Genomic DNA, 55,426 nt, shown 5'->3' on the forward strand with positions numbered 1-55,426 from the left:
GCGCAGGCGCGGCACGGCTTCGCCGAGTCATGGGAGGAGCGGCTGCAGCGCGTCGGGGTGCGGAACGTGCGGCCGGCGTCGCTGACCATCAACTACCGGACGCCTGCGGAGGTGATGGCCGAGGCGGAGCCGGTCATCCGGGCGGCGCTGCCGGACGCCAACGTGCCGACGTCGATCCGGTCGAGCGGGGTGCCGGTGCTGCACGCGTCGGTGGCCGATCTCGAGTCCGTGCTGGACGACTGGCTCGCCGAGCACGCCGAAGGTGTCGGGTGCGTCATCGGGGACCCGACGTTCTCCGGTACCGAGCGCGTGCGCTCGCTGACGCCGGTGCTCGCGAAGGGGTTGGAATTCGACCTCGTCGTGCTGGTGCGCCCGGAGGCGCTCGGTTCCGGCATCGAGGGAGCCGTGGACCGCTACGTCGCGATGACCCGGGCGACCCAGCGCCTCGTCGTCCTCACCTGACGTTCCCGCGGGAACGTCTGCCGGTCCACGGGCGGTCGCGCGCGGGACGTGATCGACTGCGCCCGTGGCTCTCGTGGACCGGCTCGACCGTCTGCAGCGCCGCCATCCGGCCGCCGGCTTCCCCATCGCCGTCGTCTACAAGTACGTCGACGATTCCGGCCCGTTCCTGGCCGCGCTGATCACCTACTACGCGTTCGTCTCGCTGTTCCCGCTGCTGCTGCTCGCTACGACGATCCTCGGCACCGTGCTGGCCGGGAACCCGGAGTTGCAGGAGCGGCTGATCGACTCGGCGCTCAGTCAGCTCCCCGTCGTCGGCGACCAGCTGGGCGAGCCGCAGGGCCTCGGTGGCGGGACGCTCGGCGTCGTCGTCGGCGTGCTCGGCGCGCTGTACGGCGCGCTCGGGGTCGCCCAGGCCGTGCAGCACACGATGAACATCGCGTGGACGGTGCCGCGCAACAACCGGCCCAATCCGATCCTGGCCCGGGGTCGCAGCCTGGTGCTGCTGGCCACCGCCGGGCTGGCGGTCATCGGGACGACGACGCTGGCCACGCTGGGCGCAGGGGTGGCGGGATCCCTGGGCATGGCCGTCCGCGCGTTGATCCTGCTCGCTTCGGTCCTGATCAACGCGGCGGTCTTCACCTTCGCCTTCCGGCTGGCCACCACCCGGCGCCTCACGGTGCGGGACGTACTCCCCGGAGCAGTGCTCGCCGCCGTCTTCTGGCAGGTGCTGCAGACCTTCGGCGTCACCTTCGTCAGCCGGGTCATGGACAGCGCCAGCGCCGTGAATGGGGTGTTCGCCCTGGTCATCGGGTTGCTGGCGTTCCTGTACCTGGCGGCGGTCGTCGGCGTCCTGTGCGTGGAGATCAACGTGGTGCGCGTCGACCGGCTCTACCCGCGCGCGCTGCTCACCCCGTTCACCGACGCGGTCGACCTCACGCCCGGCGACCGGCGCAGCTACACCGGCAAGGCGAAGTCCGAGCGGCTGAAGGGCTTCCAGAACGTGCACGTCACGTTCGACCCTCCCGACTCCGACCCGCCCGACCGCGACCGCGACTGAGTCAGCCGGCTTGAGCCACCCGCTCGGCCAGCCAGTCCGGAACCGATGCCGGCAGCCGCGGGAACCGGCGCAGCTCCTCGGCGTAGACCTCCGCCGGCAGCAGTTCTCCGGCGGGTTCGAGGCTGTAGTTGAACCCGGGCTTGAGCTGCCCGGCCGCGCGGTCGATGGTGAAGTCCAGTTCGAGCCAGGTGCCGCGTTCCGGCGTCCACATCAGCTGCTTGAGCTCCTCGACGGCCGCGCGGACGGGGTTCGGAGCGCCCTGGAGGTCCTGCCGCCCCTCCGGGGTCTCGGCGGTGAGCCGGTCGCGGCGGCGGTCCCCGATGCACGTCGCGACGTAGCGCAGGTGGGTCCAGGTGTCCGGAACGGCCTGCGTGAGTCCGACGGCGATCTCGCGCAGCACCTCGGTGTGGTCGCGGACGGGGGCGTCCTCGAGCAGGCGCCAGTCGACGGAGACGCCCATCGAGGAGAGCACGTGACCGGCGGCGCGGAGGACGTCGAGAATCTCCTGCGGCGGCTCGCTCACCGTGTACAGGAGGACGACGGCCGGCTCGCCGTCCTGCCGCTCGGCGATCTGGTCCGTCTTCACCGCGTAGATGTAGGCGTTCAGCTTCGACCGCAGTTCCTCGGCGAGCACCGACGTGCTGAGCGGCGTGTAGGCGCGGTCCTCGGTCAGCGCGAGGGTCAGCACCCCCTCGGGCGACCGGGCGATGGTGTCGATCGTCTGCGCGTCGCGAACCGCCATGACCGAATCCTCCCAGCCGCGACGCGCCATCGGACGCGTCACGTCGAGGTCGCCGTAGCCGGCACGAGGAATGCGCCGCTGCCGCGACGGAACCCCTGTGCGTCGCACGCCGGCGAGAGGACCCTGCTGCGTGCGCCACGCCACGCCACGCCACGCCACGCCACGCCACGCCACTCCGATCCGATCGCAGAGGAGCTCCGACATGGCCGCGACCGCACTCGGCTTGTCCAGACCGCAGTGGGTGCAGGTGCTGGGCGGCAGCGCCTTCGCCTTCGGGGTCACCGGCCTCCTGGCGCCCCGGGTGATCGGGTCGGCCTACGGCGTCCCCCCTTCCCCGCACAGCACGCAGCTGATCCGCCTGTTCGGCACCCGCATGCTCGCGATCGCCGCGTGGACCTTCTCCGCCCGCACCCGGGAGGAGACCAACCGGGCGCTGGCCGTCGCGACCGCGATGAACGTCGCCGACGCGCTGACCGCCCTGGGCTCCGCCCGCTCGACGGGCGGAGCCACCGCGCTGCGCTCGGCAGCGACGAGCGGGGTGTTCGCGGGCCTCACATGGGTGGTCCGCTCGCTCGACGACTGAGCGGCCGCTCAGCCGTCGACGTAGCGGTCGCGCTCGACGACGAACTGGCCGGTCGCCGTGTTGGACTCGATGAACTCCGGCAGCATCGGGATCCGCACCGTCACCGTCACGCAGACGGAGAACTCCTCTCCCGGCGTCAGCGTCGGTAGGTACGTGCCGGCCGCGTCGCAGTCCGCACCCCGCGGTGCGTACTCCAGCCGCACGTCGGTCGCCTGCACCGCCTGGTCCTCCACGGCCAACTCCACCGCCCGCTGCGCCCGCACCTCACCGGTCGCCAGATCGGGCGCCGTGCCCAGCGCCCGGCCGGCCTCCCGCGCCGCCGCCGTCGACGCGAACACCCCGCGCTGCACCGCCGAGAACCCGGCCACGATGTAGACCAACGGCACGAACACCACCAGCGCGATGAACACGAACTCGACCAGCGCCGAGCCGCGCTCGCCCTCGATCTGCCCGAGCCGGGCGCGCAGCCACCTCACGCGCCCTCCTTCACCGCACGTCCGCTGACCTCCAGCGGCAGCAGGTTCCCCAGCGCCGACAGCAGAGAGGGCACCGACCCCGCGCAGCGGACGACCACCACGGTCAGGCCGCTCGGGTCGGTCTCCTCCCCCGACGTGCACGCCAGCCCCTCGGCGGTCCGCTGGGTGGTCGCCCGCGAGACCACGTCCAGCGTGCGCGCCGCGCCCGATGCCGAGTCGACGTCGGCGTTGGCCGCGAACCGGGCGCCCTCCTGCGCGCTGGCCACCACCACGTTGCGCACGTGGGCATAGACCGCCACCTGCAGCACCGCCAGCAGCAGCGCCACGATCAGCATCGAGACCAGCACGAAGTCGACGACGGCGCTCCCGCGCTCGCCGTCGTCAGCAGGCTGAGGTTCCTCAGCCACCGCTCGTGACGGACGTCAGAGCGTTGGTCACCGCGTCGACGATCGCCGTCCGGAAGGGAATGAGGATGGCGAGAACGAGCGCCGCCGTCATCACGGTGATCATGACCCAGCCGGGCACGTCACCCCGCTCGGGATCGTCGGCCCGGTACCGGGCCGCCAGGGCAGCGAGTGCCGCCGTCAGGTGTGCGAACGGGCGCATGATGCGTCCTTCCTCCGTGTCCGCCGGCTCATTGCGCCAGCGAGACGATGCTGATCAGCCCCGGGAACAGGGCGAAGAGAACGGTGACCGGCAGGACGAGGAAGACGACCGGCACCATCATGGCGATCTCCTTGCGTCCTCCGGCCTCGAGCAGCCGGCGCTTGCCGGCCTCCCGGACGTCGGCGGCCTGGGCGCGCAGCACCTCGGCCAGCGGGGTGCCGCGTTCGATGGCCACGAGCAACCCGTCGATGAACCGGGCCAGCTCGTCCAGCGAGGTCCGGTCGGCGACCTGCTGCAGCGCCTCGGTCAGCGGCACGCCGGCGCGGGCGCGGCCGAGTGCGTTGCCGAGCTCGCGGGCCAGTTCGCCACCGGACAGCCGGGTTACCCGCGCGATCGCCGCTGTCGGGCTCTCCCCCGCCGTCACCGCCAGGGCGAGCAGCTCGGCGACCACCGGGAACTCCGCGAGCAGCAGCTCCTCGCGCCGGTTCACCTCCTGCGTCAGCCACCAGTCGCGGCCGAGCACGCCGCCGACCAGCCCGGCCACGCAGACCAGCCCGGCGCTGAGCACGTTGATGCTGCCGGCGGCCACGGTCCCCACGCCGACGGCGACCAGGCCGGCCAGCAGCCCGAGTCCGCCCCACACCACCTGCTCGACGCGGAAGTCCTCGACGGTCATGTCGCCGCTCAGCGCGTCCAGCCGACGGCGCACCGCCGCCCGCCCGCCGACGAACCGGTCGACCAGGCGGGCGCCGTCACCGATGGCCGGGCCGAACACCCGCCGGACGGCGAGCAGCAGACCCGGCTCGGTGACCGTGCCCAGCAACCGCGACGGCGGCGGGGTGTCGTGCACGTAGGGCGCGAGCCGGTCGACCAGCCGCACCGACCGGAACGGCGGAGCGAACCGGACCGCCAGGATGAGCCCGCCGGCCGCGACCAGGCCGAGCAGCATGCCGGTCAGCGCGGGACTCACTGGAGCACCCGCACGTCCACGGGCAGCCGCCCGATCCGCAGCATCAACCGGTAGGCCACCAGACAGACCGCGCCCCCGCCGACGAGGATCACCGTGCCCATGGCCGAGTCGTAGGCGGCCAGCGTCGTCGACTGCGTGGCCAGCAGGAGGAGCACGATCCAGGGCGCCGCCACGGCCAGCCGCGCGGCCGACACGACCCAGCCCTGCCGGGTCTCCAGCTCCGCGCGGGCCCGGGCGTCCTCGCGCAGGAAGGTGGCCAGCGTGCGCAGCACCCGCCCGAGGTCGGTGCCGCCCACCTCGCGGGCCACCCGCAGCGTCTCGACGATGCGGTCGCCCACCGGGTCGGCGAGGTCGTCCTTGAGCGTGTCCAGCCCGGCGTTGAAGCGACCGCTGGAGCGATAGCCGGCGGCGAACCGGGCGAACGGCGGCCGCAGCACCTCCGGCCCCCGGGTGCTCAGCGCCACCAGGGCCTCCGGCAGCGACATACCGGCGCGCACCGCGGACGAGAGGTTGTCCACCACCTCGGGCCACACCTCGCGCAGGTCGGCCTGTCGCCTGGTCGCCAGCCGGCGCACCTGTGCGTAGGGCAGCGCGAACCCGAACAACCCGAACGCGAGGCTCACCGTCACCGTGCTCGTGGCCAGCAGGACCGCCACCAGCACGATCAGGCCGAGCGCCACCTGCAACGCCACCAGCTGCGCGGTGTTGATCCCGGTGAGGCCGGCGGCGGCCAGCAACTGCGCGTACCTGCCCGGCCGCTTCGCGGACGTCGACGGCTGCGGCGCGCGCGGGCCGCTGCGCCAGACCAGCAGCAGCCCGAGGCCGAACAGGAAACCGAGCAGCGCCCCGGACTCCGTCATCTCAGGTGCTCCGTCATGCCAGCAACCCGGCGAGGTCGAAGCCGCGCGCGGCGAACCGGTCGGGGTGCGGCGGGTACCCGTCGGCGCGTACCAGCCGCCCGTCCCGGCTGGTGAACACGTCGGCGGTCTCGATGACGCCGCCCTCGGCCCGGCCCGGCAGCGCCACGATCTCACGCACCCGCCGCTGACCGGACGGGTCGGTGCCCACGTGCACCACGAGGTCGATGCTGGCCGCCACCGTGGGGACGACGAACGCCGTCCCGATGTTCTCGCCGGCCAGCAGCGGCAGGGTGCACATCTTCACCACGGCCTCGCGCGCGCTGTTGGCGTGCAGCGTGCACATGCCCGGCAGGCCCGAGTTGAGCGCGATCAGCAGGTCAAGGCACTCCTCCTGCCGCACCTCGCCGACCACGATGCGCGAGGGCCGCATGCGCAGCGCCTCCTTGACCAGCCGGCGCAGCGGGATCTCCCCGGCTCCCTCGAGGTTGGGCTGGCGGGTCTGCATCGAGACGACGTCGGGCAGCGGCACCCGCAGCTCGAAGACCTCCTCGCAGGTGATCACCCGCTCCTGCGCCGGGATCGCCGCGCACAGGCAGTTGAGCAGCGTGGTCTTGCCGGCCTGGGTCCCCCCGGACACCAGCACGTTGAGGCCCGAAGCGATCGCCGCCTCCAGGAACCGGGCCGCCTGCACCGTGATCGTGCCCAGCGCGATCAGTTCGTCCAGCGAGTGCGCCTGCAGCACGAACTTGCGGATGTTCACCGCCATGTGCCGGCGGGTGATGTCCGGGATGACGACGTGCAGCCGCGAGCCGTCCGGCATGGTCGCGTCCACGAACGGGGTCGACATGTCGATCCGTCGACCCGAGGTGCGCAGCATCCGCTCCACCAGGTCGGCCAGCTCGCCGGGCGCCAGGATCGTCGTCGTCAGCTCCGAACGACCCCGCCGGGCGATGAACACCCGCCCGGGCTCGTTGACCCAGATCTCCTCGATCTCCGGGTCGTCGAGGTAGCGCTGCAGCGGTCCGAAACCGGCCACCCGGTCCAGCACGTCGCGCACGACCGACTCCGGGTCGCCGATCGGCGGCAGCGCCGAGGTCAGCGACCGCTCCGAGTAGTCCGCGACGACGTCGCGCACCAGCAGCCGCACCGGCCCGGGATCGGTGAAGGGGTCCAGTCCGCGGCGGCGGATGAGCTCGCGGACCTCGCCGTCCACCACGTCGAGTGCCGTCGCCACGGGCGGACTGTAAGAGAACGGGTCAGTCCGGCGCCGCCTCCCGCCGGCTTCCTGTGGACGACGAGCCCCAGGTCCACCCGCGCGGGTGAACGCCGGAAGGCCAGGTGCGGCGGACTCGCGGTGCGCCCGCGGCGCCACGGGCTCCCGGGAGGGCGCCGTGCGCGTAGCGTCGCCTCACGGAGCCGTCCAGGCTCCCGATGAGCGGAGCGCACGCCATGGGTGACAAATCGCCGCGACAGTCGATGACCAAGAAGGCCAGCGGGAAGTCCATCAAGGAGAAGCGTCAGGACAAGCGGAACGCCGCCGACACGTCCTCTCAGATGGACAACCTGACCCACGGCAAGAAGCACTGAGCCGGTGAGCCGGGCGGCGCACTCGAGTGCGCCGCCCGCTCACACAGTGGACAGGCCCCTCGGTCTCAGCGCAGGACGGCGTCGATCAGGTGCGGGCCGGGCTCGGCGAGCGCCGCGCGCAGCTGGTCGGCCAGCTCTTCGGCGGTGGTCGCCCGCGTCGCCGGCACGCCCATCCCCTGTGCGAGCGAGACGAAGTCCAGCCCCGGGCCGGTGAGGTCGAGCAGCTTGCGCGCCCGCTCGCCGTCGCTGGCGGCACCCACGCGGGTCAGCTCGTGCTCGAGGATCGCGTACGAGCCGTTGTCGCAGATGATCGTGGTGATGTTCGCCTGCTCGCGGGCGTAGCTCCACAGCGCCGAGATCGTGTACATCGCGCTGCCGTCGGCCTGGATCCCGATCACCGGCCGGTCCGGGCAGGCCACGGCCGCGCCCAGCGCCATGGGCAGCCCGTCGCCGATCGCGCCGCCGGTCAGCGAGAGCCAGTCGTGCCGCGGGCCGGCCGAGGTCATCTCGGTCAGCCCCGCACCCGAGGTCAGCGCCTCGTCGACGACGATCGCGTCCTCCGGGAGCAGCGCACCGACCACCGCCGCCAGCGACCGCGGGTTCAGCGGACCGGTGGGCAGCTCGGGGGTCTCGCGCTCCATGACCTCGGGCTCGGCGCCGGGGGCGGCCAGCTCGGCCAGGGCCTCGAGGGCGGCCACGCCGTCCTCCCCCGGGACGCTGAGCACGTGCACCGTGCAGTCCTCCGGCACCGGGTGGCCGGGCAGGCCGGGGTAGGCGAAGAAGTGCACGGGCGCCGTGGCGCCGGCCAGGACGAGGTGCTTGGTGCCCTTCAGCGCCGCCATCGCCATCTCCGGCGGGTAGGGCAGGCGGTGCAGGTCCGGCAGGCCGGCCCCCCGGGCACTACGGGCGGGGAACGTCTCGGCCACCAGCCGCACGCCGGTGCCGGCGGCGACCCGGGCCGCGGCGAGTTGGCCCTCGGCGGACGCCATCACGTCGCCGCCCAGGAAGACCACCGTCGGCTCGCCCGACGTCACGACCTTGGCGATCTTCTCGACGAGGGACGGCGCGACGTGCGGCCGCGGCCGGACGTTCAGCGGCACGGCGGGCTCGGCACCGTCCTCCCACGACACGTCGGCCGGGAGGATCAGCGTGGCGACGCCGACCTTCTTCGCCGCCGCGACGGCCTCCGCCGCGTCGCCGGCCACGTCGGCGGGGGACATCGACCGGCGCACCCACCCGGAGACGGTGCCGGCGAGGGCGTCGATGTCGGACTCCAGCGGCGCGTCCAGGCGCTTGTGCGAGCGGGCGTGGTCACCGACGACGTTGACCAGCGGTGCCCGCCCCCGGCGGGCGTTGTGCAGGTTGGCCAGGCCGTTGCCCAGGCCCGGGCCCAGGTGCAGCAGCGTGGCCCCGGGCCGTCCGGCCATGCGCGCGTACCCGTCGGCGGCACCGGTCGCGACCCCCTCGAAGAGGGTCAGCACGCCGCGCATCTCGGGGACGTCGTCGAGGGCCGCGACGAAGTGCATCTCCGAGGTGCCGGGGTTGGAGAAGCAGACGTCCACGCCCGCGTCGACCAGGGTCCGGATCAGTGCCTGTGCGCCGTTCACGACCTCGACCCTGGCACGCCCGTCGCCCGGTAGCGAGTGGGGGTCCCGGATCGCCGACGAGGACGTCCGCTGCGGCCTGTGGACAACCCGTCCGACGGCACCCGGAACCCGGTTACGGTCCGGTTCACATCCATCCCGTCCCGTCGGTGTCCTCCGTACACCCGGGCCGTCCCGATTGGACCTCCCCATGGCGAATGTGAACGTCACCTACCAGCAGATGGAAGACGCGGCCGGCCGGCTCACCAACGGGCGCACCGAGATCGACGGCATGCTGGGCCAGCTCAAGAGCCTGGTCGACCAGCTGGTCTCCGAGGGCTATGTCACCGACAGCTCCAGCCGGAGCTTCCAGGCGTCCTACGACGAGTTCACCACCGGCGCCAAGAACATGATCGCCGGCCTCGACGGCATGGCCTCCTACCTGAACCAGGCCGCCGCGACCTTCCGCGACGCCGACACCCAGCTGGCCAGCGTTCTCGGCCGCTGACCGGCCCGCACGGCTCCTGAGGCCGCCTCGCAGACCGCGAGGCGGCCTCGGTCGTCTCCGGGGACGGCGGCAAGCCGACTCAGGACGAGGCAGCCGGCGGAGCGCCCGGAACGGCCACCGTGAGCAGGGTGCTGTCGCCCAGGTGCAGCAACCCGCGGCCGGGCTGGACCGGCTGGCCGACGACGCTGCGCGGGATGCGGACCCCGATGAGGTCGCCGTCCGTGGTCCCCTGCGGGGAGAGCAGCACGCCCTGACGGGACTTCTTCGCCTCCACCTGCCAGCCGGACAGGCCGGTGCAGATGCTGTCGGCGTTGCCTGCCAGCACCAGGCCGCGGTCCGGTCCGGCGGCGCCCTTGAGCACGTCGCGGAACACCTCCGCCGCCGGGCAGTCGCGCAGCACGTCGCCGTCGTCCAGCAGCACGACCAGGGACCGGTCCGGATCGGCGGCGAGCAGCGCCCGCCACTCGTCGGCCGGCGCCGACGCATCGGTGACCACCGCGATGACGCCGGGGCGCCCCGCCAGCTCGCGCAGCGGCGACGGCTTGGGTGCACCGACCACCACCGTGGTGCCCTCTCGCAGCAGCGACTCCGCCATGACGGCGAGCAGCGTGCTCTTCCCCGAACGTCCCGGCCCCGCCACGACGAAGGCAGGCCCGCCCCGCGCGAAATCCGGACCGACGCCGGTGAGCTCGTCGCCGCCCACGCCGACCAGCGCGAACCGCTCACCGCTGCCCTCCGGGCGCAGCCCCCAGGCGTCCTCGAAGGAGATCCGCGACGGCAGCACGTCGACCCGGAACGGCCGGGCGGAACGCGGCACCAGCGCGTCCCGCACGTGCGCGGCCTTCCCGATCTCGGCGATGGCCGCCGCCTGCCCCTGCCCGGACTCGTCCTCGGCCAGCAGCGCGATCTGCGTCTCGACCGCGCCGTCGACGGTGATCGCGCGCCCGGGCGGCATCCGGTCGGGCACCTGCCTGGCGCTCACGCCGATGAGCGGGTAGTCGCCCCGGTCGGCCAACCGCATCACCAGCTTGTTGTCGGTGAGCGAGGCGAGGCGGGACGTCCCGAGGGAGCGGTCGCCGGTCATCACCACCGAGATCCCGACCGAGGCGCCCTCGCGCACGATCGCCATGAGGACGTCGGTCAGCCGTCCGCCGTCGACCTCGCCGAGTGTGGGCGTGCACCCCTCCCAGCGGTCGAGCAGCAGCAGGACGTGCGGCAGCCGCTGCTCGGCGGGAGCCGCGCGGCGCTGCTCGGTGATGTCGGCGAACCCGCCGTCGGCCAGGATCTGCTGCCGGCGCTCCAGCTCGCGGGCCAGGCGGTCGAGCAGCCGGACCGCGCGCTCGGTCTGCGTGCGGGTCACCACCGCGCCGCACTGCGGCAGGTCGGTCAGCGGCAGCAGCGCACCGTTGCCGCAGTCCAGCCCGTAGAGGTGGACGTCGCCGGACGAGCATCGGGCGCCGACCGCGCCGGCCAGGGTGCGCAGCACCTGCGAGCGGCCGCTCTTGGGCGAGCCGATGACCAGCAGGTGCCCGTCGGCCGAGGGGTCGAAGGTCGCCGGCCGGCGCTCCTGCAGGGCAGGCAGGTCCTGCAGGCCGTACGGCAGCCGGCCGGCCGCGGCCGCACCCGCGGTGGCGGGGTCGAGATCGGCGGCCAGCAGCCGCTCGGGCAGCGCCTCCAGCCACGGGCTGCGCTGCGCCGGCACCGACTCCTCCCGCGCTGCCTCGCGCACGGACTCCACGAGCACCGACAGATCGGTGACCTCCACGGCGGAGGCCGCGCCGCTCCCGACGGGGCGGACGGGCGCGGCGTAGCCGATCTGGTGCCAGGACAGCGGGACGACGAAGGGCGGGGCGGCCGCCACCGGGCGGGCCCCGGGGCGCCGGCCACCGATGCGGCCGGCCTGGAACGGCACCAGCCCGCCGTGCCCCAACCGTGCGAACCCGCGGCCGGGTGCCGACTTCGGGATCCGGGCGGCGTCGGGGGCGTCGAGGACGTCGGTGCTGTCGGCGCCGTCGGTCACCCGCAGGGCGATCCGCAGGTTGGTGTTCGCGCGGATCTCCGGCGAGACGACCCCGCTGGGCCGCTGGGTGGCGAGGATCAGGTGGATGCCCAGCGACCGGCCGCGCTGGGCGATGTTCACCAGGCCGGTGACGAAGTCGGGCAGCTCGCGGGCCATCGAGGCGAACTCGTCGATCACGATGAGCAGCCGCGGCAGCGGCGGGCGGTCGGGCTCGCGGGCCTGCAGGTCGATGTAGTCGTCGATGTCCTTGACACCGGCACCGGCCAGCCAGTGCTCGCGGTAGCGCAGCTCGGCGCCCAGCGAGGTCAGGGCGCGCTCGACCAGGTGGGCATCGAGGTCCGTGACCATCCCGACCGTGTGCGGCAGGTGCACGCAGTCCTTGAAGGCGCTGCCGCCCTTGTAATCGACGAGCACGAAGTTGAGGGCGTCCGGGCGGTTGGCGACCGCCAGCGAGGCGATCATCGTCTGGAGCAGCTCGGACTTCCCCGCACCGGTCGTACCCGCGACCAGCCCGTGCGGGCCGTCGGTGCGCAGGTCGAGGGTGAACGGGCCGCCCAGCCCCGCACCCACGACCATCTGCGTGGTCCGGCCCTCCAGCTGCCACCGGGCCCGGACGGAGTCGGCCGTGGGCGGCTCCATGCCGAGGACGTCGAGCAACCGCACGCTGTCGGGTAGCACGGCGTCGTCGTCCTCCACGCTGACGTCGCGCAGCGGGGCCAGCGCCCGGGCTGCGGTCTCGGCGAGCTCCACCGCGACCGGCTCGGCCAGCACAGCGGGCACGGGGTCGTGCCCGCTGCGGCGCACCAGCAGCGCGGACTCGTCCTCGCTGTCGAAGACCGCCGTCGCCCGCGCGGTCTCGGGCAGGAAACGCTCCTCCTCGTCGGCGCAGACGGCGTAGACGCCGACCTCCGGCCCGTCCTGCAGGACCTGCGCCAGCCCGGGAGTGACGCGCAGCGCCCGCAAGCCGTGGACGACGAGCACGTGGGCGGGGAACGACTCGGGCTGCACGCGGCCGCCCGCCGAACCCGCCTGCTCGCGCCGGGCCTTGATCAGCGCGCTCAGCTCGGCGACCCGCGCGGCCACCGTGTCGGCGTCGTTGCCGACGAAGGCGACCGGTCCCTCGCCGTCGGCGGAGCGGGCGTGCGGCAGCCAGCGCAGCCAGTTCCAGTCGGTGCTGCTGCGCGAGGCCAGCAGGGTGAGGGCGAGGTCGCGCGGCGGATGGTGCACGGCAAGCTGCAGGACCACCCAGCGCAGCAGCCCGGCCAGCGGCCCGGCCGGACCGGCCAGGCCGACGACGCCGGCCTCCCGCAGCGGGACGACGGCAGGGACCGCGTGCACGGTGCGCTGCTCCGGTGGCTCGTCGTTCGATCCGCGCCGGGTGACGACGACCTCGGCGGGGCGGTCGGCGGCGCCCAGCCGCAGGTCGAGGGCGTCGGGGTCGGTGCGGCGGCGCTCCCACAGTCGCCGGCGCGGCAGCACGGCGGTGAGCAGGACCTGCGCGGCGTCGGGGTGGTCGGCGCGCCGGCGGCTGGTCTCCTCGGCCAGCGCGGTCGTGATCCGCTCCTGGGCGCGGGTCAGCTCCTCCTGGTACTCCTCGCGGGCGCGGCGGTCCTCACGGGCGGTCTGCCGGCGGTCGGCGACGGTGTTGCTGATCATCATGACCGGGCTGGCGACGGCGAACACGAGGTAGAGCGGCGAGCGCAGCACGAGGGCCAGCACGATGCCGATGACCAGCGGGGCCAGCACCATCACCAGCGGGAGGCGGCGCGGCTCGCGGGCCCTGGGCTCCTGCGGCAGCTGGATCCTCGTCTCGCGGCGCGAGGGCAGCAGGCGCGGAGCGCGGACGAAGGCCCGGGTGCCCGGTCCGGCCGGCTCGACGGCGGCGTCGGAACCCGCGGCCGGCGCGATGACCAGCTGCGTGTCCCCGAGCCGGAACACCTGTCCGGGGGCCAGCGGGGTGGGCTCCTCGGGCACCTGCTCGCCCTCGAGCTGGGTGCCGTTGGCCGAGCTCAGGTCGGCCAGCGTGGCGCCCTCGGCGGTGACGGTGAGAACGGCGTGCTGGCGGGACATCGAGCGGTCGGCGAAGCCGATCGGGCTGCTGCGGCCCAGCTCGTGCCTGCCGATCGGCAGCTCGGCGACCAGGCCGCTGCCCGGACCGCTGACGACGTGCAACTGCCAGCCGCGCGCCGGCGGGGCGGGTCGCTCGCCCGCGACCGCCGCGGCCGACAGACGGACGACGCTCCCCTCGACCACCGGGGACTCCCCCACCGGGTGCTCGTCGTCGAGCCGCCGCCCGGCCAGGAACAGTCCCTCGACCGGCACTCCCGCCACCCGGCCCAGGGCCGCGGCGACGTCGCCCACCGAGGTGTCGTCGTCCACGTCGAGGGCGACGTCGAGCAGGTCGCGATCGGTTTGCCCGACGCTGAGCTGGATGCGCACGCGAACTCCTCCCGCCCGCGTCAGCCGGCGCTGTTCTGCAGCACGCCGACGTACGGCGCCGGACTCGACATCAACCGACCGCGACGACACCGTCCGCATCGGTCCGACCGTGTCTCTCGAGGCACTGCGGATCGGACCTTCGCACGGTGCGGCGCACCCGTCGACCAGTCATCCACAAGTGGGTGAACGTCCCAGGAGGGACCGACGCGACCGTGCCGGGCGGCACGCGGCAGACTCGACCGGCCAGCCCACCGACCGAGGAGAGATCCGTGGCCGACTCCACGACGACGACCACCGCCGATCCCGCGGCCCGTCGCGCGCACCCCGTCCACAGCGCGCTGGTCGGGCTGGCCTCGCTCGGCGTGCTCCTCCAGGGCGTCTGGGCCGGCCTGTTCATGGGCGGGTACGACTACGGCACCTGGGCCTCGGTGCACCAGCACGGGGGTGAGGCGACCGTCGCCCTGGCCTTCCTGGCCACGGTCGCCGCCGTCGTCTGGCTGCGGCACCGGACCGCCGTCGTCGTCGTCGGGACGACGCTGCTGTTCGTCCTCCTGGTCGTCCAGTGGCTCGTCGGCATGGCGATCGACGGCTCCTCGTGGGCCGTCGTCGTCCACGTGCCGCTGGCCATGCTGCTCATGGGCCTGGCCTTCTGGCTGCCGACCCAGGCCCGCCGGTCCTAGAAGGTCAAGACGATCCGGCCGCGGACGCCGCCGCGCTCGAGCAGCCGGTGCGCCTCCGCGGCCTCCTCGGCCGGGAAGGTCGTGGCCACGCGCAGGGTCACCGCGCCGTCCTCCACCTGCTGCCGCAGCCGGTCCAGCGCGGCCCGGTCCTCGGCCACCTTGCGCACCAGGGTCGGGAACACCCGCAGGTCGCGCCGACCGTCGCCCCGATAACCGCGGACGGTCGCCACCGCACCCCCGTCCTTCACCGCGGGCAGCACGAGTTCGTCCTGCACCGACCCGTCGGCCAGCCCGTCCACGCCGTCCGGGAAGTGCTGCCGGATCTTGTCGGCGACGTCGTCCCCACGCCGGACCACGAGGTCGGCACCGAGGTCGCGCACGAGCTGCTCGTCGGCCTCGGAGGCGTCGGCGATGACGGTGAGTCCGTCGGCCTTGGCCAGCTGGACCACGTACCCGCCGTAGGAGCCGGCGGCCCCGGTCACCGCGAGCACCTGTCCCGCCGACAGCCCCATGAGGTCCAGCGAGAAGCGGGCGGTGAGCCCGTTCATCGGCAGCGTCGCGGCCTCGACGGCGGTGGCGCCCTTCGGCGCCCGCACCACGGAGTCGCCCGGCAGCACCTTGTCCTCGCGGTAGCCGCCGTACGGGCCGAAGGGGACGACGACCCCCATCGCGAGGTCACCGACGGCGACGTGGTCCACGCCGTCCCCCACCTCGGCGACGACACCGGCGACGTCCATGCCGGGCACCCACGGCGGGGTCTTGACCGGGTCGCGGCCGGCGTAGACCCCGGAGCGGGCATAGGTGTCGGTCGGGTTGACCGTGGCCGCCTGCACCCGCAGCCGTACCTGACCGGGCCCGAGCGGCTCCGGCTCGACGTCGACGATCTGCAGGGCCTCCGGCCCACCGAACTCGATCACTCCCGCTGCGCGCATACCTCCTGACTACACCACCCGCCGGACGCACCGCGGCCCCCGTCCCGGGAATCGGGACGGGGGCCGCGGTCGGTCTGCTACTTGAGCTTGTACTCCTTGAGCAGGCCGCGGCTGATGATCGTCTTCTGGATCTCGCTGGTGCCCTCGCCGATGAGCAGGAACGGCGCCTCGCGCATGAGCCGCTCGATCTCGTACTCCTTGGAGTAGCCGTAGCCGCCGTGGATGCGGAAGGACTGCGTGGTGACCTCGGCGCAGTACTCGCTGGCCAGGGTCTTGGCCATGCCCGACTCGACGTCGCTGCGCTTGCCGGCGTCCTTGAGCCGGGCGGCGTTGACCATCATCAGGTGCGCGGCCTCGACCTTGATCGCCATCTCGGCGAGCTGGAAGGCGATCGCCTGGTGCTGGGCGATCGGCTTGCCGAAGGTCTCCCGCTGCTGGGCGTAGGCGATGGCGAGCTCGAAGGCGCGGATCGAGATGCCGCAGGCGCGGGCGGCGACGTTGACCCGCCCGACCTCGACGCCGTCCATCATGTGCGAGAAGCCCTTGCCGGGGGCGCCGCCGAGGATGTCCGAGGCCTTGGCCTGGTAGCCGTCGAACACCAGCTCGGTGGTGTCGACGCCCTTGTAGCCCATCTTGTCGATCTTGCCGGGGATGGTGACGCCCGGGACGACCTCGCCGAAGCCGGCCGGCTTCTCGACGAGGAAGGTGGTCAGGTTCTCGTGGGCCCGCTCCGCGCCCTCGTCGGTGCGGACCAGCGCGGCGACCAGCGTCGAGCTGCCGCCGTTGGTCAGCCACATCTTCTGGCCGTTGATCGTGTAGTTCCCGTCGGCGTTCTTCGTCGCCTTGGTGCGGATGGCGGCGACGTCGGAGCCCAGGCCGGGCTCGGACATCGAGAAGGCGCCGCGCACCTCGCCGGTGGCCATGCGCGGGAGGTAGTACTCCTTCTGCTCCTGCGTGCCGTGCTGGCGCAGCAGGTAGGCCACGATGAAGTGGGTGTTGATGACGCCGGAGACGCTCATCCAGCCGCGGGCGATCTCCTCGACCACCAGGGCGTAGGTGAGCAGCGACTCGCCGAGACCGCCGTACTCCTCGGGGATCATCAGGCCGAAGATGCCGAGCTCCTTGAGCCCGTCGACGATCTCCTGCGGGTAGGTGTCGCCGTGCTCGAGCTCCTGCGCGTTGGGGATGATCTCCCGGTCGACGAAACTCCTGACCGTCGACAGGATCTCGCGCTGGATGTCGGTCAGGTCCGCGGTCTGGGCCAAGCGGGTCATCGGTCTCCTCCGGGGACTCCGGTGTCCATAGTTACCGGCAAGTATGAGGTACACCCGACGGCCGCCCTCCGCGTGCCTGGTCCCGGGCTCCCGTGCGCGCCGACGCCGCCGGGGGCGCCCCTGCGTGGTGGAGTGGCACGACCGGCGCCCGCCGACGAGCAGGAGGAGATTCCGATGAGCACTCCCGACGACGGCACGGGAACCACGTCGCAGGGTGGCGGCCGCCATCCCGGCGAGCAGCCGACCGGGCAGCCCGGCTACGCACAGCCCCAGTACGGCGAACCGCAGTACGGCCAGCCCCAGCCCCCGTACGGCCAGCCTGCCTACGGGCAGCCGCAGTACGGGCAGGCCCAGTACGGTCAGCCTCAGTACGGGCAACCTCAGTACGGGGCGCCCGGGTACGGCCCGCCGGGGTACGCCCCGGGCTACGCCTACAGCCGGCCGACCAACTCCTTGGCGATCGCCTCGCTGGTCCTGGCGTTCGTGTTCGCGCCCGCCGGGCTGATCACCGGCATCATCGCCCGCCGCCAGATCAAGCGGACCAACGAGGACGGCGACGGCCTCGCCCTGGCCGGCATCATCGTCGGCGGCATCGCGACCGCCTTCTTCGTGCTGATGATCGTCATCTGGATCATCGCGGTGGCCTCGCTGGCCAACGACGGCTTCGCGCCCTGAGTCCGTGCCCGCTCGCCGGGGGGCGATGAGTTCCCGGCCCCCCGGCGGTCAGAGGGGAAACGACCGCGCAGGGAGGGCCTCGTGAGCCAGCTGCTCAAAGTCCAGAACTTCTTCGTCTCCAGCGACGGCTTCGGCGCCGGCGAGGGGCAGAGCCTCGAGCGGCCGTTCGGCCACGCCGACCCCGTCGTCCTCGGCGGCTGGGCCTTCGCGACGGCGAGCTGGCCCAACCGCACCGACGGCGCCGGGAGCCGCGGCCTGGACGACTACCTGGTCCGCGACTTCGCCCACGGCATCGGCGCCGAGATCATGGGCGCCCACAAGTTCAGCCCGCACCGCGGCCCGTGGACCGACCACGAGTGGAAGGGGTGGTGGGGCGACGAGCCCCCGTTCCACACCCCGGTGTTCGTGCTGACCCACCATGTCCGGCCGTCGTTCGCGCTGTCGGACACCACCTTCCACTTCGTCGACGCCGATCCGGCGACGGCCCTGGCGCAGGCGAGGGCGGCGGCCGAGGGCAAGGACGTCCGGCTCGGCGGCGGCGCCACCACGATCCGGGAGTTCCTGGACGCGGACCTCGTCGACACCCTGCACGTGGCGGTCGCGCCGGTGGAGATCGGCCGCGGCGTGCGGCTCTGGGAGTCCCCCGACGAGCTGCGGGACCGCTACCACTGCGACGTCGTCCCCAGCCCGAGCGGCGTGACCCACCACCTGTTCTGGCGGAAGTAGCCGCGAACGACGACGGCCGCCCGGGGTTGCCCCGGGCGGCCGTCGTCTGCTGTCGGGTTACTCCTCCGGGGGCGTGAAGGACGACGTCCGGGACAGGCCCGCGGCGCGCCCCTTGCCGGCGATGACCAGCGCCATCTTGCGGCTGGCCTCGTCGATCATCTCGTCGCCGAGCATGGCCGAGCCCTTCTTGCCGCCGGCCTCCGACGTCGCCCAGTCGTAGGCGTCGAGGATCAGCTCGGCGTGGTCGTAGTCCTCCTGCGACGGCGCGTAGATCTCGTTGGCGGCGTCGATCTGGCCCGGGTGCAGGACCCACTTGCCGTCGAAGCCGAGCATCGCCGAGCGCTTGGCGACCTCCTCGAAGGCGGGCACGTCGCGCACCTGCAGGAAGGGGCCGTCGATGGCCTGCACACCACGGGCGCGGGCGGCCATGAGGATCTGCATGAGGATGTAGTGGAACGGGTCGCCCGGGTAGTCGGGGTGCAGCGCACCCACCACCAGCGACTTCATGTTGATCGAGGCCATGAAGTCGGCGGGGCCGAAGATGATCGTCTCGATGCGGTCGCTGGCGAAGGCGATGTCGTTGACGTTGATGAGGCCCTGGGCGGTCTCGATCTGCGCCTCGATGCCGATCCTGCCGACCTCGTAGCCGTTGGCCTTCTCGATCTGGGTCAGCAGCATGTCCAGCGCCTTGACCTGCGCGGCGTCCTGCACCTTCGGCAGCATGATCGCGTCGAGATTGGCGCCGGCACCGCCGACGACCTCGAGCACGTCCTGGAACGTCCACTCCGTCGTCCAGTCGTTGACGCGGACGGTGCGGATCTTGTCGCCCCAGCCGCCCTCGTTCAGGGCGGCCACGATGTTCTTGCGGGCGCCGGGCTTGGCCAGCGGCGCGCACGCGTCCTCGAGGTCGAGGAACACCTGGTCGGCCGGGAGCCCCTTGGCCTTCTCGAGGAACCGGGGGTTGCTGCCGGGAACGGCCAGGTTGGAACGGCGGGATCGGAGCTCGGCCACAGTGCCTCTCTTCGTGCAGACGACGACGTCTTCAGCTTGCTCGCAGGGTAGCGACGCGGTGATCACGTCGCTCACCCACCAACGACGTCTCCGCCGGGTCGGGTGAGCGGATGTGGTCGACGACACGGGCGGACTCGCCGGATCGGGCGACAGCACCTGCGCAGCCGGCGCCGCAGGAGCCGGCCTACGTGGCGGGCTCGACCAGCGTCGTCGGCCTGCTGCCCCGCACGACCAGGGCCACCCCGGCGACGACGGCGACCATCCCCGGGAGGGCCAGCAGCGGTGGCGCCTGCTGCAGCAGCACGAGCGCGACCAGCGTCGCGCCCGGCACCTCGAGCAGGATGACCAGGCTGACCATGGTCGGGCCCACCGTGGAGAGGACCTGGTTGAGCAGGGTGTGCCCCAGCAACTGGGCGCAGACGGTGATCGCCCCGATCAGCAGCCAGTCACGGGTGCTGAAGCCGGTGAGCGGCACGTCGGCCAGCAGTGCTCCGGCGGCCACGGCCACGGCGCAGACGGAGTAGGCGATGACGGCGTAGACCGACGTCGGCAGTCGTTCCCGCGCCCGGGCACCGGCCAGGACGTAGCCGCCGGCGAAGATGGCCCCGAGCAGTGCCAGCCCGTCGCCGGCCAGGGCCTCGAGGCTGACCGCGACGTCGACGCCGGCGATGAGGCCCGCCCCCGCGATGGCGAGCACCAGCCCCCACCACACCGTGGCCGGCAGCCGGATCCCGGTGAACCGGGCGACCAGCGCCGTCCAGATGGGGGTCGTGGTGACCAGCGCGGTCGAGGCGGCGACCGTCGTCATGTTCAGGCTCGGCAGCCACGCCGCGAAGTGGGCGGCGAGGAAGAGGCCGGCCAGCACCGAGCTGCCCAGGTCGCGGGGCCGCAGACCGGCCAGGCTCGACCGCTCGCGGAGCAGCAGCGGCAGGAGCGCGACCGCTCCTCCGGCGTTGCGCCAGAACGCGATCGCGAGCACGGGTGCGACCGCCATCGCGGTCAGCGGGCCGGAGAACGAGACCCCCGCGACCGCGATGCCCATGAGGACGACGTCCCGACCACCGGGACGCGAGACCGCCCAGGGAGACGACCCGGCCTGGCCCTCTTGCAGGGTCCCACCGCGAGCCTGCGAGCGGTGGGCGGCAAGAGGGTCCTTCACCGGGACGGCACCCGGATCCGGCCGCTCGCCACCGGGACGACCGCACCGCGGACGGTGGCGGCGACGGCCCGGCCGGCGACCGCCGTCACCGTGCACTCGAGCACCGAGGGGCGACCCATCCGCTCGCCCTGGCGCACCGTGAACGACGACGTCGCCTCGCCGGGGAGCAGTCCGGTCTCCACCAGCCAGACGCCGGCGCCCAGGGCGGCCGAGCCCGTGGCCGGGTCCTCTCCCCACGCCAGGTCGGCGGCGAAGACGCGCGCGTGGACGGTGGCCGTCGCCGCGTCCCACGACAGGACGGAGACCCCCTCCCCCACCGTCAGCTCGCGCAGCGCAGCCGGATCGGGGACGGCGCGGTCCACGGCGTCGGGCCGCACGGAGAGATACGCGAAGGGCAGGCCGCAGCCGGCGACCTCGACCGGCACGCCGGTGGCGTCGTCCGCGGGCAGGCCCATCGCGCGGGCGAGCTCGGCCGCGGCGGGGCCGTCGTCGAGAGTGGGGGTCCCACCGGACAGCGTGGCGCCGACGGCGTCCGCCACGACGTCGAGGACGCCCGCGCCGCACTCCTGACGCACGGTGCCGGCCGACAGCCGCCCGGCCCGCACCAGCGTGTGCGCCGCGCCGACGCTCGGGTGGCCGGCGAAGGGCAGTTCGGCGTAGGGCGTGAAGATGCGGACGCGGTAGTCGGCCCCGGGCTCCGTGGGAGCGCAGAGGAACGACGTCTCGGAGAGGTGGAACTCGTTGGCCAGCGCCTGACACTGCTCCGTGCTCAGGCCGTCGGCGTCGAAGACGACGGCCAGCGGATTGCCCGCGAAGGCCCGGGGCGCGAACACGTCGACGATCTCGTAATCCAGCATCTCCCGGCCGTTCACGGCGCCGACGGTAGCCTTGCCGACCGTGACCACGGTGACCAGGGCGTACGTCTCGAGGCTCGCCGGATTGACCGTGTTCGACCCCAACGGCGACCGCGTCGGCAAGGTGCGCGACGTCGTCGTCGCCCTGCGGGTGGGCGCCGCTGCGCCCTGGGTGCTCGGCCTGGTCGTCGAGGTCGTCGCCCGCCGCCGGATCTTCGTGCCGATGGGCCGGGTCACCACCATCGATCCGAACTCGGTGACGCTGGCCTCGGGCACGCTGAACGTGAAGCGCTTCGAGCAGCGGGCCGGCGAGACGCTGGTGCTCGGCGAGCTACTGGACCGCCGGGTGACGATCAGCGAGTCCGACCGCGCCGCGCACGTCGTCGACGCGGGCATGGAGCAGACCCGCACCGGCGACTGGATCCTGTCGCGCCTCGCCGTGCAGGAGCCCGGCCGCCTGGGGCGGCGGGGGCAGCTGCACCAGCTCGCCTGGGACGAGGTCGCCGGGCTCGCGCTGCCCCAGACCGGCCAGGGCGCGGAGACGCTGATCGCCACCTACCGCGAGCTGAACGCCGCCGACATGGCGCACGCCCTGCAGGAGCTGCCGAGCAAGCGGCGGCACGAGGTCGCCGAGGCCATGGACGACCAGCGGCTGGCCGACGTCCTCGGCGAGCTGCCCGAGGCCGAGCAGATCACCATCCTGGGAACCCTCCAGGAGAGCCGCGCCGCCGACGTCCTGGAGGAGATGGACCCCGACGACGCCGCGGACCTGCTGGCCGAGCTGCCCAACGTCGACCGCAACCGGCTGCTGGAGCTGATGGAGCCCGACGAGGCCGAATCGGTGCGCCAGCTGCTGAAGTACTCCGAGGACACCGCCGGCGGCATCATGACCAGCGAGCCGGTGATCCTCAGCCCGGACGCCACCGTCGCCGAGGCGCTGGCCCGCGTCCGCGAGCCGGAGCTCAGCCCGGCACTGGCCAGCCAGGTCTACGTGTGCCGCCCGCCGTCGGCCACCCCCACCGGCCGCTACCTCGGGCTGGCGCACATCCAGCGGCTGCTGCGGGAACCACCGTCGACGCTGGTCAGCGGGGCGCTCGACGACCTCGAGCCGCTGCGTCCGGAAGCTCCGCTGGCGGAGGTCACGCGCTACTTCGCCACCTACAACCTGGTGGCCGCGCCGGTGGTGGACGCGCAGGGTCGCCTGGTCGGCGCGGTGAGCGTCGACGACGTCCTGGACCACCTGCTGCCCGACGACTGGCGCGAGAAGGCCCGTCGTGGCTGACACCCCGCGGCTCGACGTCCCGAGCGGTGGCCCGCGGCGGTTCACCGTCCTCCCCCGGCTGAACCCCGACGCCGTGGGGGCCGGCGCCGAGGCGGTCGCACGGTTCCTCGGCACCGGCCGCTACCTGGCCTGGCAGACGATCTTCGTGATCGTCTGGATCACGCTCAACGTCGTCGCGGTGACGTACCGCTGGGACCCCTACCCGTTCATCCTGCTCAACCTTGCGTTCTCGACGCAGGCTGCCTACGCGGCTCCGCTGATCCTGCTGGCGCAGAACCGGCAGACCGACCGCGACCGGGTGCAGGCCGAGGAGGACCGGGCCCGCGCGGCCTCCGTCCGCGCCGACACGGAGTACCTGGCCCGCGAGATCGCCTCGCTCCGGGTCGCGGTCGGCGAGCTGGCCACCCGCGACTTCATCCGCGGCGAGCTGAACCGGATGAACAGCGACGACGGCGACGATCGTCGCGAGAAGCGGCGCCGCGACCCGGTGACCTGAGGCCGCCTCACGCGGCCAGGCGGTCCGCCGCCCGGTCCAGCCGGCCACCGACCGGGCGGGCGGAGGTGGCAGCGGCCAGGCCCGTCGTCGGCATGTCGACGTAGACGCTCTCGGCCCGGGCCACCTCGTAGGTCTCGTGCCAGACGCCCACCGCGCCCGGGACCCGGCGGGCCCGCCGGTTGAACGCTGCCCACGCCGGCCGGTGCGCGGCCTCGCGGTCCCCGGCGTAGCGGTAGACGTCCTCCGTCCGTCGCCAGTACTGCACGAGGAGAGGGCCGCCCGGCCCGAGGGTCATGCGGGAACCCAGGAACCCCGACGACGGGTCGCGGGCGAGCTCGCGGAGCATCCGCGGCATGGCGAGGAAGGCGGGGAGCCACGCGTCGGGCCGCCACGGCTTGTTGATGCGCATGCCGATGAGGAAGACCGTCAGGTCTCCGGCGTGGTCGTGGGTCCAGCGTCCGCGGGCGATGCGTGCCATGTCGGGCTCCTTCGTTGGAGAGTGGTAGTATCCAACGTAGAGAGTGCCACTATCCAACGCAAGGGAGTTCCGTGCAGATCTCCGAACTGGCCCGCCGGGCCGACCTCCCGGTCGCGACGGTGAAGTACTACCTGCGCGAGGGGCTGGTGCCGCAGGGAGAACTCACCGGGGCCACCCGCGCCCGGTACGACGAGGACCACCTGGCGCGGCTGCGACTGGTCCGCGCACTGACGGGACCTGGCGGCCTGTCGGTCGCCGCGGCCCGGGAGGTCCTCGCCGCGGTCGACGCGCCGGCCGGCTCGGTGCACGAGGCGCTCGGCGCGGCGCACCGCGCCCTCCCGCCCCCGTCCGGTGACGCGCCACCGGACGTGGCCGAGGCCCGCGCGCACCTGGAGCGCTGGGGATGGCGGGTCGCCCCTGACTCCCCCGCCCTGCACACCCTCGCCGGCGCGTTGCAGGCCCTGCGGGCGGCCGGTTTCCCCGCGTCCGAGGACCTGCTGGATCGGTACGCACGAGCCGCCGGCGAGATCGGCCGGCAGGACGTCGCCGACGTGCCCTCGGACTCCGTCGCGGAGGCCGTGCGCTTCGTCGTGGTCAACACCGTCCTGCTGGAGCCGGTGCTCCTGGCGCTGCGCCGGCTGGCGCAGGAGGACGGCTCCGGCCGTCGCTTCACCGGCGGCGCGGGCTGACGTGGCGCCGGGCGGTCAGCCGGTGAGGACGTGCACCCCCGCGCCGGTGGCGCCGGCGAGGACGATGACCACGATGAACGGCGCGCGCAGGGCCAGCGCGAGCGCCGCGACGGCGAGGCCCGCCAGCCGGCCGTCGACCACGATCCGGTCGTCGCTGGTCAGGCCCTGCACCGCGACCAGGGCCGCGAGCAGGGCGGCAGGGACGAAGTCGACGACGCGCGCGACCCACGGCTGCTCCACCCAGGCCGCCGGCACCGAGAGCCCGGCCAGCTTGAGCAGATAGCAGCCGACCGACGCCACCACGACCGCCGCCCACAACGTGGTCGCGCTCATGTCGGCCGCTCCGCCGTGCGCGGCCGGCCGGCCAGCGCGACGGCGACCACCGCCGCGATCACCTGCACCCCGGCCGGGACGAACGGCGTCAGCGCCAGCGCGACCACCGCTCCCCCGACGGCGACCCGCCGCTGCACCGCCGCCTCGGCCGACCCCTTCCGCAGCCGGGGCCAGAGGAGGGCGAGGAACGCGGCCGGGACGACGGAGTCCAGCGCCGCCTCCGCGGTGCTGCCGAGCCCGGACGCGCCCAGAGCGCCGACCAGGGTCATGGCGTTCCAGCCGAGGTAGATCGTCGCCCCGGTGGCCCAGAACGCCAGCCGCCCGAGCTCCCGGTCCGGTGCCGCCACGGCCATCGCCGTCGTCTCGTCGATCACCCAGTGCGCCGCACCGGCCCGGCGGAGCAGACCACGGGGAGCCAGGACCGGAGCCATCCGGACGCCGTAGACGGTGTTGCGCGTCCCCAGCAGCAGCGCACTGCCGACGGCGGCCGGCGCGCTGCCACCGGCCCCGAGGACGCCGACCATGGCGAACTGCGACGCACCGGTGAACATCAGCGCGGAGAGCGTCATGGCCTGCCAGACGTCCAGGCCGGCGGCGTCGGCGGCCGCACCGAACGCGATGCCGTAGAGCCCGACCGCCACCCCCAGCCCGATGGCGTCGCGCAGGACCGTGGAGCGTGCGGGGTCGGACACGTCCGCAGAGGCTAGGCGGCGCCCGGCGCCCGGCGCACGACACCGGGCTGAGGAGCAGATCACCCCTGCGCTCGGCGGCGCTCGTCCCCGGCCGCCGTACAGTGGCGACGTCCCGAGTGCGCAGGCTCCGCTCCTGTCGCGGCCGGCCACCCTCGGGTCCCCCGTCGAAGGAGACACGCACCCCGATGACCGACACCATGACCGGCAGCCCGGCGCTCGACGCCATCACCGCCGCTCTGGCCACCGTCCAGGACCCCGAGATCAACCGCCCGCTGACCGAGCTGGGCATGGTCAAGGACGTCCAGATCGGCGCGGACGGTGCCGTGCGCGTCGAGGTCTACCTGACCGTCGCCGGCTGCCCGATGCGCGAGACCATCACCAACCGGGTGACCCAGGCGGTCGGCGCCGTCGCGGGTGTGACCTCGGTCCGGGTCGAGCTGGACGTCATGAACGACGAGCAGCGCGCCGAGCTGCGCAAGACCGTCCGCGGCACCGACGTCGCCGACCCGGTCATCCCCTTCGCCCAGCCCGGCTCGCTGACGCGCGTCTACGCGGTGGCGTCGGGCAAGGGCGGCGTCGGCAAGTCCTCGGTCACGGTGAACCTGGCCGCCGCGCTGGCCAAGCGCGGCCTGTCCGTCGGCGTCGTGGACGCCGACATCTACGGCCACTCGGTGCCGCGGATGCTGGGCACCGAGGAGAAGCCCACGCAGGTCGACAGCATGATCATGCCGCCGCAGGCCCTCGGGGTGAAGCTCATCTCGATCGGCATGTTCACCCCGGGCAACACCCCGGTCGTGTGGCGCGGGCCGATGCTGCACCGCGCGCTGCAGCAGTTCCTCGCCGACGTGTGGTGGGGCGACCTGGACGTCCTCCTGCTGGACCTCCCCCCGGGCACCGGCGACGTCGCGATCTCGATCGCACAGCTGCTGCCCAACGCCGAGATCCTCATCGTCACGACACCGCAGCTCGCCGCCGCCGAGGTGGCCGAGCGCGCGGGTGCGATCGCGACGCAGACCCACCAGCAGGTCGTCGGCGTCATCGAGAACATGTCGTGGCTGGAGCTCCCCGACGGTTCGCGCATGGAGATCTTCGGTTCCGGCGGCGGTGAGGCGGTCTCCGACGCGCTGACCAAGACCCTCGGTGCCCGCGTGCCGGTGCTGGGGCAGATCCCGCTCGACACGCGACTGCGGGAGTGCGGCGACGCCGGTGCACCGATCGTCCTGACCGAGCCGGACTCCCCGGCCGCACAGGCCCTCATCAAGATCGCCGACGGGCTGGCCAGCCGTCAGCGCGGGCTCTCGGGCATGTCGCTGGGTCTCACCCCCGTCAAACGCTGACATCTCTGCACCCGCTTCTGGGGTGTTCCTCCCGTTCACGGGGTCCTGCAGGACCCTCGGAGCGGAAGGGACACCCCAGAAGTACGTTCAGGGCATGAGCGACGACGCGCAGGTCAGCGGCACGATCACCATCGACGCCCCACCCGAGGTGGTCTTCGCGATCCTCGCCGACCCGAAGCAGCACTCGCGGATCGACGGCTCCGGATCCGTGGGCTCGGTGATCGCCGCCCCCGACCGGCTCACCGCGACGGGCGACACCTTCTCCGTGCACATGAAGCTCTTCGGACTCCCCTACCGGATCCGCAACCGGGTGGTCGAGTTCGAGGAGAACCGGCGGATCGCCTGGCGGCACTTCACCGCCAACCGCTGGCGCTACGAGCTCGAGCCCACGGCCGACGGCGGCACGACGGTCACCGAGACGTTCGACGCCTCGCGGGCCGACCGGGTCACCGACACCGTCGTGCGGGCGGCGAAGTTCCCGGAGCGCAACCGCGCGGGCATCGTCGCCACGCTGCAGCGGCTCAAGCAGGCCGCCGAGGCCGACGCCGCCCGGCCCTGAACGTGCACCGCCCCCTCCTCCGGCTGGAGGAGGGGGCGGCGACGCGCGTCGGCAGCTACCGGAGCGTGAAGACGGCGGTGTACTGCTTGCCGTCGTCGAGGCGGATGAACAGCTGGTAGCTGCCCGCCGCCATGCCCTTGGTCGACAGGTTGTAGACGTACTGCTCGTCCGACAGCCGGAACACGTTGCCCGTGTTGGCCGACCCTGGCGAGGTGGCTTCCTGTTCCGCCTCCTGCCCCGATCCCAGTGCCTGGATGTCGTAGCTGCGGACCGTGGACAACGTGGCGCGCGCCGTGGTGACGGGCTGCCCGGCGAAGTCGGTGACTCCGAACTTCACCGGCACGGTGCCGCCGGCCTTGAACACGCTCGAGCCGTCGGCGTTGATCGGCTGCCGGATCTCGCCGTAGGCGTAGATCACCGTGTACGCGAAGGACACCGTGCGGCTGTTGCCGGCCTCATCCGTGGTGGTGACGTCGAACGTCTTGTCCCCGACGGACGAGGTGTCCAGCGTCAGCGGGCCGTCGCACTCGGCGACGCCGGAGCCGCCGTCCTCGTCGGTGCACTCGAAGAGGGCGTCGACCGGCTGACCCAGCTTGTACTCGATCGCGGCGTGCGGCGAGCTCACCGTCGGCGCCGTCACGTCGACGACCTCGTAGGTGACGGTCTCCGTCGTCGTGTTGCCCGCGCGGTCGGTGCCGGTCACCGTGAACGTCTTCGTACCGAGAGTCGAGGTGTCGATCTGCTCGCCGACGCCGACGCTGCCCTTGCAGTAGCCGTCCTCGATGCCGGAGCCACCCTCGTCGTCCTCACAGACGAAGTCGGCGAGGACCTCGGCCTGGTGGGGGTACTTCGCCCCGTTCTCCGGACCCGTCACCGTGACGGTCGGAGCGGTCACGTCGAGCACCGTGTAGACGCGGGTGAGGAAGTCGGTGTTCCCGGCATTGTCGCTCGCGTCGACCCGGAACTCGTGGTCGCCGATGGTGCCGGTGGGCACGGGGGCGCCGTCAGGGACGGTCCCCGCACAGGTGGCCAGGCCGGAGCCGCCCGGCTCGTCGGTGCAGGCGTAGTCCGCCTCTACGACCTGGCGGCGGTCGAAGGAGGCACCCGCCCCTGGGCTGTCGAGCGTGATGGTCGGGGGCGTCACGTCCACGACGGTGTACTCGCGGGTGACCGTGGTGGTGTTCCCGGCACCGTCGGTCGCGGTGACGGTGAAGGTCTTGGTGCCGACGGTGCTGGTGTCGATCACCGTGCCGTCCGCGACCGTGCCGACGCAGCTGTCGACGTCCGAGCCGCCCGCGTCGGAGCAGCTGAAGGACGCCTCCACCGCCTCGTTCTGGACGAACGTGGCACCGGGGGCCGGCGTGACGGCGTGCGCCTGCGGAGCGGTCTTGTCGAGGCGGACCGGCTGGATCGTGCTGGCGCTGAGGTTGCCGTTGCCGTCGAGGGCGCGCACCTCGACGTGGGACGTGCCCTCGCTGGAGATGGTCACGGTGCCGAGGGTGGCGCTGATCGAGCGGGTCCAGGCACCGACGCTGCCGTCGGGCGCGTGGACCCGGTGTTCGAAGCCCCGGACGCCGTTCGCGTCGCTGGCGGAGCGGCTCACCGAGACGTTCGCCCGGTGCCAGCCGTTCCCGTTGGCCGGCGTGGTCGGCGTGACGGTGACGGTCGGCGCCGTCCGGTCGCGGAAGTCGTAGCCGGACTCGAACGCGTATCGCGCGAGCTTCTGCTGGCCGGCGAAGGACGGGTGGAAGTGGTCCTGGGTGCTGATGTCACGGTCGACGAAGTTCCACTGGGAGGTGTTGCTCGTCAGGGTCGTGCCGTTCGGGCGGTTGGCCGACATGTTGAACACGGCGTTCTCGTCGAAGCGGCAGCGCAGGACGTTCGCGCACTCCGCCTTGAGGACGTTGTTGAAGTCGATCGCGCGCTGTCGCACCCGCAACCGGCGGGCCTCGGAGCCGTGCGACGCCTGCGGGGTGGGGCCGGCGTTACGTGGGTTGGACGGGTCCTGCAGGAGGCTGCGGCAGGGGATGACCGAGCCGAACAGCCCGTCCCAGAACTGCCGCGCCCAGAAGGTGCCGTTGTCCTGGCTGCCACGGGCCGGGCGCGGGCCGGCCGCCGTGGAGTTGAACGGCCAGACGCCGAAGCTCTCGCCCTGGTGGGCGGCGCCGCGGAGGTACCAGAGGTTGTAGATGTCCGGCACCGAGTACACCGTCACCAACGTCTCCGGACGGTTCTCCTGCAGCCACTGCAGCCCTGCCCTCAGCTGGGCGCGGTAGTCGGCCACCGACGTCATCTCGGCCTCGGAGGGACGGCAGAGGTCGTTGCCACCCATCTGCACGAGCACGAGACCCGTGCCGGCCGGCACCGACCGCGCCTGGGCGAGGAAGTCGTTCCGCATGTTGGCGCCGTTGGCGGACAGGTTGATGCCCTGCGCCCCGGCGCCGCCCGGCAGGGCCCGGACGCGCTGCAGGTAGCTGTTCAGGCCCGACCAGTCACCCGTGGCCCAGGAGTTCCGCAGCCGGGGAGAGCCGATACCGCCGTCCTGCACGTTCAGCGAGGCGCCGCCGTCGTCGGAGCCGGTGCCCTGGGAGATGGAGTCGCCGAGGACCGCGATCGAGGCCGGCGGACCGGTGCGGGCCGGCGTGCTGGCCGGCGCCGTCGCCTGGACCGTGGCGAGCTGGACCGCAGGAGCGGCGGGCTCGGCGGGAACGACGTCGACGGCGGTGACCGTCAGCGCGGTGGCCGCGACGAGGGCGCCCAGCATGCGGCGGGCGCGTCGGGGATGTGACCTGTTCACAGAAGACCTTCCACAAGGGACACGTGAGCGCGCCATCACGGAGGGCGCTGGTTTCGCTGGGCAACTTATAGCAGCGAACGCGGACATCTGTGTCCCGTGTCACCCCTGTGACGCAAGCGACGTTTAGCGGCTCGACACGCCGACCGGCGACCGGCGACCTCAGGTCGCGTCGGGGTCGAACGGGGGCGGCACCGCGCGGTCACGGGGGCGGGCGACGACCGGTGCGCGGGTCGCGCCAGAGTTCTGCTGCGTGGACGGCCGCTCGTCGTCCTCGAAGAGCTGACTCCGGATGAACGTCCTCGGGTGGTACTTCCGCAGGTCGATGTCGCGCAGCTCGGGCAGGTCGTCACCGAGGCCGTCGTTCACCTGCGTGCGGACGTCGGTGATCGCCGCGCGCAGCTTCTTCAGCCCCGTGGCCGCGTCCTTGGCCAGGTGCGGCAGCCGCTCGGGACCGAAGATGAACAGCGCCGCGAGTGCCAGGACCATGATCTCGCCCCAGCCGATCGAGTCGAACACCGCCGCCCCCTCTCCGTGGCCCCCAGGGTAGGCGGCCGGATTCCGGCCCTTCCTCAGGCGGCGTCGAGCGTCGCCCGGAGCTCCTGCGACCTGCCGTCCCGGACGATCTCGACGGTGACCTCGTCACCGGGCGCATGCCGGTCGACGGCGACGACGAGCTCCTCGGAGCTGCCCACCGGGTCGTCCTCCACGGCGATGATGACGTCGCGCTCCCGGATGCCGGCGTTGGCCGCCGCGCTGTTCGGCTCCACGTTGAGCACGAGCGCGCCGTCCCGGGTGCCGTCGGTGACCGAGCGGGCGTTCACGCCGAGGGAGGCGTGCACCGCGCTGCCGGTGGAGATGAGCTGCTCGGCGATCTCGCGCACGGTGTCGATCGGGATCGCGAAGCCCAGCCCGATCGAGCCTCCGGTGGTGCCGGCGCCCCCGAGCGAGGCGATCGCGGTGTTGATGCCGATGAGCGCACCGGTGGCATCCACCAGGGCGCCGCCGGAGTTGCCGGGGTTGATCGGTGCGTCGGTCTGGACGGCGCTGATCACGGCGTTGGTGTCGCTGCCCTCGCCGGCCAGGCGCACCGGGCGCTCGAGGGCGCTGACGATCCCGCTGGTGACCGTGCCGGCCAGCCCGAGCGGGGAGCCGATGGCCACGACCGGATCGCCGACGACGACGTTCTCGGACTTCCCCAGGGACGCGGTCACCAGGCCGGGCTTCTCCACCTTGATGACGGCGAGGTCGCTGGCCGGGTCGCGTCCCACGATCCGCGCCTCGGACCCACTGCCGTCGGAGAAGACCGCGCGGATCTCGGCGCCCTCGACGCCCTCGGCGCCGGAGACGACGTGGTTGTTGGTGACGACGTAGCCGTCGTCGCCGTCGATCACCACACCGGAGCCGGTCGCGCCGCCCTCACCGACACGCACCTCGATCGACACCACCGCGGGGGTGACCTCGGCAGCGATGTCGGAGACCGAGCCGGGCTCGCGGGTGATGCCGGGGTCGACCTGCGACAGCGTCGTGCCCGGTGCGAGCAGGGGCGACTCGGGCGTGCTGCGGGTGAGGTACCAGCCGACGCCCCCGCCGACGGCCCCCACGAGCAGCACGGCGAGCAGCGCCAGCGCCGACAGCCGCACCGAGAGGTCGCGCAACCGGACCCGCCGGCGGCCCCGGGCGTCGACGACGATCGGCCCGGGCTGCTCCTCGGGCTCCGCGGGGAAGACCGCCGGAGCACCCAGGCCCGCCGGTGCGTAGGGGTCGCGCCAGGGATCGCTGCGCGCGTCGGCCTTCCACCACGGGCCGGCAGCGGTGCGCCGCCGCCCCGGGCGGCCCGACGGGGGCTCCTGCAGTCCGCGCTGCCCGGACGCGCCCGGTCCGAACGCGCGCAGGAAGGCCTCGGGAGGCGGAGGTGGGACCGGACGGGCCGGCGGCGGGGGCCGGTCCGCGGAGAAGCTGCCCGCGACGCTGTCCGGCCGGCCGAACGCGGCCTCCTGGCCGGCACCGGGCTGCGGGGCGGTCACCCGGCGCGGCGCGAGGCGGTCGGGCACCGAGCCGAACGGGCCGTCCACCCCGGTGGGCCGGGCGAAGGTCTCCGCCTCGGGCGGGGTCGCCGGGTCCGAGCCGTCGTGTTCGTCGGACGTGCTCAGGGGGTGCCGCCGGGTTCGGGCAGGGAGGACGACGTGCCGACGTCGAGTACGCGCACGACCGGCGGGACGACCTGGGTGTGCTCGCGGACCGCGGAGTCGGCGAATCCAGCGGCGGGCCCGGGGCCGGCGGGTGCGGCGGAGGGCAGGTTCAGGGCGAGCGCGGTGACCCCCACGCCGAGGCCGGTGAGCGTGCAGGCCAGGCCGCGGCGCAGCCAGCGAGCCTGGTCGGCACGCTGCGGACGGTCCTGGGGCGACAGGTCGACCTCCCAGGCGGCCGCGGCGTTCCGCACCGTCGGCTTGCCGGGGTCGCCACCGAGGGAGAGGGGGCCGCCACCGGAGCCGGGGACGTCGGCGGTGAAGGGGATGGCGCAGAGCCGGGACATCAGGTCACCGGGGACGGAGACCTCGTGGCAGCCGTGCAGGGCGTCCTTCGCCTCGCGCTGCGCCTGCACCGCCATCCGGCACTGGAGGCAGCCCTCCAGGTGGCGGGCGGCCCGCGCGGCGGGCCCGGCGGTCAGCTCGCCGTCGACGAGGGCGGCGATCGCCTCCTGCGCCAGGTGGCTCTCCGAGATGCTCATCCCGCGCCACCCCCACCCAGGAAGGCCTCGTCGTCGGCCAGGACCCGGCCGGGAGCCAGGTGGGCGAGCGCCTGCCGGAGCTGCACCCGCCCGCGGTGGATGCGGCTGCGCACCGTGCCGAGCTTGATGCCCAGGGTGGCCGCGATCTCCTCGTAGGTGAGCCCCTCGATGTCGCAGAGCACGACCGCGACGCGGAACTCCGGCGAGAGCGCGTCGAGGGCGGCCTGGACCTGCGGGTCCAGGTGCGTGTCGGCGTAGACCTGCTCGGGGCTCGGTGCGCGGCCGGGCAGTCGCTCGGTGTCCTCGGGCAGGGGGTCGAACCGGATGCGCTGGCGGCGGCGCACCATGTCGAGGAAGAGATTGGTCGTGATGCGGTGCAGCCAGCCCTCGAAGGTGCCCGGCGAGAAGTCGGCGAGGGACCGGAAGACCCGGACGAACGTCTCCTGCGTGAGGTCCTCGGCGTCCTGCGGGTTGCCCGAGAGGCGGTAGGCCAGCCGGTACACGCGGGCCGAGTGCTCGCGCACGACCTGCTCCCAGGTGGGCGCCACCCAGCCCTCGGCCTCGGGGCGCGCGGGCTCGGTCACGTTCCCAGTATCCCCGACGGCGGGCGACGTGACGGGATCGGCGTCGGAGGGGCGGGTGGACGTGGCTCGCTTCAGGCGCACGTAGGGCTCAACGGGCGGCGCCACGGGCGGTGTTCCCGCTCACCCCCCTTCCCAGTGAACTCACAGCGCGGCCCGCCTCCCCGAGCGTCCGGCGCCCTCCGCCGGGGCCGGACCACTACCCTCGGCCGGTGATGAGCGCCCACCCACCGCCGCCGGGGAGCGGCTCGGAGGGCGCCGCCTACGCCGACCGGTTCGCCGCGGAGACGGCCGAGATGACCGAGGCCCGCAACCGCGCCGCACGGCTGCCGGGTCCTCCCCCGATCGAGCCCGCAGCGGGGGCCACCCTGGCCGTCCTGGCCGCCGGCGTCCAGGCGCGTTCCGTCGTCTCGATCGGCAGCGGTGGCGGCCTGACCGGACTGTGGCTGCTGCGCGGCATGCAGCTCGACGGGGTGCTCACCGCCCTGGACGGCGACCCCGAGCAACTGCGCGCCGCCCGCGCGGCCTTCGCCGCGGCCGGGGTGCCGGCGGGCCGGGCCCGGCTGATCTTCGGCACGCCGGCCGAGGTGCTCCCGCGGCTGTCCCCTGGCGCCTACGACATGGTCGTGTGCGCGGGCCCGCCCCGGGAGTACGCCGCCCAGCTCGACGCCGTCCTCGGCCTGGTGCGCACCGGCGGCACGCTGGTGTGCCACGGACTGCTCACCGAGGGCCGGATCGCCGACCGCACCGCCCGCGACCCGCAGTCGGTCGCCTGGCGGGAGGTGGCCCGGACGGTGCGCGAGGACGAGTCGCTGCTGCCGGCCGTCCTCCCCATCGGGGCGGGCCTCCTGGTCGCCACGAAACGCGCCTAGAACGGCGCCATCGTGGCCATGACGGCCCTGGCTACGGGAGGGCTCGGGCGCCCTTGCCGAGCACGGTCACGCCGCCGGCGCTGACGTCGTAGCGCTCCCGGTCGAGATCGGGCTCCACGCCGATGCGGGCTCCCGCCGGGACGACGACGTTCTTGTCGAGGATCGCCCGGCGGACGATCGCGCCCTCGCCGATGAACGCGCCGTTCATGACCACGCTGCCCTCGACGCGGGCGCCGCGCTCGACGCGGACGCCGGGCGAGATGACCGAGTTGTGCACCGAGCCGCCGCCGATGATCGCGCCGGCGCTCACCATCGACTCCTCCGCCCGCCCACCCAGGACGAACTTCGCCGGCGGCAGCTGGGGCGGCAGCGTGTAGATCGGCCACCGGTCGTTGTAGAGGTTGAAGACCGGTGTGACCGAGACCAGATCCATGTGCGCGTCGTAGTAGGAGTCGATCGTCCCCACGTCGCGCCAGTAGCCGTGGTCGCGCTCGGTCGCACCTGGGACGACGTTGGTGGAGAAGTCGTAGACCCACGCCTCACCGGCAGCAGCCAGCATCGGCATGATCGAGCCGCCCATGTCGTGCGCGGAGTCGTCGTCGGCGGCATCGGTGCGCAGCGCCTCGAGCAGGGCGTCGGTCGTGAACACGTAGTTGCCCATGGAGGCGAAGCTCTCCTCGGGCGAGTCCGGCAGGCCCGGCGGGTCGGCCGGCTTCTCCAGGAAGCCCCGCACCCTGCCGTCCGCGGCCGCGTCGATGACGCCGAACTCCGTCGCCTCGCGGCGCGGCACCCGGAGCCCCGCGATGGTGACGCCGGCACCGGTCTGCAGGTGCTGGTCGATCATCTGCCGCGGGTCCATGCGGTAGACGTGGTCGGCGCCGAACACGACCACGATCTCCGGGCGCTCGTCGTAGATCAGGTTGAGGCTCTGGAAGATCGCGTCGGCGCTGCCGGTGTACCAGCGCGGCCCCAGCCGCTGCTGCGCCGGCACCGGGGTGATGTAGCCGCCGAGCAGCTGGGACATCCGCCAGGTCGTCGTGATGTGCCGGTCCAGGCTGTGGCTCTTGTACTGCGTGAGGACGGCGATCTGCCGGATGTCGCCGTTGACCATGTTCGACAGCACGAAGTCGATGAGGCGGTAGTTGCCGCCGAAGGGCACCGCCGGCTTGGCGCGGTCCTGGGTGAGCGGCGACAGCCGCTTCCCCTCACCGCCCGCCAGGACGATGCCGAGAACCCGAGGACCGCCGCGCATGTCCGCAACGTATCCCCCGCCCGTCGCGGCCACTCCTCGAAACCCCACGACCACCCCACCGGGGCAACGCCGGGCGCACGAGGGGTGCCGCAGGGGACGTCCTTCTACTCTGACCTGCGTGCGCATCGGCATCGTGACCCGCGAGTGGCCGCCGGACGTGTACGGCGGCGCCGGCGTCCACGTCGAGCACCTCGTCGCAGCGATGCGGTCCCTCCCCGGCGGGCCGGACATCGACGTGCACTGCTTCGGGGGTCCGCGCGACGACGCCACCGCCCACGACGTCCCCGACGGGCTGCGCGGGGTCAACGGCGCCCTGCAGGCGATCGGGGTGGACGTCGGCATCGCCGCGGCGCTCGACGGGGCCGACCTGGTGCACAGCCACACCTGGTACGCCAACACCGCCGGCCTGCTCGCCGGCCTGGTCCACGGCATCCCGCACGTCGTCACGGCGCACTCGCTCGAGCCGCGCCGCCCGTGGAAGGCCGAGCAGCTGGGTGGTGGCTACCGGCTGTCGTCGTGGGCCGAGCGGACGGCGTACCTCGCCGCCGACGCGGTGGTCGCGGTCAGCGCCGGCATGCGCGACGACGTCCTCGCTGTCTACCCCGACCTCGACCCGGCCCGCGTGCACGTGGTGCGCAACGGGGTCGACGCCGAGGCCTACCGGCCGGTGGAGGCGCCGGACACCGTGCGCGCACTGGGCGTGGACCCCGGCCGCCCCTACGCGCTGTTCGTCGGGCGGATCACCCGCCAGAAGGGCCTGCCGCACCTGCTGGCCGCCGCCGAACAGCTGCCGCCCGACGCCGGGCTGGTCCTCTGCGCCGGGGCCGCCGACACCCCCGCGGAGCGCCAGGAGGTGGCCGACGCCGTCGCGGCGCTGCAGGCCCGCCGGGAGGGCGTGGTCTGGATCGAGGAGATGCTGCCGCGCGAGCAGCTCGTCCCGCTGATCACCGGCGCCACCGTCTTCGTCGTGCCGTCGGTGTACGAACCGCTGGGCATCGTCAACCTCGAGGCCGCGGCGTGCGGCACCGCCGTCGTCGCCAGCGCCGTCGGCGGCATCCCGGAGGTCGTCGACGACGGGCGCACGGGCCTGCTCGTGCCTTACGACCCGGAGGACGCCGTCGCCTTCGCCGGCGGGCTCGCCGCGCGGATGACCGACCTGCTCGACGATCCCGGCCGCGCCGCGCAGATGGGCGCGGCCGGCCGCGAGCGGGTGCTCGCCGAGTTCGGCTGGCCGGCGATCGCCCGGCAGACCGTCGAGGTCTACGCGAGCGTGCTGGCCGCCCGCTCCTGAGAACCGCGCTCCTGGATCCCGGTGGTACCTTTCCGGCGCCGGCCCGTGCGCCGGCGGCACAGCAGCAGCGAAGTCCGGTGCGATTCCGGCGCTGTCCCGCAACTGTGATGGTCACCCCGAGACGTTCGGGGGGAACCCAGCCAGATCGCCTGCTCTGGGCCATGCAACCGACCCTCGCGGCAAGGGTCGCGCATCGGGCGTCGGGTCAGCTCGTGAGCGACGCTCGCCGCCTCCACTGGAGGCACTTCTCTTGTTCGGCACCCATTCCCGCGCGGCGCGGTCGACGTCGCGCGTGCCCCGGCGGCTGTCCCCCACCGCCCTCCTGGCCCTCCTGACGGCCCTGCTGCTCGCCCTCACGGCGTGCGGCGGTTCCGACGGCGACGAGGAGGCCGCGGCGTCCTCGTCGTCGGCGGACGGCTTCCCCGTCACCGTCACGGCCGACAACGGCGAGGTGACGATCGACGAGCGGCCCGAGGCCATCGTCTCCATGTCCCCCACCGCCACCGAGATGCTGTACGCGATCGGCGCGGGCGACCAGGTCGCGGCCGTCGACAGCAACTCCGACTACCCGGCCGACGTGCCGACGACGGACCTGGCGTCCTTCACCCCGAACGCCGAGGCGATCGTCGGCTACGACCCCGACCTCGTCGTGCTCAGCGACGACATCAACGGGATCGTCGGCTCCCTGGAGGCCCTCGACGTCCCGGTGCTGCTGCTCGGCGCGGCCGCGGAGCTCGACGACACCTACGCGCAGCTGGAGCTGCTCGGCGAGGCCACCGGTCACGCCGAGGAGGCCGCCGACACCGTCGCCGAGGTGCAGGACAGGATCGAGGCCGCCGTCGCGTCGGTGTCCTCGGACGTAACGGGGCTGAGCGTCTACCACGAGCTCGACCCGAGCCTCTACACCGCGGACAGCAGCACCTACATCGGCAGCATCTACAGCCTGTTCGGCCTGGAGAACATCGCCGACGGCGCCCCGGACCCCAGCGGCGGCTACCCGCAGCTGTCGGCGGAGTTCGTCGTCGAGCAGGCGCCGGACATCATCGTGCTGGCCGACGTCCAGTGCTGCGGGGAGAGCGCCGAGACGGTCGCGCAGCGACCGGCGTTCGACACCGTCCCCGCGGTCACCGAGCAGCGGATCATCGAGGCCGACGACGACGTCGTGTCGCGCTGGGGCCCCCGCGTCGCGGACTTCGCCGAGCTCGTCGCCGAGGTCCTGCAGGGCTGAGGAGCAGTCCCCCGATGAGCACCACCGTCCACCGCACCCGGTCCGGCCGCACCACGGCCGGGCCGGGCGCGGTGCGTCCCCGGCGGTCCGCCCTCGCGGTGTTCGGCTCCGCCGGCCTCGCGCTGGTGGCCGCCGCGCTCGCCGGCATCTGGGTGGGGGCGGTGCCGCTGGCTCCCGGCGGCGTCGTCCTCACCCTGCTGGACCGGGCGCTCGACCCCCTGGGCATCGAGGTCCGCGGCGGGCTGGAGGGCACCCAGGCGGCGGTGCTGCTGCAGCTGCGCCTGCCGCGGGTGGTGCTGGCCGTGCTCGTCGGGGCGGCGCTGGCCGTCGCGGGCGCCGGCTACCAGGGCGTGTTCCGCAACCCGCTCGCCGATCCCTACCTCCTCGGTGCGGCAGCCGGGGCGGGGCTGGGCGCGACCCTGACCATCGCCTACTCCCCCGTCCAGTCGATCGGCCCGGTGGGCGTCGTCCCGCTGGCCGCCTTCGCCGGGGCGCTCTTCGGCGTGTTCTGCGCCCTGGCGCTCGGCACCGTCTCCGGTGGCTCGCACGGCCCCACGCTGCTGCTCGCCGGCATCGCGGTCGCCGCCTTCCTGTCGGCCGCGCAGAGCCTGGTCCAGCAGCAGAACACCGACGACCTGCGCGCGATCTACGGCTGGATGATCGGCCAGCTGGGCAGCTCGCAGTGGTCCGACATCGGGATGGTGCTGCCCTATCTCGGCGTCTCGTGCGGGGTCCTGCTCTTCTGCGGCCGGGCGCTCGACGTGCTCTCCCTGGGGGACGACGAGGCCGGCTCGCTGGGCGTGCACCCCGGACGACTGCGGCTGCTGGTCATCCTCGCCGCCTCGCTCGCCACCGCGTCGGCGGTGGCCGTCAGCGGCCTCATCGGCTTCGTGGGACTGGTCGTGCCGCACATCGTGCGGCGCCTCGCCGGAGGCTCCTACACCCGCGTCCTGCCGCTGTCGCTCCTGGTCGGCGGGGCGTTCCTCGTGCTGGCCGACCTCATCGCCCGGGTGCTCCTCGCGCCGGCCGAGCTGCCGATCGGCGTCGTCACCGCCTTCGTCGGCGCACCGTTCTTCGCGGGCCTGCTGTGGTCGGGGGCGCGGCGGCGATGACCGATCAGCTCCCCCCGACCGGCGGCGCCCGGGTCGAGGTCGTCGGCCTGAGCGCGGGCTACGGCCGGACCCAGGTGCTCGACTCGGTGCGGTTCACCGTCGAGCCGGGCGGCTGGCTCGCCATCATCGGCCCGAACGGCTCGGGCAAGTCGACGCTGCTGCGGTCGGTGCTCGGGCTGCAGCGCCACGAGGGCCAGGTGCGCATCGACGGCGTCCCGGCCACCGGCATGCCCCGTCGCCGCCGCGCCCGGCTGCTGGCCTACGCGCCCCAGAAGCCGGTGCTGCCCGAGGGCATCAGCACCCGCGACTACGTGACCCTCGGCCGCACCCCCCACCGCCCTCTCCTCTCCGCACCCCGCGGCATCGACCGGGCCATCGTCGACGACGTGATGCGACGGCTCGGTCTGGAGTCCATGGCCGACCGGCTCGTGGTCACCCTCTCCGGCGGCGAGCAGCAGCGCGCCGTCCTGGCCCGGGCACTGGCCCAGCGGCCCCGGGTGCTGTTCCTCGACGAGCCGACCGCGGCGCTCGACCTGGGCCACGCCCAGCAGGTGCTCGACCTGCTCGACCGGCTGCGCCGCGAGGAGGGGCTCACGGTGGTGAGCACGCTGCACGACCTCACGCTCGCCGGGCAGTACGCCGACCGCCTCACCCTGCTCGCCGGCGGCCGGGTGGCCGCCGAGGGCCCACCCGCGGAGGTGCTCACGCCGGCCGCGCTGGCGGCGCACTACGGCGCCCGCGCCCAGGTGGTCACCGGCCCCGACGGCCTCGCCGTGCTGCCGGTTCGGTCAGGCCGGGCGGAACCGCACCGGGTCGCCGGGGCGTAGCTGCGCCGCCAGCGGCAGGTCCGCGGTGACGACGACGGCGAGCACCGGGTAGCCGCCGGTCACCGGGTGGTCGGCGAGGAACAGCACCGGAGCGCCGTCGGGCGGCACCTGCAGCGCGCCGGGCACCAGACCCTCGCTGGGCAGTTCGCCGTCCCGCGCGCGGTCCAGCCGTGGCCCCTCGAGCCGCAGGCCGACCCGGTCGCTGTCCGCGCCGACACCCCACCCGCGCGTGGTCAGCGCGGTCCAGGCGGTGTCGGCCAGCCAGTCCCGCCGTGGTCCCGGCACCACCCGCAGCACCGGCTCCTCGGGCGGGAGTCCCACCGGGGCGACGTCGACGAACGGCTCCTCCCCCGCCAGGTCCCCGATCGGCAGCAGCGTGCCGGCGGCCACCGGCGGCGGGCCGAGCCCGGAGAGCGTGTCGGTGCTGCGCGAGCCGAGCACCGGCGCGACGCCGATGCCACCGCGGACCGCGACGTAGGACCGCAGGCCACGCGGGGGGCGCCCCAGCGCCAGCACCGACCCCGCGCGCAGCGTCATCGGAGCGGCGAAGGGAGCCGGCCGGCCGTCGACCTCCACCGGCGCGGGCGCACCCGTCACGGCCACCAGCAGGGTGCGCCCCGCCCGAAGGCGCAGCCCACCGGCGGTGACCTCGAGCAACGCCGCCCCCGGCCGGTTGCCGACCAGCCTGGTGGCCAGGCCGGCGGCGACGGAGTCGGCGGCACCCGACCGGGTCACCCCGATGGCGGCGTGGCCGGGTCGGCCGCGGTCCTGCACCGTCGTGAGCGGCCCGGGGGCCAGCACGGTCAGCACCTCAGCCCACCTCGCGGAAGCGCACCCGCACACCCGGCACCAGCAGGGCGGGCGGCTCGCGGTCGACGTCGAAGAGGACGGCGTCGGTCCGGCCGACCAGTTGCCAGCCACCGGGCGAGGCGCGCGGGTAGACACCGGCGAACGGCCCGGCCAGCGCCACCGAGCCCGCCGGCACCCGCGTGCGCGGCGTCGCCCGGCGCGGGACGTGCAGGTCGGTCGGCAGGCCGGCGAGGTAGCCGAACCCGGGCGCGAACCCGCTGAAGGCCACGGTCAGCTCGGCGGCCGTCAGCTCGCGCACCAGCGCGGGCACGCTGCGTCCCGCCAGGTCGGCGACCTCGGTCAGGTCGGGCCCGTCGAAGACGACCGGCAGGGTGACGAGCGCGGCGGCGTCCTCGGGTCCCGCTGCCTCGAGGGGCAGCCGGCGCAGCGTGGCGACGTCGAGGTCGGTCGGCGCCCGGTCCAGGAGGACGAGCACCGTGCGGGCGGCCGGCACCAGCTCCCGCTGGCCGGGCAGCGGCGCACGGTCGAGCGCCGCTCGGAGTCCGGCCACCGCGGCCAGGTCGCCCACCTCCACCAGCAGGGCCCGGTCGCCGTACGGCAGCACCCGCATGCCTGCCCCGCCGCTCGTCACGGCGTCATGATCGGGCATGCACGGGGTCCGTGACCCAGGGGAGGCGTACCCGCCACCTCCCGGGGCATCCCTGACGGATGACCATCGCCGGGCGCTTCGCCCACGCGCTGGCCGCCGTCGACGATCCACACCTGGCGGGTGCGGAGCAGTTACCGGTCCGGCTGGCGTGGGCCTGCGTCGGCATGCTGCCGGTCGACGGAGCCGGACTCAGCCTGCGCGACGCCGGCCGGCACCGGGTGCCGCTGGGCGCCGCGCCCGACGAGGCCGTCCTGGCCGAGCGGCTGCAGTTCACCGTCGGCACGGGACCGTGCGCCTGGGCCGAGAGCACGCGCGAACCGGTGTTCGCCGTCGAGGACGACCTGCTCCGTCGCTGGCCGGTGTTCGGAGGCCTGCTGCACCGCGAGACCCCGTACCGGGCGGTCGTGGCGCTCCCCCTCGACCTCGGGTTCAGCGGATCGGCGGCCATCGACTTCTTCTTCCGGCGGTCGGCGGACGTCCCGGCGCTCGACGTCTTCGAGGCGCTGGCCGTCGGCGAACTGGTCGGCTCCGCGCTCAGCGAGGCGGCCGTCTGGTCGACCTGGCCGGCCGACCGCGGCCCGGACTGGCTGCACGGGCCCACCCCGCGGGCCCGGGGCGCCGTCTGGGAGTCGGTGGACAAGGTCGCCGCCGAACTGGCGCTCGCCCCGGCGACGGCGCTGGCGCTGCTGCGGGCCCGGGCCTACGTGCTCGGCGTTCCGGTCGACGAGGTGGCAGCCGACCTGCTGGCCGGTCGGCTGCGCGCCGGCGACCTCGGGGCCTGAGTCTCAGCCGGCGAACGACGCCGGCGTCACGCCGGCGGCCTCGAGCGCCGCGCGCACCGCCCGCGCCAGCTCGACGGCCCCCGGGGTGTCCCCGTGCACGCAGACCGACTCCACCTGTGCCGGCACCGTGCTGCCGTCGACGGCCACGACCGTCCCCTCGACGGCCATCCGCACCGCCCGCGCGGCGACCGCCGCCGGATCCTGGACGAGGGCGCCGGGCTCGCCGCGAGGCACCAGGCTGCCGTCGGGCGCGTACCCGCGGTCGGCGAAGCCCTCGGCCACCGTCGGGAGGCCGGCCTCGGCCGCGACCCGCAGCAGCACCGACCCGGGCAGCCCGAGCACGGGCAGGGCGGGGTCGTACGCCACGACGGCGTCGACCACGGCACGCGCCTGCCCCATGTGGGTGACGGTCGCGTTGTACAGAGCGCCGTGCGGCTTGACGTAGCGGACCCGGCTCCCGGCCGCGCGCGCGACGCCGTCCAGCGCCGCCACCTGGTAGAGCACGTCGTCGGCGAGCTCGGCGGGCGCGACGTCGATGAAGCGGCGGCCGAACCCGGCGAGGTCGCGGTAGGAGACCTGGGCGCCCACGGTGACCCCGGCGGCGGCGGCGCCACCGCAGACGCGGCGCATCGTCGTCGGGTCGCCGGCGTGGAAGCCGCAGGCCACGTTGGCGCTGGTGACGACGTCGAGCAGCGCCTCGTCGTCACCCAGCCGCCAGACGCCGAAGCCCTCGCCGAGGTCGGCGTTGAGGTCGACGGAGGTGCTCACCGGCGCAGTCTCGCACTGCGCCGGTGAGCAGACCGGCTCAGAGCTCCGGCTTGAGCTGCACCTTCACGACGCCGTCTTCCTTCTTCTGGAACTTGCGGTACATCTCCGGCGCCTCGGACAGCGGCACCCGGTGGGTGGCGAACGTGTCGCAGCCCAGCGGGTCGTCGTCGGTGAGCAGCGGCATGATCTCCGGGATCCAGCGCTTGATGTTGCACTGACCCATGCGCAGCTGGATCTGCTTGTCGAACATGGTCATCAGCGGCATCGGGTCGGCCGCTCCGCCGTAGACGCCCGACAGCGAGATGGTGCCGCCGCGGCGGACGATGTCGATCGCCGAGTAGAGCGCGTTGAGCCGGTCGACGCCGGCGTGCTCCATGATCGGCGCGGAGACCGCCTTCGGCAGCAGACCGGCCGCCTTCTGGATGAAGCTCGTGGCCGGCGACCCGTGGGCCTCCATGCCGACGGCGTCGAGCACCGAGTCGGGGCCGCGGCCTCCGGTCATGTCCCGGATCGCGTTCCCGATCTCGTCGACCTCGTCGAGGTCCACCACCTCGATGCCGCGGGCGCGCACCCGCTCCAGCCGCTCGGGCACCAGGTCGACCCCGATCACGCGGAACCCCTTGTGCTGGGCGATGCGGCAGGCGAAATCGCCGATCGGGCCGAGGCCCAGGACGACGAGCGTCCCGCCCTCGGGGACGGCGGCGTACTCCACGCCCTGCCAGGCGGTGGGGAGGATGTCCGAGAGGTAGGCGAACCGGTCGTCGGCCGGCCCCTCCGGCAACCGGATGTGCGTGAACTGCGCCTGCGGCACCCGCAGGTACTCGGCCTGGCCACCGGCCACCTCGCCGTAGAGCTTGGAGAAGCCGAACAGCGCCGCGCCCGTGCCGTGCTCGCGCACCTGGGTCGTCTCGCACTGCGTGTAGAGCTGCTGCCGGCACATCCAGCAGTGCCCGCAGGAGATCTGGAACGGGATCGAGACACGGTCGCCGACCTTCAGGTCGGTCACCGCCGAGCCGACCTCCACGACCTGGCCCATGTTCTCGTGGCCGAGGATGTTGCCGACCCCCATGAACGGCGACAGCGGCTCGTAGAGGTGCAGGTCCGAACCGCAGATGTTGGACGTCGTGACGCGGATGACGGCGTCCGTCGGCTCCTGCACGAACGGGTCGGGCACCTCCTCGACGCGTACGTCCCGCTGTCCGTGCCAGGTCACTGCCTTCATGGGGCTCCCGTTCGTCCTGTGCGTACGCGCCGCCGTCGGCGCACGATCGCCACGGGGTCGCAGTGCCCGGGCCGGGTGTGGCGAAACCGGCACCGGACCCACGTCAGCTACCGGAATGCGCTCCGTCGGCTGCCTGCTGCACCTGGCATGGCACCGGTCGAGCCGCTCACCCTCTTCGATCCCGAGCCGGCCCCCGCCCCTGCACCCCCGAACCGGCTGCTGCAGGTGAGGCGCATCTACGCCGAGCCCGCCGCCGTGGACAGCCCGCGCGGCCGGCAGGTGCTGGGCCGCTTCCCCGGCGCGGAGATCGTCGAGGTGCCGTCGCACTGGCAGATCCCCGAGCTGCACGGCAACGAGGGCAACGTCGAGCGGTGGGTGCGGGTCAAGACCGAGACCCTCGTCCTCGGTGTCAAGAAGTCGCTGTCGGCCCGGCCCAACGGCCGGTCGGCGAACTGGATCGCTCCCTCGACCGCCAACGGCTGCGCGATGGCGTGCGCGTACTGCTACGTCCCCCGGCGCAAGGGCTACGCCAACCCGGTCACCGTCTTCACCAACATCGAGCAGATCACCGGCTACCTGCGGCGGCACGTCGCCCGCCAGGGGGTCAAGCCCGAGCCGGACCAGGCGGATCCGGACAGCTGGGTCTACGACCTGGGCGAGAACAGCGACTGCTCGGTCGACGCGCTGGTCAGCGACAACGTGGCCGACCTGATCGCCACCTTCCGGGAGCTGCCGACCGCCAAGGCCTCCTTCGCGACGAAGTACGTCAACCGGCAACTGCTCGACCTCGATCCGGCCGGCCGCACCCGCATCCGGTTCTCCGTCCTGCCGGAGGACGACGCGCAGCTGCTCGACGTCCGCACCAGCCGGGTCGCCGAGCGGATCGCGGCGGTCGACGACTTCGTCGCGGCCGGCTACGAGGTGCATCTCAACCTGTCGCCGGTCGTTCTCCGCGACGGCTGGGAGGCCGCCTGGGCTGCGTTGTTACAGCGACTGGACGACGAGCTGTCCGCCGCCTCGAAGGCGCAGGCCGCCGCCGAGGTCATCCTGCTCACCCACAACCGCGACCTGCACGAGGTCAACCTCGGCTGGCACCCGAAGGCCGAGGAGTTGCTGTGGCGGCCGGAGCTGCAGCAGCCCAAGCGCAGCCAGAACGGGCAGGACAACGTCCGCTACCGCACCGACGTCAAGCGGGACGGCGTACAGCGACTGCAACGACTCGTCGGGCGGCACGCGCCCTGGCTGCGCATCCGCTACGCCTTCTGATCGGCTCGGGTCCGGTCGAAAACCGTCCGCGGTGGGTTCCGAAGGTAACGATTCGTGTGACAAAGTTGCACACGTAGTGACCGATCGACTGCAGGGGGCACGGTGCCGATGGACCTGGGGCGCCTGTCGGCGGTCCCCGCGGAGCACCTCCTCGACGCCCTCCCCGACGCCGTCGTCGTGGCCGACGTCCAGGGGCGCGTCACCTATGCCAACCCGGCCATCCGCACGCTGCTCGGCCACGACCCCGCGGAACTCATCGGCCGTCCGCTCACCAGGGCACTGCCGGCGCGGTTCCAGTCCGGTGTCGACGGCCGCGCCCTGCGCCCGGTGAGCACCGGGCAGGGCGAGCTGCTGGGACGGACGACGCAGCTGCCCGTGCTGCACGCCGCCGGCCACGAGGTCACGGTGGACCTCACGGTGGCCCGGCTGGAGCCCTTCCCCGGGGCCGCGCCCGAGGAGCGCTCGGTGGTCTGCGTGCTGCGGGACGCGAGCACCACGATCCTGCTCGAGCGGCAGCTCCAGGTCAGCCGCTACCTGACGGCCACCCTCCGGGTGACCGCGGCGCTCACGGAGGCCGCGGACGCCGACGTCGCGTTCCAGCGGCTGCTTCCCACGCTCTGCACCGAGCTCGACTGGGACGCCGCGGTGCTGTGGGAGGCCGACGAGCACAGCGGCCGGCTGGTGCATGCCGGCACCTGGACGGCGCGTGACGTGGAGGTGCCGGCGCTGCGCGGCGAGACCCGCCGCACCTTCGGCCGCGGTGAGGGGCTGCCCGGCCTGGTCCGGCAGCAGCGCGCGCCGGTCGTGATCGAGGACCTCTGGAGCGACCCCCGTTTCCTGCGCCAGGAGGCCGCGCGCAGCGACGACGTCCGCACCGGCGTGGCCTTCCCGGTGCTCCGCGGGGAGACCGTCCTGGGCGTCTGCGAGCTGTTCTCCCGCCCCCGTCGCATCGTGCCGCCGGAGCTGATCGAGGTGCTGGCGCACGCCGGCCGCCAGATCGGCCAGTTCCTCGACCGGCTGCGTGCCGCCTCCGAGATCCGGTCCCTGGCCGAGACGCTGCAGCGCAGCCTGCTGCCGTCGCACCTGCCCGACATCCCCGGCGTGGAGCTGGCCGCGCACTACCGGGCCGGCGGCGGCGCGTCCCTGGTGGGCGGCGACACCTACGACGTGATGCCGCTGCCCGACGGGCGGTGGATGGCGCTGATCGCCGACGTGTGCGGCACCGGCGCGGAGGCGGCGGCCCTGACAGCGCTGACCCGGCACACCGCGCGCGCCGCGTCGGCCGCCGGCTGCCCGGCCGCGGTGCTGGCCGCGGTCAACACCGCGCTCCTGCGGGAGCAGGGCGCCGGACCGCTCCGGTTCGTCACCGCCGCCTGCCTCGTGCTGGAGAGCGGCCCGGACGGGCGTCGCATCGGCATCAGCATCGCCGGGCACCCGTCGCCCCTGCTCCGCACCTCCGACGGCGAGGTCCGCGCCCTGGGCCGGCCGGCCGCACCGCTCGGCGTGGACGCCGACACCGTCTTCACCGACCACACCGTCGAACTCCCGCCGGGCTCCACGCTGCTGCTCTACACCGACGGGGTCACCGAGGCTCGCGACGGCGCCGGCGAGCAGTTCGGCGAGGACACGCTGCAACGGCTGCTGGAGGACGAGAGCTGCGCGGAGGCCGAGGGCGCCGTCGCGGCGGTCGCCGCGGCCGTCGAGGAGCAGGTGGCCGGTTCCCGCCACGAGGCCGACGACATGGCGCTGCTGGCCCTGACCGTCCCGGCCTGACCACCGCGGTCGCCGCGAGGGCACGGCTACCGTGGCCGTGTGGCGCGCGTGGTGGTGGTCGGCGCCGGGCTCGGCGGGCTGGCCACGGCCGCCCGGCTGGCCGCGCAGGGGCACGCCGTCACCGTGCTGGAGCAGGCCGAGCAGGTGGGCGGCAAGCTCGGCCTCCTGACCGTGGACGGGCACGTCTTCGACACCGGCCCGAGCCTGGTCACGCTCCCCCAGGTCTACCGCGACCTCTTCTCCGCCACCGGCGCACCGCTCGAGGAGTCGGTCGACCTCGTCCGCCTCGACCCCGCGGTGGCCTACCGGTTCGCCGACGGAACGCGACTGGACCTCCCCGGTCTCCCCGCCGCCGTGCCGGCCGCCCTCGACGGCGCCCTGGGCCCCGGAGCAGGTGCGCAGTGGTCGGCGCTGATGGCGCGCGCCGAGCGGATGTGGCAGGTCAGCGAGGGCCCCTTCCTGCGCACTCCGCTGGCCGGCGTCGCCACGCTGGCCCGCCTCGCCCGCCGGCCGGCCGACGTCGCCACCGTCGCGCCCTGGCAGTCCCTGCGCAGCCTCGGGAGGGCTTACCTCCGGCACCCCCACCTGCGGACCCTGCTGGACCGCTACGCCACCTACTCCGGCTCCGATCCGCGCCGGGCGCCGGCGGTGCTCGCCACCGTGGCGCACGCCGAGCAGGCGTTCGGGTCCTGGTACGTGCGGGGCGGGTTGCACCGGCTGCCGCAGGCCGTGGCGGAGCGGGCCGTGGAACACGGCGCCGTGCTGCGCACCGGCTGCGCGGTGCGCCGGGTCGTCGTGACCGGCGGCCGGGCGTCGGGAGTGGAACTGGCCGCTGGCGAGGTCCTCCCCGCCGACGTCGTCGTGTCGAACGTGGACGCCGCGGCCCTCTACGCCGACCTGGTGCCCGCCCGGGCGGCCGCGGCGCCACGGCGGGCGCTCGCCCGGACGACCCCGTCCCTGTCCGGGTTCGTGCTGCTGCTCGGGCTGCGCGGCCGGACGCCGGGGCTGGCCCACCACACCGTGCTCTTCCCCGACGACTACGACGACGAGTTCGACGCCGTCTTCGGCACCGGCCGGTACGCCGGAGGGCCACGGCCGGTGGCCGACCCGGCCGTCTACGTCAGCGCGCCCGACGACCCGGAGCTGCGACCCGACGAGGACAGCGAGTCGTGGTTCGTGCTGGTCAACGCGCCCCGGCACGACCCTCGCCGGGGTGTCGACTGGGACGAGCCGGGCCTGGCCGAGCGGTACGCGGAGACGGTCCTGCGGAGGATGGCCGACCGGGGGCTGGACGTCCGGGACCGCATCCGGGTGCGCACCATCCGCACCCCGGCCGACCTGGAACGGAGCACCGGCAGCGTCGGCGGGTCCATCTACGGGACGTCGAGCAACGGCGCCCGGGCGGCGTTCCTGCGGCCCGCGAACGTGTCACCCGTGCCGGGGCTCTTCCTCGTCGGCGGCTCGGCGCACCCGGGTGGCGGGCTCCCGCTGGTGACCCTGTCCGCCGAGATCGTCGCCGGGCTGGTGGGCCCCGCCTGAGCCTCGGCCCGGTGCGCCCGCGGCGCCCACGTGCGAGGGTCGGGGGGTGCGTGCATACCCGCCGGCGTGCGGTCCGGAGCAGGCCCAGCTGACCGCCTTCCTGGACACCCAGCGCGAGACCGTCCTGCTCAAGGCCGACGGGCTGGAGGCCGACCAGCTCGCCCGCCCCCTGGCACCGTCGTCGCTGACCCTCGCCGGGCTGCTCAACCACCTGGCGCGCGTCGAGGACCTCTGGTTCCAGGTGCGCTTCGCCGGCCGGCACCCGGATCCGCTCTGGGCGGGCGTCGACTGGGCGGCCGACCCCGACCACGACTTCCGCACCGCCGTGGACGTGCCGCCCGAGGAGCTGCGCCGTCGCTACCTCGACGCCATCGGCCGGAGCCGGGAGACGGTCAAGAGCACCGACACCCTCGACCAGCGCTCCGTGCGCCCTCGGTCCAACGGCCAGTACGTCGACCTGCGCTGGGTGCTGCTGCACCTGATCGAGGAGACCGCGCGGCACGCCGGCCACGCCGACCTGCTGCGGGAGGCGATCGACGGCTCCGTGGGCGACCAGCCCCCGGGATGACGACGACGCCCGACCGGCCTCAGGCGCGCGCGGCCCCGTAGCCGAGCAGCGCGGCCAGGCCGAGGGCGCTCCGCGGCTGGTAGGCGGCCCGCCACAGGCCACCGTGCGCCGCCTGGCAGGCCTCGTCCTGCCACGGGTGCTCGTGCGCCGGCCCACCGCCGGTGTGCAGGTCGTGCACGAGGAGCGCGGCCATGAGGACGTTCGAGGTCGCCGGCTCGAAGATCTCGACGCCGAACCGGTGGGCACCGGCGTAAGCAGCGGCGAGCGCGCGGTTCTTCACCACCGAGCGGGTGCGCGTCGGCGGCGCCACGTTCATCGACACGGTGCTGCCGGCCGCTCGCGCCGTCGTCGCACGCCAGCGCTGCAGCCGCTTGGCCAGGGCGTAGTTGGGGCCCTGCTGGGCGACCAGGCTGTCGGCGATCCCGGGGTCGGTCCCGGGGACGTACGCGCGCTGCAGCAGTCGGCCACCGGAGACCGTGCGCAGCGGGCGGCCCAGGAGCTTCGCCGGGCGCGACCGGGCCGCGTAGGCCTGGACCGACTGCGCCACCGCGTCGGCCGGCACGGCGAAGACGTCGGTCGGCGTCGCCAGGAACGCCAGCGCGAGCTCCGGCCGGGCCCCCGCCAGCCGCACCGTGAGTGCGTCGACGGCCGTGGACACCCGCACGTTCGTCGCGCCGTCGGCGTAGACGTAGTTGCCCAGGACCGGCCGCCCGGGCAGCCCGGCCGCCCACGCGGCGACCTCGGGCACCTCGGTGATCAGGTCGGCGCCCGCGCGGCCCGGGTCCACGCCCGCCGCGGCGTCGTCGACCGGGACCAGGAGCGTGCCGGCACCACCGCGGGCGATGTCGAGGACCCGCTCCCACAGCGGCGCCCGGGGCAGGTCGACCCCCGCGACGGTGGCACCCCAGCGCAGCAGTGCCGTGAGGGGACCCATCTCGGCCCCGGCGCCGAGGACGACCACGGTGCTGTCCGGGAGGGCCAGCCACTCGGGGTTCGCCGCGACGGTGCGGACCGCCTCGGCGCACGTGGGCTCGATGACGCCGGAGGCCACCCAGCCGTCCAGTTGGCGCAGCAGCCCGTCGCCCCGCAGCCGCCGGCCGTGGAAGGGCAGCGACAGCTCCCGCTCCGGCTCCGCGGTGCCGCGGACCGCGACGGTGTGCAGCGCTCGACCGGCGGGGGCGCCGACCAGGTCGGCCAGGCTCGTCTCACCCTCCGGACCGGCCACCCGCATCCGCGAGTGCAGAGCGGTCAGCCCCGCCTCGGCGACGGCCCGGGCACCCGGTGGCGAGGTCAGACCGGCCTCCACCAGCCGCCGGAAGTGGGTCAGGTAGCCACCCCGCCAGTTGGTCTCGCGCTCGGCGGCGAGCGCGCCGGCGGCGTCGACCGGGCGCAGCGCGTCGGCGACCACGGCACGGCCCAGGGCCGCCGTGCTCCGCCGGCCGTCCGCTCCTGCGGGGAAGACGACGCCCCGCTCGTCCTCGCTCATGGCTGCATCTCCACGCCGTCAGCTTTCCAGTTCCACCCCGAGTCGTGCGCTCGCCTCCGCCACCCCCGTGAGGCGTCCCCGTGCGACGACGCGGCCCCGGTCGCCGGCTCGTCGCCGACGGCCGGGGCCGCGTCGTGCTGCGCTGCCCTGCTCCGGAGGCAGGTCGGCGCAGTCGGTCAGCTGGTGGCGCCCTTCAGGGCCTCCGACAGCGCCGCCGCCTCGTCGGGCGACAGCTCGACGACGAGGCGACCGCCTCCCTCGAGCGGTACGCGCATGACCAGGCCGCGGCCCTCCTTGGTCACCTCGAGGGGACCTTCACCCGTACGCGGCTTCATGGCCGCCATGCGTGCCTCCTTCGCGGCCACACCGCTCCCCGCCGAGGGCGAGGGTTGGGGTGGCGTCGGTCGATGCTGTGAGCTCCGTCAATGATCCCGTATGCCACGCCGTCGTCCAACACGAGCCCCTATCAGGGGAACGCCCGGAAGCAGTCGGCGACGTGATCGTCGACCATCCCGGTCGCCTGCATGAGCGCGTACGCCGTCGTGGGACCCACGAAGACGAAGCCCCGGCGCTTGAGTTCGCGCGCCATCGCCACCGACTCGGGGCTGGTCGCAGGCACGTCGGCGAGGGTGGCCGGCCGGGTACGCGGCCCCGAGGGCGCGAAGGACCACAGCAGGTCCGACAGGCCTTCGGGCTGCTGCCGGGCGGTCCGTGCGTTGCGGACGGTCGCGGCGATCTTGGCCCGGTTGCGCACGATGCCCGCGTCGGCCATCAGGCGCGCCTCGTCGTCGGCGTCGAACTCCGCGACCGCGTCGATCGAGAAGTTCGCGAACGCGGCCCGGAACGCAGGGCGCTTGCGCAGGATGGTGAGCCACGAGAGCCCGGACTGGAACGCCTCGAGGCAGAGCCGCTCGAAGAGGGCGTCGTCGCCGCGCAGGGGCCTCCCCCACTCCTCGTCGTGGTAGGTGACGTACTCGGGAGCGGACTCCCCCCAGGCGCAGCGCTGCACGTCGGCGACCGTAGCGGCCGGCACCGACAGGTCAGCGGGCCGCCGCGTCGAGCGCCTCGCCGGCGGGTGCGGGAGCCGCCGCACCGCTGCGACTCGTGGCGAGGACGCAGCCGACCAGCACCAGCGGGAGCCCCAGGGTGATGCCCAGGGTGAACGGCTCGTCGAGCAGCAGGACGCCGAGCAGCACCGCCACCACCGGGTTGACGAAGGTGATCACCAGGGCACGCTGCGGCCCCACCTCGCGGATGAGCGAGAAGAACAGCGCCAGTGCCAGCGCGGTGCAGACCACCCCCAGCGCGAGCAGCGCCAGCAGCGCCTCGCCCGACGCCTCGGCAGCCCCCCCGAGCTGCGGGACGGCGAACGGCGCGTAGACCAGCGCGGTGACCGTCAGGGCGACGGAGGCTGCGGCGACCCCCGGCACCCCGGGCAGCTTGCGGCTGACCACCATCGGCGCGGTCGCGTACCCGACGACGACGCCCGCGACGGCGAGGACCGGCCACAGGTGGGCGCCCTCCACGTCCAGACCGAGCAGCGCGGTGATCCCGAGGACCCCGATGCCGAGGCCGAGCAGCCGCACCGGGGTCAGTCGGTCCTCCTCCCCGGCCACCCGCGCGGCCACCGCGGCGACGAAGGGCACACCGGCCACCAGCAGCCCGGTGAGCGAACTGGACAGCGACTGCTCGGCGTACGACAGCAGCAGCCACGGCGCGGTCATCTCCAGCACGGTGAAGGCCAGCAGCCAGCGCCAGTGCCGCAGCGCCGTCCGCAGGTGTCCGGCGCGGAGCGTCCACGGCAGCAGCAGCGCCGCACCGATCGCGCAGCGGGCGAAGACCACGACGACCGGTGACACCTCGCCCACGGCGACCTTGATCAGCAGGTAGGGGACCCCCCAGATGACCGCCATGGCCAGGAACAGCGCCCACCCGCGGCGGCTCACCGGGCGGGCGTTCCGCCCGGCCGGGCCGCCACCGCCGCGAAGCGGCGCAGCGAGCGGCGCACGCCCCACCGGACGAAGGGTCGGACGGCGTACCACCCCGGCGTGAGGAACACCCCGAACCAGCCCCACGGCAGGTAGAACCGCTCGGTCCAGACGAAGGTGGCGTGCTCGCCGCGCGGCTCGATCTCGAAGATCCCCGGACCCCGGATGACGCGTCCGGTGTGCTGCACCTCGACCAGCCGCGGCGGTTCCCACTTCGTGATCACCATCGTGTCGAGCAGACCCACGTGCCGTCCGCCGGGCAGGGGCAGCCCGGTGCGCGCCACGAGCCGCCCGCCGACGCCCTGCGCCGGCCCGTCGACGGTCTGCACGTCGGTGGCGACCATCCACTCGCCCTGTCCCACCCAGTCGGTGAGCACCTCCCACACGCGCCCCGGCGTCGCCTCGACGTCGATCCGCTCGACCAGTTCAGGCATGCGGGTTCTCCTCGTCGTCGCGCGCGGGTGTGCGATCGCTCTTCAGCTCGTCGGTGGCGACCGGATGCAGCCGCTCGGTCAGTGCGGCGATCTCGGCGTCGCGCTCGTCCAGCGTCCGGGCGAACTGGTCGAGCAGCCAGTCGACCTCGCTCATCCGGTAGCCGCGCAGGGTGACCGTCATCCGCAGCGCCCGCACGTCGTCGCCGGTGACGGGGCGGGCCACGGGCAGCTGCACGGGCGACCGGTCCGGGTCGGCCGGCGGCCGGGTCTCCCCGCGCCCCATCAGCAGGGATGCGCCGAGGAAGAGCAGTGCGGCGACGACGAGGACACCGACGACGAAGAGGACGACGTCGAGCACGTCAGGCGTCGGACGGCCCGAGCGGCGCCCGCATCCCGCCGCCGCCTTCGCCCGATGCCGTCCGGGCGGCCTCGGCGGCCTGGATCGCCGCGACCACCTCGCCGACGTCGTCGGTGACGGTGAGCAGGTCCAGGTCGGTCGGGCTGATCGTGCCGGTCGCGGCCATGGTGTTGCGGACCCAGTCGATGAGGCCCGACCAGTAGGCGGTGTCGTACAGGATGACCGGGAAGCGGGTCACCTTGCGCGTCTGCACCAGCGTCAGCGCCTCGAACAGCTCGTCCAGGGTGCCGAAGCCGCCGGGCAGGATCACGAACGCCTGCGCGTACTTCACGAACATCGTCTTGCGGACGAAGAAGTAGCGGAAGGAGATGCCGACGTCGACCCACTCATTGAGCTCCTGCTCGAACGGCAGCTCGATGCCCAGGCCGACCGACAGCCCTCCGGCCTCGCACGCCCCCCGGTTGGCCGCCTCCATGACCCCCGGGCCGCCGCCGGTGATCACCGCGTAGCCCGCCTCCGCGAGCGCCGCCCCGACGGCCACGCCGGCCGCGTAGTGCGGGTGGTCGGCCGGCGTGCGGGCGCTGCCGAAGACGCTCACCGCGCGCGGCAGCTCGGAGAGGAGACCGAAGCCCTCGACGAACTCGGACTGGATCCTCAGGACGCGCCACGGGTCCGTGTGGACCCAGTCCGTGGGCCCGCGCCGGTCGAGCAGCCGCTGGTCGGTCGTCGTCCCCACCGTCCGGGGATCGGGCTCTCCACCGCGCAGCAGCACGGGGCCGCGGTGCCGCGCCGGGCGCTCGCGCGGGGCAGCCTGCGGCTGGGGGTCCTGCGGGCCGGGTGGGACGGTCATGCGGTGCTCCCGGACAGGTAGGCGGTCAGGGCGTCCTCCGCCGGCTGCAACCGGTCGACCAGGACGTGCTCCTCGCGGGTGTGCGCCAGGGTGGGGTCCCCCGGCCCGTAGTTGAGCGCGGGGATGCCGAAGGCGGCGAACCGGGCGACGTCGGTCCAGCCGAGCTTGGCCCGCGCCGGACGGCCGACGGCGGCGACGAACGCGGCGGCGGCGGGCTCGGAGAGCCCGGGCAGCGCACCGCCGGCGTTGTCGACGACGGTGAGCGTCGCGCCGGCGGCGGTCGCGTCGGCGAACACCTCGCGCACGTGCGCCTCGGCGGCGTCCTCGTCCCGGTCGGGCGCGTAGCGGAAGTTGACCGTGAGTGCCGCCTCGTCGGGGATCACGTTGCCGGCGACGCCACCGGAGATGCCCACGGCGTTGAGCCCTTCCCGGTACAGGCAGCCGTCGATCTCCACCTCGCGCGGCCGGTAGGCGGCCAGCGCGGTGACCGCACCGGTCAGCGCGTGGATCGCGTTCACGCCGAGCCAGCTGCGGGCGCTGTGCGCCCGGTGGCCCGTCGTCTCCAGCACCGCCCGCAGCGTGCCCTGGCAGCCCCCCTCGATCTCGCCGTCGGTGGGCTCCATGAGGATCGCGAGGTCGCCGTAGAGCCAGCCGCGCCGCTCCCGGGCCACCCGGCCCAGGCCGTTCCTGGCCGACTCCACCTCCTCGTTGTCGTAGAAGACGAAGGTGAGGTCGTGCGCGGGCTGCGCGCCCGGGACGCCGAACCGCGCCGCGAGCCGCAGCATCACCGCGTCGCCGGACTTCATGTCGCTGGTGCCGCAGCCGTAGAGGCGGCCGGTGGCCTCGTCGAGCCGGCTGGGCACGTTGTCGGCGATCGGCACCGTGTCCAGGTGCCCGGCGAGGACGACGCGGGTGGGCCGGCCGAGGTTGGTCCGGGCGAGCACGGCGTCGCCGATCCGCTCGACCTCCAGACCGCCCAGGGCGCGCAGCGCCGCCTCCACCGCGTCGGCCAGCGGCCCTTCGCTGCCGGAGACCGACGGGGCGTCGACGAGCGCCCGGGTCACCGCGAGGACGTCGGCGGAGAGGTCGAGCGGCGGCAGGGTGCTCACGGTCGGGAAGCCTAAGGGTGACGTGCCCGAGCGGCCCGCCTGCAGGTGTCCGCCACGAGCCGGCGA

Annotated in this window: 58 protein-coding genes (1 of these 58 running past the window's edge); 23 read left to right on the top strand and 35 right to left on the bottom strand. The window is 74.0% G+C overall.

The window, feature by feature from the left end:
* Together helR and BN344_RS04865 are read left to right on the top strand one after the other, a co-directional pair.
* A protein-coding gene (gene helR / locus BN344_RS04860) for an RNA polymerase recycling motor ATPase HelR (RefSeq protein ID WP_040337188.1) crosses the window boundary here: on the top strand, positions 1-462 show its end. The gene continues 1,680 nt to the left of window position 1, outside the view; 462 of the gene's 2,142 nt are visible here — the last part of the coding sequence; the start codon falls outside the window, past its left edge; the stop codon is at positions 460-462.
* A 64-nt stretch (positions 463-526) separates the two neighbouring features.
* Positions 527-1,519 carry a YihY/virulence factor BrkB family protein gene (locus BN344_RS04865; RefSeq protein WP_040337189.1) on the top strand — a complete coding sequence of 331 codons (993 nt, stop codon included), beginning with the start codon at positions 527-529 and terminating at the stop codon, positions 1,517-1,519.
* A gap of 1 nt (position 1,520) precedes the next feature.
* On the opposite strand, the gene BN344_RS04870 is transcribed toward BN344_RS04865, so the two are convergent.
* Entirely contained in the window at positions 1,521-2,261 is a 741-nt protein-coding gene (locus BN344_RS04870; RefSeq protein WP_040337190.1) for a DUF6572 domain-containing protein, read from the bottom strand.
* Positions 2,262-2,463: 202 nt separating this feature from the next.
* Here BN344_RS04870 and BN344_RS04875 point away from each other — a divergent pair, with 202 nt between their 5' ends.
* Positions 2,464-2,844, top strand: a complete 381-nt coding sequence (locus BN344_RS04875) for a DUF4267 domain-containing protein (protein WP_040337191.1) — start codon at positions 2,464-2,466, stop codon at positions 2,842-2,844.
* An 8-nt stretch (positions 2,845-2,852) separates the two neighbouring features.
* Here BN344_RS04875 and BN344_RS04880 read toward each other — a convergent pair whose 3' ends face one another.
* From BN344_RS04880 to BN344_RS04905, 6 genes are read right to left on the bottom strand one after another with little or no spacing between them, the layout of a single operon-like run.
* The gene (locus BN344_RS04880; RefSeq protein WP_051515556.1) at positions 2,853-3,320 is read right to left on the bottom strand and encodes a hypothetical protein; all 468 of its coding nucleotides are present in this window, start codon (positions 3,318-3,320) and stop codon (positions 2,853-2,855) included.
* Entirely contained in the window at positions 3,317-3,727 is a 411-nt protein-coding gene (locus tag BN344_RS04885) for a TadE/TadG family type IV pilus assembly protein (RefSeq protein ID WP_051515557.1), read from the bottom strand. Before BN344_RS04885 ends, BN344_RS04880 begins: the two co-directional genes overlap by 4 nt.
* Positions 3,720-3,926, bottom strand: coding sequence for a hypothetical protein (locus BN344_RS04890; RefSeq protein ID WP_040337192.1), 207 nt, complete (start codon positions 3,924-3,926; stop codon positions 3,720-3,722). The genes BN344_RS04885 and BN344_RS04890 overlap by 8 nt, the downstream gene beginning before the upstream one ends.
* A 28-nt stretch (positions 3,927-3,954) precedes the next feature.
* Positions 3,955-4,896 carry a type II secretion system F family protein gene (locus BN344_RS04895; protein WP_040337193.1) on the bottom strand — a complete coding sequence of 314 codons (942 nt, stop codon included), beginning with the start codon at positions 4,894-4,896 and terminating at the stop codon, positions 3,955-3,957.
* Positions 4,893-5,756, bottom strand: a complete 864-nt coding sequence (locus BN344_RS04900) for a type II secretion system F family protein (RefSeq protein WP_040337194.1) — start codon at positions 5,754-5,756, stop codon at positions 4,893-4,895. The genes BN344_RS04895 and BN344_RS04900 overlap by 4 nt, the downstream gene beginning before the upstream one ends.
* 13 nt (positions 5,757-5,769) lie before the next feature.
* A complete protein-coding gene (locus BN344_RS04905) occupies positions 5,770-6,990 on the bottom strand; it encodes a CpaF family protein (RefSeq protein ID WP_040337195.1) in 1,221 nt (406 codons plus the stop codon).
* Between the two features lie 197 nt (positions 6,991-7,187).
* On the opposite strand from BN344_RS04905, the gene BN344_RS20135 reads away from it, so the two are divergent.
* The gene (locus BN344_RS20135; RefSeq protein ID WP_208091985.1) at positions 7,188-7,343 is read left to right on the top strand and encodes a hypothetical protein; all 156 of its coding nucleotides are present in this window, start codon (positions 7,188-7,190) and stop codon (positions 7,341-7,343) included.
* 65 nt (positions 7,344-7,408) lie between these two features.
* Here the strand turns inward: BN344_RS20135 and BN344_RS04910 are convergent, their stop codons facing one another.
* Positions 7,409-8,950: an acetolactate synthase large subunit gene (locus tag BN344_RS04910; protein ID WP_040337196.1), complete on the bottom strand. Its 1,542-nt coding sequence runs from the start codon at positions 8,948-8,950 to the stop codon at positions 7,409-7,411.
* A 187-nt stretch (positions 8,951-9,137) separates the two neighbouring features.
* On the opposite strand from BN344_RS04910, the gene BN344_RS04915 reads away from it, so the two are divergent.
* Complete coding sequence (locus BN344_RS04915; protein WP_040337197.1) at positions 9,138-9,434, top strand: WXG100 family type VII secretion target; 297 nt, start codon at positions 9,138-9,140, stop codon at positions 9,432-9,434.
* 79 nt (positions 9,435-9,513) lie between these two features.
* On the opposite strand, the gene BN344_RS04920 is transcribed toward BN344_RS04915, so the two are convergent.
* Positions 9,514-13,893, bottom strand: coding sequence for an FtsK/SpoIIIE domain-containing protein (locus BN344_RS04920; protein ID WP_040337198.1), 4,380 nt, complete (start codon positions 13,891-13,893; stop codon positions 9,514-9,516).
* 269 nt (positions 13,894-14,162) lie between these two features.
* Here BN344_RS04920 and BN344_RS04925 point away from each other — a divergent pair, with 269 nt between their 5' ends.
* Positions 14,163-14,573, top strand: coding sequence for a hypothetical protein (locus tag BN344_RS04925; RefSeq protein WP_040337199.1), 411 nt, complete (start codon positions 14,163-14,165; stop codon positions 14,571-14,573).
* Here the strand turns inward: BN344_RS04925 and BN344_RS04930 are convergent.
* Positions 14,570-15,505 carry a quinone oxidoreductase family protein gene (locus BN344_RS04930; protein WP_040337200.1) on the bottom strand — a complete coding sequence of 312 codons (936 nt, stop codon included), beginning with the start codon at positions 15,503-15,505 and terminating at the stop codon, positions 14,570-14,572. The genes BN344_RS04925 and BN344_RS04930 overlap by 4 nt on opposite strands.
* A 77-nt stretch (positions 15,506-15,582) precedes the next feature.
* On the bottom strand, positions 15,583-16,779 hold the full coding sequence (locus BN344_RS04935) for an acyl-CoA dehydrogenase family protein (protein ID WP_040337201.1): 1,197 nt from the start codon (positions 16,777-16,779) through the stop codon (positions 15,583-15,585).
* A 174-nt stretch (positions 16,780-16,953) separates the two neighbouring features.
* On the opposite strand from BN344_RS04935, the gene BN344_RS20140 reads away from it, so the two are divergent.
* Positions 16,954-17,454 (top strand): DUF4190 domain-containing protein, encoded by a 501-nt coding sequence (locus tag BN344_RS20140; RefSeq protein WP_051515558.1) that lies wholly within the window; start codon positions 16,954-16,956, stop codon positions 17,452-17,454.
* A gap of 81 nt (positions 17,455-17,535) precedes the next feature.
* Entirely contained in the window at positions 17,536-18,180 is a 645-nt protein-coding gene (locus BN344_RS04945; protein WP_040337202.1) for a dihydrofolate reductase family protein, read from the top strand.
* A 57-nt stretch (positions 18,181-18,237) separates the two neighbouring features.
* Here BN344_RS04945 and BN344_RS04950 read toward each other — a convergent pair whose 3' ends face one another.
* From BN344_RS04950 to BN344_RS04960, 3 genes are all read right to left on the bottom strand, one after another.
* Positions 18,238-19,191: an HpcH/HpaI aldolase/citrate lyase family protein gene (locus BN344_RS04950; protein WP_040337203.1), complete on the bottom strand. Its 954-nt coding sequence runs from the start codon at positions 19,189-19,191 to the stop codon at positions 18,238-18,240.
* A gap of 184 nt (positions 19,192-19,375) precedes the next feature.
* Positions 19,376-20,233, bottom strand: a complete 858-nt coding sequence (locus BN344_RS04955) for a DMT family transporter (RefSeq protein WP_155858756.1) — start codon at positions 20,231-20,233, stop codon at positions 19,376-19,378.
* A 113-nt stretch (positions 20,234-20,346) separates the two neighbouring features.
* The gene (locus BN344_RS04960; protein ID WP_231486498.1) at positions 20,347-21,222 is read right to left on the bottom strand and encodes a PhzF family phenazine biosynthesis protein; all 876 of its coding nucleotides are present in this window, start codon (positions 21,220-21,222) and stop codon (positions 20,347-20,349) included.
* A gap of 25 nt (positions 21,223-21,247) precedes the next feature.
* On the opposite strand from BN344_RS04960, the gene BN344_RS04965 reads away from it, so the two are divergent.
* Positions 21,248-22,486, top strand: coding sequence for a magnesium transporter MgtE N-terminal domain-containing protein (locus BN344_RS04965; protein ID WP_040337205.1), 1,239 nt, complete (start codon positions 21,248-21,250; stop codon positions 22,484-22,486).
* The gene (locus tag BN344_RS04970; protein WP_040337206.1) at positions 22,479-22,982 is read left to right on the top strand and encodes a DUF1003 domain-containing protein; all 504 of its coding nucleotides are present in this window, start codon (positions 22,479-22,481) and stop codon (positions 22,980-22,982) included. The genes BN344_RS04965 and BN344_RS04970 overlap by 8 nt, the downstream gene beginning before the upstream one ends.
* A gap of 7 nt (positions 22,983-22,989) precedes the next feature.
* On the opposite strand, the gene BN344_RS04975 is transcribed toward BN344_RS04970, so the two are convergent.
* Complete coding sequence (locus BN344_RS04975) at positions 22,990-23,460, bottom strand: DUF4188 domain-containing protein (RefSeq protein ID WP_040337207.1); 471 nt, start codon at positions 23,458-23,460, stop codon at positions 22,990-22,992.
* 71 nt (positions 23,461-23,531) lie between these two features.
* Between BN344_RS04975 and BN344_RS04980 the strand changes: the two genes are divergently transcribed.
* Positions 23,532-24,149: a MerR family transcriptional regulator gene (locus tag BN344_RS04980; protein WP_040337208.1), complete on the top strand. Its 618-nt coding sequence runs from the start codon at positions 23,532-23,534 to the stop codon at positions 24,147-24,149.
* 15 nt (positions 24,150-24,164) lie between these two features.
* On the opposite strand, the gene BN344_RS04985 is transcribed toward BN344_RS04980, so the two are convergent.
* Both BN344_RS04985 and BN344_RS04990 read right to left on the bottom strand, forming a co-directional pair.
* Positions 24,165-24,482, bottom strand: a complete 318-nt coding sequence (locus BN344_RS04985; protein WP_040337209.1) for an AzlD domain-containing protein — start codon at positions 24,480-24,482, stop codon at positions 24,165-24,167.
* Positions 24,479-25,174 (bottom strand): AzlC family ABC transporter permease, encoded by a 696-nt coding sequence (locus BN344_RS04990; RefSeq protein WP_040337210.1) that lies wholly within the window; start codon positions 25,172-25,174, stop codon positions 24,479-24,481. The genes BN344_RS04985 and BN344_RS04990 overlap by 4 nt, the downstream gene beginning before the upstream one ends.
* Positions 25,175-25,359: 185 nt before the next feature.
* Between BN344_RS04990 and BN344_RS04995 the strand changes: the two genes are divergently transcribed.
* Together BN344_RS04995 and BN344_RS05005 are read left to right on the top strand one after the other, a co-directional pair.
* Positions 25,360-26,511 carry an Mrp/NBP35 family ATP-binding protein gene (locus BN344_RS04995; RefSeq protein WP_040337211.1) on the top strand — a complete coding sequence of 384 codons (1,152 nt, stop codon included), beginning with the start codon at positions 25,360-25,362 and terminating at the stop codon, positions 26,509-26,511.
* A 94-nt stretch (positions 26,512-26,605) separates the two neighbouring features.
* Complete coding sequence (locus BN344_RS05005; protein WP_040337213.1) at positions 26,606-27,070, top strand: SRPBCC family protein; 465 nt, start codon at positions 26,606-26,608, stop codon at positions 27,068-27,070.
* A gap of 55 nt (positions 27,071-27,125) precedes the next feature.
* Here BN344_RS05005 and BN344_RS05010 read toward each other — a convergent pair whose 3' ends face one another.
* The 5 genes from BN344_RS05010 to sigE form a co-directional block, all read right to left on the bottom strand.
* Positions 27,126-29,834, bottom strand: a complete 2,709-nt coding sequence (locus BN344_RS05010; RefSeq protein WP_040337214.1) for a PxKF domain-containing protein — start codon at positions 29,832-29,834, stop codon at positions 27,126-27,128.
* 192 nt (positions 29,835-30,026) lie between these two features.
* Entirely contained in the window at positions 30,027-30,383 is a 357-nt protein-coding gene (locus BN344_RS05015) for a twin-arginine translocase TatA/TatE family subunit (protein WP_040337215.1), read from the bottom strand.
* Positions 30,384-30,436: 53 nt separating this feature from the next.
* Positions 30,437-31,918 (bottom strand): S1C family serine protease, encoded by a 1,482-nt coding sequence (locus BN344_RS05020; RefSeq protein ID WP_231486499.1) that lies wholly within the window; start codon positions 31,916-31,918, stop codon positions 30,437-30,439.
* A gap of 95 nt (positions 31,919-32,013) precedes the next feature.
* A complete protein-coding gene (locus BN344_RS05025) occupies positions 32,014-32,595 on the bottom strand; it encodes an anti-sigma factor family protein (RefSeq protein WP_040337216.1) in 582 nt (193 codons plus the stop codon).
* On the bottom strand, positions 32,592-33,179 hold the full coding sequence (sigE, locus tag BN344_RS05030) for an RNA polymerase sigma factor SigE (RefSeq protein ID WP_051515559.1): 588 nt from the start codon (positions 33,177-33,179) through the stop codon (positions 32,592-32,594). The genes BN344_RS05025 and sigE overlap by 4 nt, the downstream gene beginning before the upstream one ends.
* 212 nt (positions 33,180-33,391) lie before the next feature.
* On the opposite strand from sigE, the gene BN344_RS05035 reads away from it, so the two are divergent.
* Positions 33,392-34,048 (top strand): O-methyltransferase, encoded by a 657-nt coding sequence (locus BN344_RS05035; RefSeq protein WP_040337976.1) that lies wholly within the window; start codon positions 33,392-33,394, stop codon positions 34,046-34,048.
* 31 nt (positions 34,049-34,079) lie between these two features.
* Here the strand turns inward: BN344_RS05035 and glgC are convergent, their stop codons facing one another.
* Positions 34,080-35,300, bottom strand: coding sequence for a glucose-1-phosphate adenylyltransferase (gene glgC, locus BN344_RS05040; RefSeq protein ID WP_040337217.1), 1,221 nt, complete (start codon positions 35,298-35,300; stop codon positions 34,080-34,082).
* A gap of 118 nt (positions 35,301-35,418) precedes the next feature.
* Here glgC and glgA point away from each other — a divergent pair, with 118 nt between their 5' ends.
* The 4 genes from glgA to BN344_RS05060 all read left to right on the top strand — a co-directional run bounded on the left by glgA (position 35,419) and on the right by BN344_RS05060 (position 39,758).
* Positions 35,419-36,591, top strand: coding sequence for a glycogen synthase (gene glgA, locus BN344_RS05045; protein WP_040337218.1), 1,173 nt, complete (start codon positions 35,419-35,421; stop codon positions 36,589-36,591).
* A 292-nt stretch (positions 36,592-36,883) separates the two neighbouring features.
* Positions 36,884-37,819 (top strand): ABC transporter substrate-binding protein, encoded by a 936-nt coding sequence (locus BN344_RS05050; protein ID WP_040337219.1) that lies wholly within the window; start codon positions 36,884-36,886, stop codon positions 37,817-37,819.
* 14 nt (positions 37,820-37,833) lie between these two features.
* Entirely contained in the window at positions 37,834-38,931 is a 1,098-nt protein-coding gene (locus BN344_RS05055) for a FecCD family ABC transporter permease (RefSeq protein WP_081788364.1), read from the top strand.
* Positions 38,928-39,758, top strand: a complete 831-nt coding sequence (locus BN344_RS05060; RefSeq protein WP_040337978.1) for an ABC transporter ATP-binding protein — start codon at positions 38,928-38,930, stop codon at positions 39,756-39,758. The genes BN344_RS05055 and BN344_RS05060 overlap by 4 nt, the downstream gene beginning before the upstream one ends.
* Here BN344_RS05060 and BN344_RS05065 read toward each other — a convergent pair.
* On the bottom strand, positions 39,720-40,568 hold the full coding sequence (locus BN344_RS05065; RefSeq protein WP_040337220.1) for a 5-oxoprolinase subunit C family protein: 849 nt from the start codon (positions 40,566-40,568) through the stop codon (positions 39,720-39,722). The two genes, BN344_RS05060 and BN344_RS05065, sit on opposite strands and share 39 nt — an antisense overlap.
* Before the next feature lies 1 nt (position 40,569).
* On the bottom strand, positions 40,570-41,199 hold the full coding sequence (locus BN344_RS05070) for a 5-oxoprolinase subunit B family protein (RefSeq protein WP_231486500.1): 630 nt from the start codon (positions 41,197-41,199) through the stop codon (positions 40,570-40,572).
* Between the two features lie 77 nt (positions 41,200-41,276).
* Between BN344_RS05070 and BN344_RS05075 the strand changes: the two genes are divergently transcribed.
* Complete coding sequence (locus BN344_RS05075; protein WP_040337222.1) at positions 41,277-41,999, top strand: hypothetical protein; 723 nt, start codon at positions 41,277-41,279, stop codon at positions 41,997-41,999.
* Positions 42,000-42,002: 3 nt separating this feature from the next.
* On the opposite strand, the gene BN344_RS05080 is transcribed toward BN344_RS05075, so the two are convergent.
* Both BN344_RS05080 and BN344_RS05085 read right to left on the bottom strand, forming a co-directional pair.
* Positions 42,003-42,767: a LamB/YcsF family protein gene (locus tag BN344_RS05080; protein ID WP_040337223.1), complete on the bottom strand. Its 765-nt coding sequence runs from the start codon at positions 42,765-42,767 to the stop codon at positions 42,003-42,005.
* 37 nt (positions 42,768-42,804) lie between these two features.
* Entirely contained in the window at positions 42,805-43,989 is a 1,185-nt protein-coding gene (locus tag BN344_RS05085; protein ID WP_040337224.1) for a zinc-dependent alcohol dehydrogenase, read from the bottom strand.
* A gap of 147 nt (positions 43,990-44,136) precedes the next feature.
* Here BN344_RS05085 and BN344_RS05090 point away from each other — a divergent pair, with 147 nt between their 5' ends.
* From BN344_RS05090 to BN344_RS05105, 4 genes are all read left to right on the top strand, one after another.
* Positions 44,137-45,255, top strand: a complete 1,119-nt coding sequence (locus BN344_RS05090; RefSeq protein WP_040337225.1) for a spore photoproduct lyase family protein — start codon at positions 44,137-44,139, stop codon at positions 45,253-45,255.
* A gap of 108 nt (positions 45,256-45,363) precedes the next feature.
* Positions 45,364-47,028, top strand: coding sequence for a SpoIIE family protein phosphatase (locus BN344_RS05095; RefSeq protein ID WP_040337226.1), 1,665 nt, complete (start codon positions 45,364-45,366; stop codon positions 47,026-47,028).
* A 39-nt stretch (positions 47,029-47,067) separates the two neighbouring features.
* Positions 47,068-48,567 carry a phytoene desaturase family protein gene (locus BN344_RS05100; RefSeq protein ID WP_040337227.1) on the top strand — a complete coding sequence of 500 codons (1,500 nt, stop codon included), beginning with the start codon at positions 47,068-47,070 and terminating at the stop codon, positions 48,565-48,567.
* Positions 48,568-48,613: 46 nt separating this feature from the next.
* Entirely contained in the window at positions 48,614-49,135 is a 522-nt protein-coding gene (locus tag BN344_RS05105) for a DinB family protein (protein ID WP_040337228.1), read from the top strand.
* A 19-nt stretch (positions 49,136-49,154) separates the two neighbouring features.
* Here BN344_RS05105 and BN344_RS05110 read toward each other — a convergent pair whose 3' ends face one another.
* From BN344_RS05110 to dapE, 8 genes are all read right to left on the bottom strand, one after another.
* Positions 49,155-50,621 carry a hypothetical protein gene (locus BN344_RS05110; protein WP_040337229.1) on the bottom strand — a complete coding sequence of 489 codons (1,467 nt, stop codon included), beginning with the start codon at positions 50,619-50,621 and terminating at the stop codon, positions 49,155-49,157.
* A 176-nt stretch (positions 50,622-50,797) separates the two neighbouring features.
* On the bottom strand, positions 50,798-50,965 hold the full coding sequence (locus tag BN344_RS19425) for a DUF3117 domain-containing protein (RefSeq protein ID WP_012947303.1): 168 nt from the start codon (positions 50,963-50,965) through the stop codon (positions 50,798-50,800).
* Between the two features lie 122 nt (positions 50,966-51,087).
* On the bottom strand, positions 51,088-51,630 hold the full coding sequence (locus BN344_RS05115) for a DNA-3-methyladenine glycosylase I (RefSeq protein ID WP_231486501.1): 543 nt from the start codon (positions 51,628-51,630) through the stop codon (positions 51,088-51,090).
* 31 nt (positions 51,631-51,661) lie between these two features.
* Entirely contained in the window at positions 51,662-52,567 is a 906-nt protein-coding gene (locus tag BN344_RS05120) for a DMT family transporter (protein WP_040337980.1), read from the bottom strand.
* On the bottom strand, positions 52,564-53,043 hold the full coding sequence (locus tag BN344_RS05125) for an SRPBCC family protein (RefSeq protein ID WP_040337230.1): 480 nt from the start codon (positions 53,041-53,043) through the stop codon (positions 52,564-52,566). The genes BN344_RS05120 and BN344_RS05125 overlap by 4 nt, the downstream gene beginning before the upstream one ends.
* Positions 53,036-53,401, bottom strand: coding sequence for a DivIVA domain-containing protein (locus tag BN344_RS05130; protein WP_040337231.1), 366 nt, complete (start codon positions 53,399-53,401; stop codon positions 53,036-53,038). The genes BN344_RS05125 and BN344_RS05130 overlap by 8 nt, the downstream gene beginning before the upstream one ends.
* Before the next feature lies 1 nt (position 53,402).
* Complete coding sequence (locus BN344_RS05135; protein ID WP_040337232.1) at positions 53,403-54,251, bottom strand: LOG family protein; 849 nt, start codon at positions 54,249-54,251, stop codon at positions 53,403-53,405.
* Positions 54,248-55,360 (bottom strand): succinyl-diaminopimelate desuccinylase, encoded by a 1,113-nt coding sequence (gene dapE / locus BN344_RS05140; protein ID WP_040337233.1) that lies wholly within the window; start codon positions 55,358-55,360, stop codon positions 54,248-54,250. Before dapE ends, BN344_RS05135 begins: the two co-directional genes overlap by 4 nt.
* Positions 55,361-55,426 lie beyond the last annotated feature (66 nt).

The sequence above is a fragment of the Candidatus Blastococcus massiliensis AP3 genome (assembly GCF_000582785.1).
Taxonomy (GTDB): domain Bacteria; phylum Actinomycetota; class Actinomycetes; order Mycobacteriales; family Geodermatophilaceae; genus Blastococcus; species Blastococcus massiliensis.

What these genes read in the sequence shown, in the direction of transcription:
- BN344_RS05035 (WP_040337976.1), top strand. Translation starts at nt 33,392, where the DNA reads ATGAGCGCCCACCCACCGCCGCCGGGGAGCGGCTCGGAGGGCGCCGCC.
- BN344_RS04935 (WP_040337201.1), bottom strand. Translation starts at nt 16,779, where the DNA reads ATGACCCGCTTGGCCCAGACCGCGGACCTGACCGACATCCAGCGCGAG.
- BN344_RS05075 (WP_040337222.1), top strand. Translation starts at nt 41,277, where the DNA reads ATGACCATCGCCGGGCGCTTCGCCCACGCGCTGGCCGCCGTCGACGAT.
- BN344_RS04875 (WP_040337191.1), top strand. Translation starts at nt 2,464, where the DNA reads ATGGCCGCGACCGCACTCGGCTTGTCCAGACCGCAGTGGGTGCAGGTG.
- BN344_RS04985 (WP_040337209.1), bottom strand. Translation starts at nt 24,482, where the DNA reads ATGAGCGCGACCACGTTGTGGGCGGCGGTCGTGGTGGCGTCGGTCGGC.
- BN344_RS05090 (WP_040337225.1), top strand. Translation starts at nt 44,137, where the DNA reads ATGGCACCGGTCGAGCCGCTCACCCTCTTCGATCCCGAGCCGGCCCCC.
- BN344_RS04890 (WP_040337192.1), bottom strand. Translation starts at nt 3,926, where the DNA reads ATGCGCCCGTTCGCACACCTGACGGCGGCACTCGCTGCCCTGGCGGCC.
- BN344_RS04930 (WP_040337200.1), bottom strand. Translation starts at nt 15,505, where the DNA reads ATGCGCGCAGCGGGAGTGATCGAGTTCGGTGGGCCGGAGGCCCTGCAG.
- BN344_RS05025 (WP_040337216.1), bottom strand. Translation starts at nt 32,595, where the DNA reads ATGAGCATCTCGGAGAGCCACCTGGCGCAGGAGGCGATCGCCGCCCTC.
- BN344_RS05055 (WP_081788364.1), top strand. Translation starts at nt 37,834, where the DNA reads ATGAGCACCACCGTCCACCGCACCCGGTCCGGCCGCACCACGGCCGGG.
- BN344_RS05135 (WP_040337232.1), bottom strand. Translation starts at nt 54,251, where the DNA reads ATGACCGTCCCACCCGGCCCGCAGGACCCCCAGCCGCAGGCTGCCCCG.
- BN344_RS20140 (WP_051515558.1), top strand. Translation starts at nt 16,954, where the DNA reads ATGAGCACTCCCGACGACGGCACGGGAACCACGTCGCAGGGTGGCGGC.
- BN344_RS05110 (WP_040337229.1), bottom strand. Translation starts at nt 50,621, where the DNA reads ATGAGCGAGGACGAGCGGGGCGTCGTCTTCCCCGCAGGAGCGGACGGC.
- BN344_RS04900 (WP_040337194.1), bottom strand. Translation starts at nt 5,756, where the DNA reads ATGACGGAGTCCGGGGCGCTGCTCGGTTTCCTGTTCGGCCTCGGGCTG.
- BN344_RS19425 (WP_012947303.1), bottom strand. Translation starts at nt 50,965, where the DNA reads ATGGCGGCCATGAAGCCGCGTACGGGTGAAGGTCCCCTCGAGGTGACC.
- BN344_RS05060 (WP_040337978.1), top strand. Translation starts at nt 38,928, where the DNA reads ATGACCGATCAGCTCCCCCCGACCGGCGGCGCCCGGGTCGAGGTCGTC.
- BN344_RS05095 (WP_040337226.1), top strand. Translation starts at nt 45,364, where the DNA reads ATGGACCTGGGGCGCCTGTCGGCGGTCCCCGCGGAGCACCTCCTCGAC.
- BN344_RS04915 (WP_040337197.1), top strand. Translation starts at nt 9,138, where the DNA reads ATGGCGAATGTGAACGTCACCTACCAGCAGATGGAAGACGCGGCCGGC.
- BN344_RS05005 (WP_040337213.1), top strand. Translation starts at nt 26,606, where the DNA reads ATGAGCGACGACGCGCAGGTCAGCGGCACGATCACCATCGACGCCCCA.
- BN344_RS05125 (WP_040337230.1), bottom strand. Translation starts at nt 53,043, where the DNA reads ATGCCTGAACTGGTCGAGCGGATCGACGTCGAGGCGACGCCGGGGCGC.
- BN344_RS04995 (WP_040337211.1), top strand. Translation starts at nt 25,360, where the DNA reads ATGACCGACACCATGACCGGCAGCCCGGCGCTCGACGCCATCACCGCC.
- BN344_RS20135 (WP_208091985.1), top strand. Translation starts at nt 7,188, where the DNA reads ATGAGCGGAGCGCACGCCATGGGTGACAAATCGCCGCGACAGTCGATG.
- BN344_RS04870 (WP_040337190.1), bottom strand. Translation starts at nt 2,261, where the DNA reads ATGGCGGTTCGCGACGCGCAGACGATCGACACCATCGCCCGGTCGCCC.
- BN344_RS04955 (WP_155858756.1), bottom strand. Translation starts at nt 20,233, where the DNA reads ATGGGCATCGCGGTCGCGGGGGTCTCGTTCTCCGGCCCGCTGACCGCG.
- BN344_RS04975 (WP_040337207.1), bottom strand. Translation starts at nt 23,460, where the DNA reads ATGGCACGCATCGCCCGCGGACGCTGGACCCACGACCACGCCGGAGAC.
- glgC (WP_040337217.1), bottom strand. Translation starts at nt 35,300, where the DNA reads ATGCGCGGCGGTCCTCGGGTTCTCGGCATCGTCCTGGCGGGCGGTGAG.
- BN344_RS05085 (WP_040337224.1), bottom strand. Translation starts at nt 43,989, where the DNA reads ATGAAGGCAGTGACCTGGCACGGACAGCGGGACGTACGCGTCGAGGAG.
- BN344_RS05010 (WP_040337214.1), bottom strand. Translation starts at nt 29,834, where the DNA reads ATGCTGGGCGCCCTCGTCGCGGCCACCGCGCTGACGGTCACCGCCGTC.